The sequence below is a fragment of the Kitasatospora sp. NPDC036934 genome (assembly GCF_055608425.1).
In genome coordinates, this window is record NZ_JBVJQR010000004.1 from 1 (window position 1) to 56,693 (window position 56,693).

The 56,693-nt window shown below is 72.4% G+C and carries 49 protein-coding genes, 2 tRNA genes and 2 rRNA genes (1 of these 53 running past the window's edge); 36 read left to right on the top strand and 17 right to left on the bottom strand.

Translation table 11 applies throughout. The annotated features are described in order from the left end of the window. The 6 genes from ACZ7BZ_RS07395 to ACZ7BZ_RS07420 form a co-directional block, all read left to right on the top strand. Positions 1–93, top strand: a 23S ribosomal RNA gene (locus ACZ7BZ_RS07395); the annotation flags it as partial. A gap of 71 nt (positions 94–164) precedes the next feature. After that, positions 165–281, top strand: a 5S ribosomal RNA gene (gene rrf / locus ACZ7BZ_RS07400). Positions 282–532: 251 nt separating this feature from the next. Then, entirely contained in the window at positions 533–3,124 is a 2,592-nt protein-coding gene (locus tag ACZ7BZ_RS07405) for an ATP-binding protein (protein ID WP_470357554.1), read from the top strand. A 119-nt stretch (positions 3,125–3,243) separates the two neighbouring features. Further along, on the top strand, positions 3,244–3,924 hold the full coding sequence (locus ACZ7BZ_RS07410; protein ID WP_033351413.1) for a response regulator: 681 nt from the start codon (positions 3,244–3,246) through the stop codon (positions 3,922–3,924). A gap of 85 nt (positions 3,925–4,009) precedes the next feature. Beyond that, positions 4,010–4,417 carry an OB-fold nucleic acid binding domain-containing protein gene (locus tag ACZ7BZ_RS07415; RefSeq protein ID WP_465742066.1) on the top strand — a complete coding sequence of 136 codons (408 nt, stop codon included), beginning with the start codon at positions 4,010–4,012 and terminating at the stop codon, positions 4,415–4,417. Positions 4,418–4,419: 2 nt separating this feature from the next. Continuing rightward, complete coding sequence (locus ACZ7BZ_RS07420; RefSeq protein WP_470357555.1) at positions 4,420–5,244, top strand: DUF3159 domain-containing protein; 825 nt, start codon at positions 4,420–4,422, stop codon at positions 5,242–5,244. Positions 5,245–5,368: 124 nt separating this feature from the next. Here ACZ7BZ_RS07420 and ACZ7BZ_RS07425 read toward each other — a convergent pair whose 3' ends face one another. After that, a complete protein-coding gene (locus ACZ7BZ_RS07425) occupies positions 5,369–6,040 on the bottom strand; it encodes a potassium channel family protein (protein ID WP_350505498.1) in 672 nt (223 codons plus the stop codon). Then, positions 6,040–6,708, bottom strand: a complete 669-nt coding sequence (locus tag ACZ7BZ_RS07430) for a potassium channel family protein (RefSeq protein WP_380463572.1) — start codon at positions 6,706–6,708, stop codon at positions 6,040–6,042. Before ACZ7BZ_RS07430 ends, ACZ7BZ_RS07425 begins: the two co-directional genes overlap by 1 nt. Positions 6,709–6,955: 247 nt before the next feature. Between ACZ7BZ_RS07430 and ACZ7BZ_RS07435 the strand changes: the two genes are divergently transcribed. Together ACZ7BZ_RS07435 and ACZ7BZ_RS07440 are read left to right on the top strand one after the other, a co-directional pair. Then, positions 6,956–9,031, top strand: a complete 2,076-nt coding sequence (locus tag ACZ7BZ_RS07435) for an APC family permease (RefSeq protein WP_470357556.1) — start codon at positions 6,956–6,958, stop codon at positions 9,029–9,031. A 398-nt stretch (positions 9,032–9,429) separates the two neighbouring features. Further along, positions 9,430–10,764 carry a class I SAM-dependent RNA methyltransferase gene (locus ACZ7BZ_RS07440; protein WP_470357796.1) on the top strand — a complete coding sequence of 445 codons (1,335 nt, stop codon included), beginning with the start codon at positions 9,430–9,432 and terminating at the stop codon, positions 10,762–10,764. A 125-nt stretch (positions 10,765–10,889) separates the two neighbouring features. Here ACZ7BZ_RS07440 and ACZ7BZ_RS07445 read toward each other — a convergent pair whose 3' ends face one another. Next, positions 10,890–11,084 (bottom strand): hypothetical protein, encoded by a 195-nt coding sequence (locus ACZ7BZ_RS07445; RefSeq protein WP_465742059.1) that lies wholly within the window; start codon positions 11,082–11,084, stop codon positions 10,890–10,892. A 317-nt stretch (positions 11,085–11,401) separates the two neighbouring features. Here ACZ7BZ_RS07445 and ACZ7BZ_RS07450 point away from each other — a divergent pair, with 317 nt between their 5' ends. Continuing rightward, on the top strand, positions 11,402–11,638 hold the full coding sequence (locus tag ACZ7BZ_RS07450) for a toxin-antitoxin system HicB family antitoxin (RefSeq protein WP_270146936.1): 237 nt from the start codon (positions 11,402–11,404) through the stop codon (positions 11,636–11,638). Then, positions 11,635–12,063: a fic family toxin-antitoxin system, toxin component gene (locus tag ACZ7BZ_RS07455; RefSeq protein WP_188305350.1), complete on the top strand. Its 429-nt coding sequence runs from the start codon at positions 11,635–11,637 to the stop codon at positions 12,061–12,063. Before ACZ7BZ_RS07450 ends, ACZ7BZ_RS07455 begins: the two co-directional genes overlap by 4 nt. A 26-nt stretch (positions 12,064–12,089) precedes the next feature. Here ACZ7BZ_RS07455 and ACZ7BZ_RS07460 read toward each other — a convergent pair whose 3' ends face one another. Then, positions 12,090–13,025 carry a GNAT family N-acetyltransferase gene (locus ACZ7BZ_RS07460; protein ID WP_470357557.1) on the bottom strand — a complete coding sequence of 312 codons (936 nt, stop codon included), beginning with the start codon at positions 13,023–13,025 and terminating at the stop codon, positions 12,090–12,092. Positions 13,026–13,258: 233 nt separating this feature from the next. Here ACZ7BZ_RS07460 and ACZ7BZ_RS07465 point away from each other — a divergent pair, with 233 nt between their 5' ends. The 6 genes from ACZ7BZ_RS07465 (at position 13,259) to ACZ7BZ_RS07490 (ending at position 18,678) form a co-directional block, all read left to right on the top strand. Continuing rightward, positions 13,259–14,152 (top strand): ATP-grasp domain-containing protein, encoded by an 894-nt coding sequence (locus ACZ7BZ_RS07465; protein ID WP_470357558.1) that lies wholly within the window; start codon positions 13,259–13,261, stop codon positions 14,150–14,152. Further along, positions 14,149–14,958, top strand: a complete 810-nt coding sequence (locus tag ACZ7BZ_RS07470) for an ATP-grasp domain-containing protein (RefSeq protein ID WP_470357559.1) — start codon at positions 14,149–14,151, stop codon at positions 14,956–14,958. The genes ACZ7BZ_RS07465 and ACZ7BZ_RS07470 overlap by 4 nt, the downstream gene beginning before the upstream one ends. A 142-nt stretch (positions 14,959–15,100) precedes the next feature. Beyond that, positions 15,101–15,943: a putative RNA methyltransferase gene (locus ACZ7BZ_RS07475; protein WP_470357560.1), complete on the top strand. Its 843-nt coding sequence runs from the start codon at positions 15,101–15,103 to the stop codon at positions 15,941–15,943. A 165-nt stretch (positions 15,944–16,108) separates the two neighbouring features. After that, on the top strand, positions 16,109–17,473 hold the full coding sequence (locus ACZ7BZ_RS07480; protein WP_470357561.1) for an AAA family ATPase: 1,365 nt from the start codon (positions 16,109–16,111) through the stop codon (positions 17,471–17,473). Positions 17,474–17,517: 44 nt separating this feature from the next. Continuing rightward, positions 17,518–17,904, top strand: coding sequence for a nucleotide pyrophosphohydrolase (locus ACZ7BZ_RS07485; protein ID WP_470357562.1), 387 nt, complete (start codon positions 17,518–17,520; stop codon positions 17,902–17,904). Between the two features lie 168 nt (positions 17,905–18,072). Further along, positions 18,073–18,678: a DUF6099 family protein gene (locus tag ACZ7BZ_RS07490; RefSeq protein ID WP_470357563.1), complete on the top strand. Its 606-nt coding sequence runs from the start codon at positions 18,073–18,075 to the stop codon at positions 18,676–18,678. On the opposite strand, the gene ACZ7BZ_RS07495 is transcribed toward ACZ7BZ_RS07490, so the two are convergent. Then, complete coding sequence (locus ACZ7BZ_RS07495) at positions 18,624–18,860, bottom strand: hypothetical protein (protein ID WP_470357564.1); 237 nt, start codon at positions 18,858–18,860, stop codon at positions 18,624–18,626. The two genes, ACZ7BZ_RS07490 and ACZ7BZ_RS07495, sit on opposite strands and share 55 nt — an antisense overlap. Before the next feature lie 310 nt (positions 18,861–19,170). Here ACZ7BZ_RS07495 and helR point away from each other — a divergent pair, with 310 nt between their 5' ends. Beyond that, positions 19,171–21,330 carry an RNA polymerase recycling motor ATPase HelR gene (gene helR, locus ACZ7BZ_RS07500; protein WP_470357565.1) on the top strand — a complete coding sequence of 720 codons (2,160 nt, stop codon included), beginning with the start codon at positions 19,171–19,173 and terminating at the stop codon, positions 21,328–21,330. A gap of 222 nt (positions 21,331–21,552) precedes the next feature. Here helR and dapD read toward each other — a convergent pair whose 3' ends face one another. Next, on the bottom strand, positions 21,553–22,557 hold the full coding sequence (gene dapD, locus ACZ7BZ_RS07505) for a 2,3,4,5-tetrahydropyridine-2,6-dicarboxylate N-succinyltransferase (RefSeq protein ID WP_470357566.1): 1,005 nt from the start codon (positions 22,555–22,557) through the stop codon (positions 21,553–21,555). Positions 22,558–22,698: 141 nt separating this feature from the next. Here dapD and ACZ7BZ_RS07510 point away from each other — a divergent pair, with 141 nt between their 5' ends. From ACZ7BZ_RS07510 to argF, 3 genes are all read left to right on the top strand, one after another. Continuing rightward, the gene (locus ACZ7BZ_RS07510; RefSeq protein WP_470357567.1) at positions 22,699–24,351 is read left to right on the top strand and encodes a 3' terminal RNA ribose 2'-O-methyltransferase Hen1; all 1,653 of its coding nucleotides are present in this window, start codon (positions 22,699–22,701) and stop codon (positions 24,349–24,351) included. Further along, on the top strand, positions 24,348–26,966 hold the full coding sequence (locus tag ACZ7BZ_RS07515; protein ID WP_470357568.1) for a polynucleotide kinase-phosphatase: 2,619 nt from the start codon (positions 24,348–24,350) through the stop codon (positions 26,964–26,966). The genes ACZ7BZ_RS07510 and ACZ7BZ_RS07515 overlap by 4 nt, the downstream gene beginning before the upstream one ends. A gap of 188 nt (positions 26,967–27,154) precedes the next feature. After that, positions 27,155–28,156 (top strand): ornithine carbamoyltransferase, encoded by a 1,002-nt coding sequence (gene argF / locus ACZ7BZ_RS07520; protein WP_470357569.1) that lies wholly within the window; start codon positions 27,155–27,157, stop codon positions 28,154–28,156. A 64-nt stretch (positions 28,157–28,220) separates the two neighbouring features. On the opposite strand, the gene ACZ7BZ_RS07525 is transcribed toward argF, so the two are convergent. The 5 genes from ACZ7BZ_RS07525 to ACZ7BZ_RS07545 all read right to left on the bottom strand — a co-directional run bounded on the left by ACZ7BZ_RS07525 (position 28,221) and on the right by ACZ7BZ_RS07545 (position 31,344). Further along, the gene (locus ACZ7BZ_RS07525) at positions 28,221–28,754 is read right to left on the bottom strand and encodes a superoxide dismutase family protein (protein ID WP_380461369.1); all 534 of its coding nucleotides are present in this window, start codon (positions 28,752–28,754) and stop codon (positions 28,221–28,223) included. Positions 28,755–28,821: 67 nt separating this feature from the next. Next, positions 28,822–29,223, bottom strand: coding sequence for a type II toxin-antitoxin system VapC family toxin (locus ACZ7BZ_RS07530; protein WP_380461370.1), 402 nt, complete (start codon positions 29,221–29,223; stop codon positions 28,822–28,824). A gap of 51 nt (positions 29,224–29,274) precedes the next feature. Next, entirely contained in the window at positions 29,275–30,309 is a 1,035-nt protein-coding gene (locus tag ACZ7BZ_RS07535) for a hypothetical protein (protein WP_470357570.1), read from the bottom strand. 24 nt (positions 30,310–30,333) lie between these two features. After that, the gene (locus ACZ7BZ_RS07540) at positions 30,334–30,852 is read right to left on the bottom strand and encodes a SigE family RNA polymerase sigma factor (protein ID WP_470357571.1); all 519 of its coding nucleotides are present in this window, start codon (positions 30,850–30,852) and stop codon (positions 30,334–30,336) included. A gap of 120 nt (positions 30,853–30,972) precedes the next feature. Continuing rightward, positions 30,973–31,344: a hypothetical protein gene (locus ACZ7BZ_RS07545; RefSeq protein ID WP_470357572.1), complete on the bottom strand. Its 372-nt coding sequence runs from the start codon at positions 31,342–31,344 to the stop codon at positions 30,973–30,975. A gap of 30 nt (positions 31,345–31,374) precedes the next feature. On the opposite strand from ACZ7BZ_RS07545, the gene ACZ7BZ_RS07550 reads away from it, so the two are divergent. The 4 genes from ACZ7BZ_RS07550 (at position 31,375) to ACZ7BZ_RS07565 (ending at position 36,932) form a co-directional block, all read left to right on the top strand. Beyond that, positions 31,375–32,421, top strand: coding sequence for a hypothetical protein (locus ACZ7BZ_RS07550; RefSeq protein ID WP_470357573.1), 1,047 nt, complete (start codon positions 31,375–31,377; stop codon positions 32,419–32,421). Beyond that, the gene (locus tag ACZ7BZ_RS07555) at positions 32,418–32,576 is read left to right on the top strand and encodes a hypothetical protein (RefSeq protein WP_470357574.1); all 159 of its coding nucleotides are present in this window, start codon (positions 32,418–32,420) and stop codon (positions 32,574–32,576) included. The genes ACZ7BZ_RS07550 and ACZ7BZ_RS07555 overlap by 4 nt, the downstream gene beginning before the upstream one ends. A 222-nt stretch (positions 32,577–32,798) precedes the next feature. Further along, complete coding sequence (gene acnA, locus ACZ7BZ_RS07560) at positions 32,799–35,444, top strand: aconitate hydratase AcnA (RefSeq protein WP_470357575.1); 2,646 nt, start codon at positions 32,799–32,801, stop codon at positions 35,442–35,444. Between the two features lie 165 nt (positions 35,445–35,609). Then, entirely contained in the window at positions 35,610–36,932 is a 1,323-nt protein-coding gene (locus tag ACZ7BZ_RS07565) for a glycoside hydrolase family 18 protein (RefSeq protein WP_470357576.1), read from the top strand. A 72-nt stretch (positions 36,933–37,004) separates the two neighbouring features. Here the strand turns inward: ACZ7BZ_RS07565 and pepN are convergent, their stop codons facing one another. Continuing rightward, entirely contained in the window at positions 37,005–39,596 is a 2,592-nt protein-coding gene (pepN, locus tag ACZ7BZ_RS07570; protein WP_470357577.1) for an aminopeptidase N, read from the bottom strand. A gap of 185 nt (positions 39,597–39,781) precedes the next feature. Here pepN and ACZ7BZ_RS07575 point away from each other — a divergent pair, with 185 nt between their 5' ends. Further along, on the top strand, positions 39,782–40,456 hold the full coding sequence (locus ACZ7BZ_RS07575) for a mycothiol-dependent nitroreductase Rv2466c family protein (protein ID WP_470357578.1): 675 nt from the start codon (positions 39,782–39,784) through the stop codon (positions 40,454–40,456). A 137-nt stretch (positions 40,457–40,593) separates the two neighbouring features. Here the strand turns inward: ACZ7BZ_RS07575 and ACZ7BZ_RS07580 are convergent, their stop codons facing one another. Next, the gene (locus ACZ7BZ_RS07580) at positions 40,594–42,009 is read right to left on the bottom strand and encodes an amino acid permease (protein ID WP_470357579.1); all 1,416 of its coding nucleotides are present in this window, start codon (positions 42,007–42,009) and stop codon (positions 40,594–40,596) included. A gap of 266 nt (positions 42,010–42,275) precedes the next feature. Here ACZ7BZ_RS07580 and ACZ7BZ_RS07585 point away from each other — a divergent pair, with 266 nt between their 5' ends. The 4 genes from ACZ7BZ_RS07585 to ACZ7BZ_RS07600 all read left to right on the top strand — a co-directional run bounded on the left by ACZ7BZ_RS07585 (position 42,276) and on the right by ACZ7BZ_RS07600 (position 45,635). Continuing rightward, entirely contained in the window at positions 42,276–42,875 is a 600-nt protein-coding gene (locus tag ACZ7BZ_RS07585) for a biotin transporter BioY (protein WP_470357580.1), read from the top strand. A 55-nt stretch (positions 42,876–42,930) separates the two neighbouring features. Beyond that, the gene (locus ACZ7BZ_RS07590) at positions 42,931–43,416 is read left to right on the top strand and encodes a ribose-5-phosphate isomerase (protein ID WP_380461382.1); all 486 of its coding nucleotides are present in this window, start codon (positions 42,931–42,933) and stop codon (positions 43,414–43,416) included. A gap of 319 nt (positions 43,417–43,735) precedes the next feature. Beyond that, positions 43,736–44,962, top strand: a complete 1,227-nt coding sequence (locus ACZ7BZ_RS07595; protein WP_380463675.1) for a PP2C family protein-serine/threonine phosphatase — start codon at positions 43,736–43,738, stop codon at positions 44,960–44,962. 475 nt (positions 44,963–45,437) lie between these two features. Continuing rightward, positions 45,438–45,635 (top strand): hypothetical protein, encoded by a 198-nt coding sequence (locus ACZ7BZ_RS07600; protein WP_188304780.1) that lies wholly within the window; start codon positions 45,438–45,440, stop codon positions 45,633–45,635. 64 nt (positions 45,636–45,699) lie between these two features. On the opposite strand, the gene ACZ7BZ_RS07605 is transcribed toward ACZ7BZ_RS07600, so the two are convergent. Further along, complete coding sequence (locus tag ACZ7BZ_RS07605) at positions 45,700–46,491, bottom strand: DUF6348 family protein (protein WP_380463677.1); 792 nt, start codon at positions 46,489–46,491, stop codon at positions 45,700–45,702. Positions 46,492–46,680: 189 nt separating this feature from the next. On the opposite strand from ACZ7BZ_RS07605, the gene ACZ7BZ_RS07610 reads away from it, so the two are divergent. Further along, positions 46,681–47,238 (top strand): DUF6197 family protein, encoded by a 558-nt coding sequence (locus ACZ7BZ_RS07610; RefSeq protein ID WP_470357581.1) that lies wholly within the window; start codon positions 46,681–46,683, stop codon positions 47,236–47,238. Positions 47,239–47,306: 68 nt separating this feature from the next. Here ACZ7BZ_RS07610 and ACZ7BZ_RS07615 read toward each other — a convergent pair. Further along, positions 47,307–47,377 (bottom strand) — tRNA-Gly (locus tag ACZ7BZ_RS07615). A 158-nt stretch (positions 47,378–47,535) separates the two neighbouring features. Between ACZ7BZ_RS07615 and ACZ7BZ_RS07620 the strand changes: the two genes are divergently transcribed. The 5 genes from ACZ7BZ_RS07620 to clpX all read left to right on the top strand — a co-directional run bounded on the left by ACZ7BZ_RS07620 (position 47,536) and on the right by clpX (position 52,435). Continuing rightward, positions 47,536–47,609, top strand: a tRNA-Pro gene (locus ACZ7BZ_RS07620). Between the two features lie 294 nt (positions 47,610–47,903). Further along, on the top strand, positions 47,904–49,292 hold the full coding sequence (gene tig / locus ACZ7BZ_RS07625; protein ID WP_380463681.1) for a trigger factor: 1,389 nt from the start codon (positions 47,904–47,906) through the stop codon (positions 49,290–49,292). A 269-nt stretch (positions 49,293–49,561) separates the two neighbouring features. After that, positions 49,562–50,179 carry an ATP-dependent Clp protease proteolytic subunit gene (locus tag ACZ7BZ_RS07630; protein ID WP_046386806.1) on the top strand — a complete coding sequence of 206 codons (618 nt, stop codon included), beginning with the start codon at positions 49,562–49,564 and terminating at the stop codon, positions 50,177–50,179. Positions 50,180–50,235: 56 nt separating this feature from the next. Next, the gene (locus ACZ7BZ_RS07635) at positions 50,236–50,898 is read left to right on the top strand and encodes an ATP-dependent Clp protease proteolytic subunit (protein ID WP_329931164.1); all 663 of its coding nucleotides are present in this window, start codon (positions 50,236–50,238) and stop codon (positions 50,896–50,898) included. Positions 50,899–51,145: 247 nt separating this feature from the next. Next, entirely contained in the window at positions 51,146–52,435 is a 1,290-nt protein-coding gene (clpX, locus tag ACZ7BZ_RS07640; RefSeq protein WP_063347569.1) for an ATP-dependent Clp protease ATP-binding subunit ClpX, read from the top strand. An 83-nt stretch (positions 52,436–52,518) separates the two neighbouring features. On the opposite strand, the gene ACZ7BZ_RS07645 is transcribed toward clpX, so the two are convergent. Further along, a complete protein-coding gene (locus tag ACZ7BZ_RS07645; RefSeq protein ID WP_470357582.1) occupies positions 52,519–53,301 on the bottom strand; it encodes a hypothetical protein in 783 nt (260 codons plus the stop codon). A gap of 91 nt (positions 53,302–53,392) precedes the next feature. Continuing rightward, positions 53,393–54,235 (bottom strand): hypothetical protein, encoded by an 843-nt coding sequence (locus tag ACZ7BZ_RS07650; RefSeq protein ID WP_470357583.1) that lies wholly within the window; start codon positions 54,233–54,235, stop codon positions 53,393–53,395. Positions 54,236–54,426: 191 nt separating this feature from the next. On the opposite strand from ACZ7BZ_RS07650, the gene ACZ7BZ_RS07655 reads away from it, so the two are divergent. After that, a protein-coding gene (locus tag ACZ7BZ_RS07655; RefSeq protein WP_470357584.1) for a valine--tRNA ligase crosses the window boundary here: on the top strand, positions 54,427–56,693 show its 5' portion. Its footprint extends 373 nt past the window's final position; only the first 2,267 of its 2,640 coding nucleotides appear in the window; the start codon lies at positions 54,427–54,429; its stop codon lies beyond the right edge, outside the window.

Genomic DNA, 56,693 nt, shown 5'->3' on the forward strand with positions numbered 1-56,693 from the left:
GGCTCCCAGTAGACGACTGGGTTGATAGGCCGGATATGGAAGCCCTGTAAGGGGTGGAGTTGACCGGTACTAATAGGCCGAGGGCTTGTCCTCAGTTGCTCGCGTCCACTGTGTTGTTCTGAAACAACGACCGCCCTGCCGGCGGGTCGACAGTTTCATAGTGTTTCGGTGGTCATAGCGTGAGGGAAACGCCCGGTTACATTCCGAACCCGGAAGCTAAGCCTCACAGCGCCGATGGTACTGCAGGGGGGACCCTGTGGGAGAGTAGGACGCCGCCGAACAATTCTTCAGAAGAACCCCCATCCGGTTTCCGGATGGGGGTTCTTCGCGTTGTGCCGGAAATCGGACGGAATCCGGCGGGCGGGCGTCGGGTGACCCCCGCCGAGTGGCTGGGTTCCGTCAATATGCCGCTAAAACCGCCTGATCAGTGCACCGATCAGCGGAATACCGCCGCTCACGCCGTAGTCTCGAAGGCGGGGGAACAGGTGTCCGGGGGTGGCTCCCGGACGGAGCCGGATCAAGAATGGTGCTCATGGGACGAGGCAGGCTGCGCATCTACCTCGGGGCGGCCCCCGGGGTCGGCAAGACGTACGCCATGCTCGCCGAGGCACACCGGCGGCAGGAGCGTGGCACGGACGTCGTGGTGGCGTTCGTGGAGGACCACGGCCGCCGACGGACCGCGGACCTCGTCGCCGGGCTGGAGGTCGTGCTGCGGCAGCAGGTGGTGCACCGGGGTGCGCGGTTCTCCGAGATGGACCTGGACGCCGTGCTGGCGCGTCGCCCGCAGGTGGCGCTGGTGGACGAGCTGGCCCACACCAACGTGCCCGGCTGCCGCAACGAGAAGCGCTGGCAGGACGTCGAGGAGCTGCTCGCGGCCGGGATCGACGTGATCTCCACCGTGAACGTCCAGCACCTGGAGTCGCTCGGGGACGCCGTCGAGGGCATCACCGGGGTGCGCCAGCGCGAGACCGTCCCGGACGAGGTGGTCCGCCGGGCGGATCAGATCGAGCTGGTGGACATGTCCCCGCAGGCGCTGCGGCGCCGGCTGGCGCACGGCAACGTCTACATGCCGGAGAAGATCGACGCCGCGCTCGCCAACTACTTCCGCCCGGGCAACCTGACCGCGCTGCGCGAGCTGGCGCTGCTGTGGACCGCCGACCGGGTGGACGAGTACCTGCAGAAGTACCGCGCCGAGCAGGGCATCGTGGGCACCTGGCAGGCCCGGGAGCGGATCGTGGTCGGCCTGACCGGCGGCCCGGAGGGGGCGACGCTGATCCGCCGGGCGGCCCGCATCGCGGCCCGCGTCTCCGGCGGTGAGCTGCTGGCCGTCCACATCTCCCGCTCGGACGGGTTGGCCGGCACCGGTTCACCGCAGACGCTGATCGAGCAGCGCGCCCTGGTGGAGAGCCTCGGCGGCTCCTTCCACAACGTCCTGGGCGACGACCCCGCCGAGGGGCTGCTGGAGTTCGCCCGCGGGGTGAACGCCACCCAGATCGTGCTGGGCACCAGCCGCAGGCCCGGCTGGCAGTACCTGTACGGGCCCGGCGTCGGCACCCTGGTCACTCAGAAGGCCGGGGACATCGACGTCCACATGGTCACCCACGAGCACGCCGGGCACGGGCGCCGGAACAAGATACCCGTGCGGCGGATCACCGACCTGGGCCGGACCAGGACCGTCGCAGGCTGGCTGATCGGACTGGTCGGGCCGCCGGTGCTGGCGCTGGTGCTGACCACCATCGGCGGGCTGGGCCTGTCCACCGACATGCTGCTGTTCCTGTCGCTGACGGTGTGCGCGGCACTCGTCGGCGGGCTGCTGCCGTCGATCGGTTCGGCGCTGGTCGGCTCCTCGGTGCTGAACTTCTACTTCACCCCGCCGCTGCACACGTTCTCGATCAACGAGCCGCAGAACATCATGGCGGTGGCGATATTCACCGTCGTCGGGTGCTCGGTCGCCTCCGTGGTGGACCTGGCGGCCCGGCGCACCCACCAGGCGGCCCGTGCCCAGGCCGAGGCACAGACGCTCAGCGCGCTGGCCGGCACCGTGCTGCGCGGCGCCCCGAATGGGGACGGGGTACTGGCCGCACTGATGGAACAGGTCCGGGAGACCTTCGGCCAGGAGAGCGCCGCGCTGCTGGAGCGCCCGGAACCGACCGGCGGCTGGGCGCCGGTCGCCACCGCGGGGCCGCACCCGCCGCAGCGGCCCGAGGAGGCCGACGTGGACGTCCCGGTCGGCGAGAGCCTGGCCCTGGTGCTGCGCGGCCGGGTGCTGCCCGGCACCGACCGGCGGCTGCTGGGGGCGTTCGCCGCGCAGGCCGCCGTGGTGCTGGAGCGCCGCGGGCTCGCCCGGGAGGCCGCCGCCGCCCGTCGGGAGGCCGAGGGCAACCGGATCCGCACCGCCCTGCTGGCCGCCGTCTCGCACGACCTGCGCACCCCGCTGGCGGGCATCAAGGCCTCGGTCACCTCGCTGCGCTCGGCCGACGTCGAGTGGGACCCGGAGGACGAGGCCGAGCTGCTGGCCGGGATCGAGGCCGGCGCCGACCGGCTCGACCACCTGATCAACAACCTCCTCGACATGAGCCGGCTGCAGACCGGCACCGTCACCCCGCTGATCCAGGAAACCGACCTGGACGAGGTGGTGCCGTACGCGCTCGGCGGGGTCCCGCCGGAGTCCGTCCGGCTGGAGGTGCCGGAGACGTTGCCGATGATCCGGGCCGACGGCGGGCTGCTGGAGCGCTCGCTGGCCAACCTGGTCGAGAACGCCGTCAAGTACAGCCCGGACGGCGTCAAGGTCCTGGTCAAGGCCGACGCCCTGCAGCCGCCCGGCCGGACCGGCCGGGTCGAGTTGCGGATCGTTGACCGCGGCCCGGGCGTGCCCGAGGACGCCAAGGAGCGGATCTTCGCGCCGTTCCAGCGCTACGGGGACGCGCCGCGCGGCGCCGGGGTCGGCCTCGGGCTCGCGGTGGCGCGCGGGTTCGTCGAGGCGATGGACGGTACCGTCACCGCGGAGGACACCCCCGGCGGAGGTCTGACCATGGTCGTCAGCCTGCCCGCCGTCGAACGGCCGCCCGAACCGGACCGGGTGGGCGGCGAGGGCGACGATCCGCTCTCGGAACTGATCACGTGAGTTCCGGCTGATCGCGGCAGGCCCGGCGCAGGTCCGGCCCACCGCCCGGCGGCCCACGGTGCACGAACAGCCAAGACACAGTCCGTAAGATCCGACAGCCTGAAAGGCGGAGCCCGTAAATGACCCGGGTCCTCGTCGTGGACGACGAACCGCAGATCGTCCGCGCACTGGTGATCAACCTCAAGGCCCGCAAGTACGAGGTGGACGCGGCCCACGACGGGGCGAGCGCGCTGGAACTGGCCGCCGCCCGCCACCCGGACGTGGTCGTCCTCGACCTGGGTTTGCCCGACATGGACGGCGTCGAGGTGATCCGCGGCCTGCGCGGCTGGACCCGGGTGCCGATCATCGTGCTGTCAGCCCGGCACGCCTCCGACGAGAAGGTCGAGGCCCTGGACGCCGGTGCCGACGACTACGTGACCAAGCCCTTCGGGATGGACGAGCTGCTCGCCCGGATGCGCGCGGCCGTGCGCCGGGCCGAGCCGGTCGCCGGGGAGGACGACTCGCTGGTCGTCACCGAGAGCTTCACCGTCGACCTCGCAGCGAAGAAGGTCAACCGGGACGGCACCGACGTACGCCTCACGCCCACCGAATGGCACCTGCTGGAGGTGCTGGTCCGCAACGCCGGTCGGCTGGTCAGCCAGACCCAGCTGCTCCAGGAGGTGTGGGGCCCGGCCTACCGCACCGAGACCAACTACCTGCGGGTCTACCTCGCCCAGCTGCGCCGCAAGCTGGAGCGGGACCCTTCGCACCCGCGCCACTTCATCACCGAACCGGGCATGGGCTACCGCTTCGAGAGCTGAGCAGGGGTTCGAAGACCGGCCCGTACGGCCCCCCGGCGGCTGCGACTCCTGCCGCCGGGGGGCCGGAACCCGGTACCCTGCCGACATGAGTGGTGACAACAGCAGCGGCCAGCCGCAGGGGCGGTTCCGCCGCATGCTCAGCCGGCTGACCTCCTCGGCCGAGGAACTGGACGCCGAGGACCTGCGCCAGGAGAGCGCCGCCGAGTCCGGCTGCACGCCGATCGCCGGCTGCACGGACCGGCAGCTGGTCACCGTCGCGGGCACGCTGCGCACGGTGACGCTCCGCCCGCGGGCCGGGGTACCGGCCCTGGAGGCCGAGCTCTTCGACGGCACCGAGGCACTGGAGGTCGTCTGGCTCGGCCGCCGCTCGATCGCAGGGATAGAGCCGGGCCGCCGGCTCGTCGCCAGCGGCCGGATCAGCCACGCACGCGGGCGCCGCGTGCTGTTCAACCCCCGATACGAGCTGCGTCCGGTGGGACACGGGAGCGAATGAGCGTGAGCAACCACCCCGGCGGCGACGCCGCCGCCCGGATCGACCTGGACGCCACCGACGTGGCGGCCTGGCAGCACGCCGCCGCCACGGAGGCCGCGGACGGACTGGCCCGGTCGATCGAGGGCACCGCGCCGGCCGCCGAGCGGCCCCTGGACCCGGCGGCCGCCGAAGCCGCCCGGAAGGCCGCCTCCAAGGAGGCCGCCGACACCGTCCTGCAGGCCTTCGGCGGCGTGCGCGGCATGATCGACATGACGCTGCCCGGTCTGGTCTTCATCCTCACCTACAACGTCACCCACCAGGTCAGCGCCGCCGCCTGGGCCGCGCTCGGCCTGAGCGCGCTGTTCGTGGTGGCCCGGCTGGCCCGGCGGGAGACCATCCAGCACGCCTTCAGCGGGGTGTTCGGCGTCGCCCTCGGCGCCTGGATCGCGATGAAGAGCGGCAAGGCCGAGGACTTCTACCTCCCCGGCCTGCTCTGGAGCGTCGGCTACTGTGCGGCCATGGCGGTCTCCGCCCTGGTGCGCTGGCCGATGATCGGGGTGATGCTCGGCCCGATCACCGGTGAGATGTTCACCTGGCGCAAGGAGAACCCGGGCCGCCTCGCCGCCTACACCAAGGCGACCTGGGCCTGGGTGGTGATCATGGGCCTCAAGCCGGTGATCCTCTTCCCGCTGTACTTCACCCACAACGTCAACCTGCTCGGCTGGCTGAAGGTCGCCCTCGGCATCCCGCCGCTGCTGCTGGCGATGTACGTCACCTGGCAGATCCTGCTGAAGGCGCCGCCGCCGATCAAGGCGCCGCTGGACGACGAGGAGGAGCCGGCCAAGTAGCCGCTCCCCGCTCCCGCCCGCTACGGCCGAGGGCCCGCACCCTCCTGGGGGATGCGGGCCCTCGGCCGTACGCGCGTGCGGTTCCTGCCGTGCAGGTTCCCGCTGGGCGGTCGCTGGGCGGTTCCTACTGGGCGCCGGAGGTGGCCGACAGCAGCTGCTCCAGCTCCTCCTCGCGCTCCTGCGCCGCGACGAAGAGCAGCTCGTCGCCGCCCTCCAGGGTGTCGTCCTTGCCCGGCACCAGCACCCGGCCCTCGCGGATGATGCTCACCAGGGCGGTGTCCTGCGGCCAGGAGACGTCGCCGACCCGGGTGCCGACCAGCTCGGCCTCGCCGGCCAGGGTCAGCTCGACCAGGTTGGCATTGCCCTGGCTGAAGCGCATCAGGCGGACCAGGTCGCCGACGCTGACCGCCTCCTCGACCAGGGCGGACATCAGCCGCGGCGTGGACACGGCCACGTCCACGCCCCAGGACTCGTTGAAGAGCCACTCGTTCTTCGGGTTGTTCACCCGGGCGACCACTCGCGGCACGGCGTACTCGGTCTTGGCGAGCAGCGAGACGACCAGGTTGACCTTGTCGTCACCGGTCGCGGCGATCACCACGTGGCAGCGCTGCAGCGCCGCCTCGTCCAGCGAGGTGATCTCACAGGCGTCGGCCAGCAGCCACTCCGCCATGGGCACCCGCTCCACCGAGATGGAGTTGGGGTTCTTGTCGATCAGCAGGACCTCGTGACCGTTCTCCAGCAGCTCGCCCGCGATCGAGCGGCCCACGGCACCGGCACCGGCAATGGCGACCCGCATCAGTGACCCTCCTCCTTCGGTCCCTGCGCGAACGCGGCCTCGACCGCCGTCAGATCGGCCCGGCGCAGCATCACGTGCACCAGGTCGCCCTCCTGCACCACCATCTGCGGCGAGGGGAGGACCCCCTCGCCGAGCCGGGTCACGAACGACACCCGGGCGCCGGAGGCCTCCTCCAGGCGGCTGACCCGCTGACCGACCCAGCCCGGGTGGTACGCGACCTCGGCCAGCTGCACGCTGCCGCTCGGGTCCTGCCACAGCGGCTCGGCGCCGCTCGGCAGGAGCCGGCGCAGCATCTGGTCGGCGGTCCAGCGGACCGTCGCCACGGTCGGGATGCCCAGGCGCTGGTACACCTCGGCCCGGCGCGGGTCGTAGATCCGGGCCGCGACGTTCTCGATGCCGAAGGTCTCCCGGGCGACCCGGGCGGCGATGATGTTGGAGTTGTCGCCGCTGGAGACGGCGGCGAACGCGCCGGCCTCCTCGATGCCCGCCTCGCGCAGGGTGTCCTGGTCGAAGCCGACGCCGGTCACCCGGCGCCCGTTGAAGCCGGCGCCCAGGCGACGGAAGGCGGTCGGGTCCTGGTCGACCACGGCCACCGAGTGGCCCTGTTTCTCCAGGGCTCTCGCGAGGGCCGAGCCCACGCGGCCGCAGCCCATGATGACGATGTGCACCGGCGCTACCTCACCCATCCCGAAGGGTTCTTGACCTGCGCAAACACCGTTCATCTCCCTTTCCCGCCCGGTCCTGCCGGGACGAGGGTTCTCGTGGGGCGTCGGCCGGACTCCGCTCGACAACCAGAGTGTTGCCCACCGACTCGTATCCGACACGCTAGCCGGTCCACCGAACACAGTCGCGACGAAGGGGGGGATGAACGGCGCAAGTGCTGCCGGGAAAGCCCTACGATTCCTTAACGTGCCTATGCCGACTGACCTTCCGAAACGCCTCCTGATCGGGCGCGCCCTGCGCAGCGACAAGCTCGGAGAGACGCTCCTTCCCAAGCGGATCGCGCTGCCCGTCTTCGCCTCGGACGCGCTCTCCTCGGTCGCGTACGCCCCCGAGGAGATCCTGCTCACGCTCTCCGTCGCGGGAGCCTCGGCGATCCACTTCTCCTGGCAGATCGGCGTCGTGGTGGCGATCGTGATGCTCGCCGTCGTCGCCTCCTACCGGCAGAACGTGCACGCCTACCCCAGCGGCGGCGGTGACTACGAGGTGGCGACCGTCAACCACGGTCCGGCCTCCGGTCTGGTGGTTGCCGCGGCCCTGATGGTCGACTACGTGCTGACCGTCGCCGTCTCCACCACCTCGGGCGTCGCCAACGTGGTCTCCGCCGTCCCGGCACTGCGCGGCCACGAGATGATCGTCTCGGTGGTCGTGGTCGTGGTGCTGATGGGCATGAACCTGCGCGGGGTGCGCGAATCCGGCTCCGCCTTCGCCGTCCCCACCTACGCCTTCATGGCGGGCGTGATCGGCATGGTCGGCTACGGCGTCTTCCGGCACTTCGTGCTCGGCCAGTCCATGCCCGCCGAGAGCTCCGGTTTCCACCTCGCCGCCACCCCCGGCAACGACTCGCTGGCCGGCTTCGCGATGGTGTTCCTGCTGCTGAAGTCCTTCTCCTCCGGCTGCGCCGCGCTCACCGGTGTCGAGGCGATCTCCAACGGCGTGCCGGCCTTCCGCAAGCCGAAGAGCAAGAACGCGGCCACCACCCTGCTGCTGATGGCGAGCATCGCCGTGGTGATGTTCATGGGCATCATCTGGCTGGCCAGGCTGACCGGCGTGCAGATGGCCGAGAACCCGACCGAGCAGCTGGTCGGCGCCGGCTCCGGCTACCACCAGAAGACCGCGCTGGCGCAGATCAGCGAGGCCGTCTTCAACAACTTCACGCCCGGCTTCTACTTCGTCGCCGCCGTCACCGGCCTGATCCTGGTGCTCGCCGCCAACACCGCCTTCAACGGGTTCCCGGTGCTCGGCTCGATCCTCGCCCAGGACCGTTACCTGCCCCGCCAGCTGCACACCCGCGGCGACCGACTGGCCTTCTCCAACGGCATCATCCTGCTGGCGATCGCCGCGATCCTGCTGATCATCGCCTTCAACGCGGATCCGACCCGGCTGATCCAGCTCTACATCGTCGGCGTCTTCGTCTCCTTCAACATGAGCCAGTCCGGCATGATCCGGCACTGGACCCGGCTCCTGCGCACCGAGACCGACCCGGCCAAGCGGCGCCACATGCAGCGCAGCCGGGCGATCAACGGCTTCGGCCTGGTGATGACCATGGCGGTGCTGATCGTCGTCCTGGTCACCAAGATCGGCCACGCCTGGATCGCGATCGCCGCGATGGTCGTGCTGTTCGTGATGATGAAGGGCATCCGTCGCCACTACGACCGGGTCTCCGACGAACTCATCGCCGCCGAGGAACCGGACGACGTGGTGCTGCCGACCCGGGTGCACGCCATCGTGCTGGTCTCCAAGCTGCACAAGCCGGCGCTGCGCGCCCTCGCCTACGCCAGGCTGGCCCGTGCCCAGACCCTGGAGGCCGTCACCGTCAACGTCGACGCGGCCGACACCGCAGCGCTGCGGCGGGAGTGGGACGAGCGGGGCATCGAGGTCCCGCTCAAGGTGCTGGACTCGCCGTACCGGGAGATCACCGGGCCGGTTCTGGACTACGTGAAGAACCTGCGGCGCAGCAGCCCGCGCGACGTGGTCGCCGTCTACATCCCCGAGTACGTGGTCGGCCACTGGTACGAGCACCTGCTGCACAACCAGAGCGCGCTGCGGCTCAAGGGGCGGCTGCTGTTCAAGCCCGGTGTGATGGTCACCTCGGTGCCCTGGCAGCTGGAGTCCTCCGAGCGGCGCAAGCCGCAGAAGGCCTGGTCGGCCCCGGGATCCGTCCGCCGTGGCGAGCCGCGGGCGCCGAAGGCCGTAAAGTCGAAGGATTCCGACCGTGCCGGTGCGAATGCCGGTGCCACCTCCGACCGCAGCAAGGACTCCTCCCAGTGACGCGCAACACTTCGCCCCGCTCCTCGGGCTCCTCCGGCGCCTCCGGCAAGGGCAAGGGCGCCCGTCGGGGCGGCTCCCAGCCCGGACAGGTGGCCCGGCCGCGCTGGGGCAAGCCGCAGCGCCCGGAGGCCACCGACCGTGAGGGGCTGACGGCGCGCACGGCGCCGGTCGTGCCGGGGGAGGCCCCGGTCGAGAAGGCCGTTCGGGACGGGAAGGCGGCCCGGGCGGAGAAGCCCGTGCGCGGTGAGAAGGCCGCTGGTGGCGAGAAGGCCGGGCGCGGTGAGAAGGCCGGGCGAGGCGGGAAGCCCGTCCAGGACGGCAAGGGCGCGGAACCGGCCGGCCGGAAGGCGCCGCGCAAGCAGGCGGTGCGGCCGCCGAAGGCGCTGCGCGGCCAGTCCGTGCGGGCCGCGCGGCCGGAGAAGCCGTCCGGGGAGCCGCTGGTCGGCGAGCGCTACGAGGTCGAGGTCGGCCCGGTCGCGCACGGCGGCGGGCACTGCGTGGCCCGGCACGAGGGGCGGGTGCTGTTCGTCCGGCACGCGCTGCCCGGCGAGAAGGTGGTCGCGCTGGTGACCGAGGGCACCAGCACCTCGCGCTTCCTGCGCGCGGACGCGGTGGAGGTGCTGGAGCCCGCCAAGGACCGGATCGAGGCGCCCTGCCCGTTCGCCGGGCCGGGCAAGTGCGGCGGCTGCGACTGGCAGCACGTCACCCCGGGCGGGCAGCGCAAGCTCAAGGCGGCCGTGCTGACCGAGCAGCTGGCGAAGCTGGCCGGGCTGACCCCGGCCGAGGCGGGCTGGGACGGCAGCGTCGAGCCGGTCGGTGGCAAGCTGCAGGCCGGGCAGGTGCCGGCCTGGCGCACCCGGGTGCAGTACACGGTGGACGCGGAGAGCGGCAAGGTCGGGCTGCGCAAGCACCGCTCGCACGAGGTGCAGGTCATCGACCGCTGCCTGATCGCCGCCGAGGGTGTCACCGAACTGGGCATCGAGTCCCGGGACTGGCCGGGGGTGGCGAGCGTCGAGGCGGTCGCCGCGACCGGCTCCTCGGACCGCCAGGTCGTCCTGACCCCGCGCGACGGCGCCCAGCTGCCGCTGGTCGAGCTGGACAAGCCGGTGTCGATCGCCCGAATCGACGACCAGGGCGACGTGCACAAGGTGCACGGGCGCGGCTTCGTTCGCGAGCGGGCGGCCGGACGGACCTGGCGGGTCAGCAACGGCGGCTTCTGGCAGATCCACCCGGAGGCGCCGGACACCCTGGTCGACGCGGTGCTGGACGGCCTGGACCCGCAGTGGGGTGAGAGCGCGCTCGACCTGTACTGCGGGGTCGGCCTGTTCGCCGGCGCGCTCGCCGACCGGGTCGGCGAGGACGGTGCGGTGCTCGGCATCGAGTCCGCCCCGCAGGCCGTGGTCGACGCCCGGCACAACCTCGCCGCGCTGGACAACGTGCGGATCGAGTGCGACCGGGTCGAGACGCTGCTGCCGCGCACCGGCATCACCGCCACCGACCTGATCGTCCTGGACCCGCCCCGCTCCGGCGCCGGGCGCGAGACCGTCGGCCACCTGGTCGGCCTGGAGGCGCGCCGGATCGCGTACGTGGCCTGCGACCCGGCGGCGCTCGCCCGGGACCTGGCGTTCTTCCGCGAGGGCGGCTACCGGCTGGTCTCGCTGCGGGCCTTCGACCTGTTCCCGATGACCCACCACTTCGAGTGCGTGGCGATCCTGGAGCCGGCCGGGGCCTGACCCCGGTGACGCCCGAGGAGGCGGCCCCCGTCGTGGACGGGGGCCGCCTCCTCGGCTTTGTGGGCCCTCTTGTTGGGGGCTCGGCGGTTCTCGGTGATGCTCGGCGCTCTCGTGGGTAGCGGGGGCTACCCGTTGCTCTCCTCCTCGTCGGCGCTGTGCGGAAGGTCGATGCCGTGTTGGGCGGCGAGCCTGAGGAGTGAGGCGACCCGGCCCTCGTATGCCTGGACGCCGTCGGCGTCCCCTTCGGCCCGGGCTGCCGCGAGGTCCCGCCGGGCCTGGGCGAGCTGCTCGCGCAGCTCCTGGTCGAACATGGCTGTCATTGCCGGCCTCCACAAAACCGGTCGGTGCCGCTCGGGGAACGCTCAGGGGAGTTCAGATTCCCGGATGCTTCGGGACTCTTCAAGTCAGGTCCGGTCGGGTTCAGGGTAGGTCCGGTGGGTTCAGGGTAGGCCTGGTCACGGGTGGGGCGGCGTCGGGACGGCGCCGGGCGGGTTCGGTGGCGGGCTCGGTGCAGGGTTCGGTGACAGGGGTGGGGCGGGTTCGGTGACGGACAGGTTGCGTGGGGGCGTGCGGCAGGTGTGCGGGCGGTGTGCGTGCGCCCTTGTTGTGCTAGCACTTCGGCGCTAGCTTGAACGACATGGGCAAGAAGCAGCTGAACGTCCGAGTGGACGCCACGACCGCGGAGATGGCCCGGGAACGGGCGGAGCAACAGGGGATCAGCATGAACCAGTACATCGAACGCCTGGTCCAGCAGGACATGGGTGAGTCGGGACGCGCCTTCATCGACGCCGCCGCGCAGTTCATGAAGGAGTACGAGACGGCCTTCCTCGCCGAGTTCGGGGAGTCGGGCGAGCTCCAGGACGTGCGCCGTTGAAGCTGGAGGTCGACCTCTCGTGGCTGCTCATGACCGCGGAGCAGTACACGCCCGGTGACCCGCAGGTCACCGACTACGGGTCGCTGCTCGCGGCCGTCACCCGGCACCAGGCCGAGATCTTCGACATCTCCGTCTACCCCGAACCCCAGGACCGCGCCGCCGCGTTGATGCACCAGCTCATCAGGGTGCCCGCTCTGGAGAAGACCAACGAACTCTTCGCGACCGCCGTCGCCTACGCCTATCTCGTCGCCAGTGGCTGCACCGTCGCCACCACCGCCCGCGAGGTGCGCAGCCTCTCCCGAGCCATTCGGGAGGGGAGGCTGGGGGTGTCCGGGGTCGCCGAGCGACTGGCGGCCTGGGTCGTCGACGAGGCCGAGGGGGAGGGTGTCACTGGGGCGGAGGACGAGGACGAGGACGACGACTGAGTGCCGTCCTCGCCCGGGGGCGCGTCCTACGCTTCGGCGTCGGGGGTGGCGTCGGGGTCGGCGTCGGGGGCGGTTCGTGCGGAGTCGGGAGTCGCCTGTGCGGTGTCCGGGACGGTGGGCTCCGCGATGAGGGCCGTCGCGAACGGGCGGAAGCCGGCCCGACGGTAGATCCGGGCGACGTCCTCGTCGGCGGCGGACAGGAACACCGTCCGCACTCCGTTGGCGCGGGCGTGCGCCACCAGGGCCGCGGTGACCGCCAGAGCCAGCCCGCGCCGCCGGGCGGAGGGCAGCGTCCCGACGCCGACCACCTCGGTGACCGCGCCCACCGGGTTGTGCTGGCCGGCGCACAGCACCTCGTCGCCGTCGCCGTCCAGCACGGCGGCCAGCACGGAGACGCCGTCGGTGATCCGCCGAGCGATCCGCGCCACCGCGCCGGAAGCCGTCAACTCGGCCACACTGGCCGCCAGTTCGGCCGATCCGGCGGCGCCGATGGCGGTACCCGGGCTGCCGAACGCCACGTGCGGGACAGCGACCGCGGCGGCCAGCTCGGGGGCGTCCGCGGCCAGCACCCGGACCTCCACCCGCTCCGGGGGGGCCGGTGCCGGGGCCGCCTCGTCCTGCGGGCCGAGCACCAGCAGCGGGTGCTCGTGCACCGTCAGCCCGGCCGCCTCCACCGCGGCGCGCAGCTCCGGGTTCTGCTCGGCCACCCACTCGAAGGCCTCCGGCACGCCCAGCTCCCGCTGCCGCGCCAGTACCCGGCGGACGTCCTCGGCGGTGGCGGCCGGGCCGTCGTGGCCGGGGGTGGGGCGGGCGTAGTAGTGCCAACCGGTGCTGCCGTTGCGGACGAACAGGGTCAGTGGGCCGAAGTCCTCGGCGGTGGCGGCGCTGCGCGGTACGGCGTCGTAGTAGCGCTCGATCCCGGTGAGCAGGGCGTGGTCCGGATCATGATCAGCTGAAGTCACGGCGTGCATCCAAGCAGGGGCGCGGATGGGGTGCCACCGTATTTGCGCGGACGGTCGCTCGAGCGGTTCGGCGGCCGGTGTCACGAGGGCGGCTCGGCGCTCGATTGTTGCCGAACGCTTACCAGGTCGCGGCGATCTTGTGCGTGTACGCCGGGCATGCTGAGGCCTTCACAGCTCTGCCGAGGGGGACGGCGGACGTCCGTACTCGGCGAGGCAAGGGGGAAGTCAGGTCCATGAGGCTCTGCTTTCTGGTGGAGGAACACTACCGGCGGGACGGCATGCCGCTGGACGTGGTGCGTCAACTCACCGCGTGGGGTCACCGGGTGGACGTGCTGCGCCCCGGTGACTCGCTGATGGCGATCTCCGAGGCGGTCCGGGCCGGAAGCCACGACGCCTGGGTGCTCAAGACCGTCTCCGGCGGCCCCGGACTCACCCTGCTGGAGGCCGCCGCCGCCGTGGGGCTCACCACCGTCAACGACGTCCGCTCGATCCGCGGCGTCCGGGACAAGGCGCTGGCCTCGGTGATCGCCCGCACCCGCGGCCTGCCCGTCCCGGTCACCTACGCCGCCGCCCGTTGGGAGCGGCTCGCCGAGATCCCGGCGGCCGAGTACCCGCTGGTCGTCAAGCCGGCGGACGGCAGCTCCGGGCGCGGCGTGCGGCTGGTGGCCGGGCCCGACGACCTGATCGGGCTCGGGCCCGAACTCGCCGCCGAGGGGCTGCTGATCGCGCAGCCGTACGTGCCCAACGGTGGGACGGACCTCAAGGTGTACTGCGTCGACGGCGAGCTCTTCGCGACCGAACGGGAGTCCCCGTTGCACCCCGGGCAGGGCGTGCGCGAGCGGCCGGTGCCGTTGCCGGGGAGCGTTGCGCGGATCGCGACGCAGGTGGGCGAGGTGTTCGGGCTGGACCTGTACGGGGTCGACGTGCTGCTCGCGCCGGACGGGCCGGTGGTGGTGGACGTCAACGACTTCCCGAGCTTCCGGCAGGTGCCGGACGCGGTGGCGAAGGTCGCCCGGGCGGTGCTGCGGCTCGCGCGCAGCGGTACGGCGGTGTCGGTGCCCGCGCTGGTCGCGGCCGGGGGCGACGAGTACGACCGACTCGGCCTGGTGGACGGTGGGTTGCGGTGAGGGTCGGGCTGATCACGGGCGACCCGGGGCACCCGGTGCTCGCGGCCGCGGCCGAGCTGCTGGTGCGGCACGGCTGCCGGGTGGAGGCCGTGCCGATCGGCGACGGTGGTGTCGCTGCGGGGGCGCTCGCCGATGTCTATCTGCTCAAGGCGCGTACGCCGCAAGCGCTGGCGGTGGCAGCGGAGTTGGAGCGGCGCGGGGCGGTGGTCGTCAACTCGGCGGCGGCCACGGAGCTTTGCCAGGACCGGGTACGGATGGCCTCGCTCGCCCGGGGCGCCGGGCTGCCGTTCGCGGCCACCGTCGCGGCCGGGACGCTGGCCGAACTCGCTTCTCCTGCCTACCCGTTCGTGGTGAAGAGTCGACACAGCCGGCGGCACGACCTGGTCGCGCTGGTCGACGGCCCGGCCCGGCTGCGCGACCTCGCCGAACGCTGGCCGCAGGAGGAGGTCGTCGCCCAGCCGTACCTCCCGGGCAACGGCTGGGACCAGAAGCTGTGGGTGGTCGACGGGCAGGTGTTCGCGGCCCGACGGCGCTCCGAACTCGCTTGTGTGGTGGAAGAGTTGGAGGCGGCGCCGGAGTGGGTGCCGTCCGCCCGGCGGGCCGCGCTCGCGCTGCGGGTCGGGGAGGTGTTCGGCCTGGAGGTGTACGGGGTCGACCTGCTGGACGGGGCGGCCGAACCGGTGATCGTGGACGTCAACGCCTTCCCCGGGGTGCGCGGGCGGCCCGGTGCGCCCGAGGCGCTTGCCGGGCTCGCGTTGCGGGCGGCGCGGGAGCGGGGGCGGGGGCGTACTGCGGGATCGGTGTAGCGCGGTGCGGGTGCGGGTGCGGGTGCGGGTGCGGGCGCGGGTCGGTGCCGGGGTGGCTGGGGAGGCCGTCGGCGGGCGCGGGTGGTTAGGCTGGCTGGCGCCCCCGACCGGTCGGGGCCGAACGGCGAGAGAAGACGGAACGTTGCTGCAGGACATCGAGCCCTACCTGGCCTGCCCCCACTGCGCGCAGGACCTCACCCGGCACGAGCGCAGCCTGCGCTGCCCCGCCGGGCACAGCTTCGACCTCGCCAAGCAGGGCTACGTCAGCCTCCTCGCCGGCGACGCCCACACCGGCACCGGCGACACCGCCGAGATGGTCGCCGCCCGCTCCGACTTCCTCGCCGCCGGGCACTACCGGCCGATTGCCGACGCCCTCGCCTCGACGGCTGTCTCCGTCACGGGCGGTGGAGCGGACGGCCTGGTCGCGGACCTCGGCGCCGGCACCGGCCACTACCTCGCCCACGTCCTGGATGCCCTGCCCGGCCGGGTCGGCGCGGCCCTCGACATCTCCAAGTACGCGCTGCGCCGCGCTGCCAGGGCCCACCCCCGGATCGGCGCCGTGGTCTGCGACGCCTGGCGCCCGCTGCCGCTGCGCGAGGCCTCCGCCGACCTGATGCTCAACGTCTTCGCCCCGCGCAACGGCCCCGAGATCCGCCGGGTGCTGCGCCCCGGCGGCACCCTGCTGCTGGTCTCGCCCACCGCCCGCCACCTGCGCGAACTCGTCGCCACCCTGGGCCTGTTGTCGGTCGACGAGGAGAAGCAGCGCCGGATCGACGAGAAGCTCGGCCCGTACCTGGCGCCGGTCGACCAGCGGTCCGTCGAGTTCACCCTGCGGCTCTCCGCGCAGGACGTCCGGACCGTCGTCGGCATGGGGCCGAGCGCCTGGCACACCGACCCCGACCGGCTCGCGGCCGCCCTCGCCGACCTGCCGGAGCCGGTCGAGGTGACCGCCTCGGTGACGGTGGCCGCGTACCGGCGGCCGTAGGTCAGCGCCGTGCGATAGGGCCGCCACGTTGGGATGAATCTGGCGAGCAGGGACGTTTCGCCCCGCCGGGCTGCGGCTAACGTCCGACGGGTGAACCGCGACGCCGCCGCGCCCGTTGGCCCGGCCCAACTGCGCCCGGGGGCCCCGGAACCCCACCGGGCGCCCGTGCCACGCCCCACCGTCGAGGAGCTGCGGCTCACCGCCTTCAAGTCCTACCGGCGGGCCGTCCTGCCGCTCTCGCCGCTCACCGTGCTGCACGGGCCCGCCGGGGTGGGCAAGTCGAACGCCCTCGACGCGCTGGCCGCACTGTCCCGGCTCGCCCTCGGCGAGGAGATCGCCGGCTCCCTGGACGGACTGCCGGCCCGCACCGGCCCGCTCGCCGCCCCCGTGCGCGGCGGCCTGGCCGGCTGCGTGCCGCACGGGCGGGACGCCGTCATCCTCGGCTGCACCGTCCGCTCGCCGCGCGGCCGGATCCGGCTCGACGTGGTGATCCGCACCGACGGGACGGTCCGGATCGCCCGGGAGTCGCTCAGCCTCGACGGCCGCACCCTGGTGGACACCGGCGAACAGGACGTACGGAACGGGCGCGTCAACGTGTGCTGGCACAACGACACCCGCCAGGGGGACATCCGGGCGCCCTTCCCCAGCGGCACCATGATCACCGCCCAGCTGCCGCTGCGCGTCGCCGGCTCCTCCACCGGCGAGCGGCTCGTCCTGGCCGCCACCGAGGACCTGCTCACCGCGCTGCGCGAGGTCTTCCCGCTGCACCCCGTCCCCGCGCTGATGCGCGGCTGGGCCAAGGCCGACCCGCAGGCCCGGCTGCGCAGCAACGCCGCCAATATCTCCGCCGTGATCAACCGGCTCTCCCACGAGTGCCCGCGCCGGTACGGGCAGCTCCTGCGGGCCGTCCAGGAGGCCGCGCCGCACCCGCTGCTCGGGATCGCCCTCGCCGAGCGGGAGAGCGGGACGGGGCGGCGGGTGCTCGCGGTCTTCGACGAGGGCGTGCTCGGGCGCACCGGGGCCGACCAGGCCTCCGACGGCATGCTGCGCCACCTCGCCTTCGCGGCGGTGCTGCTGACCGGGGCAGGGGTGCTCGACCTCGACGTGGCCTCCGAGGTGCCGTGGGCGCACCGGCAGCTCACCGTGCTCGCCGAGGACCTCGGGGCCGGGCTCGCCGGTGAGCAGACCGCCTCGCTGCTGCGGCTGGCGCGGGACATGGCGGGGCGCAACCAGCTGCGGGTGGTGGCCGCGCTGCAGGAGCCGGGGGCGGCGCGGGAGGCGTTCGGGGTGGGGGACGGGCGGTCGGGTGGTGGGCGGTCGGGGGACGTGGCGCTGGTGGAGTGCCGGCGGGATCCGGCGACGGGGCTGACGGTGCTGCGGCCGGAGGCGGTGCGGGTGCCGGTCCAGTGCGGGCGCGGGGGGCAGGTGGGCGGTGGGGGCTCTTCGGACGGTGCGGGGTCGTCGGACGGTGTTGGCGGGGGTTCTCCGAGTGCGGTCGGGGACGGGGATGCGGTAGACCTGGGGGCGTGAACGAGCGTGTGACGAGGTCGGGGTCGGGGCCGGGGGAGTCGGCGGTGGACGGGGCGTCCGGGGGCGGGGCGGAGCCCGGCGAGCTGAGCCTGGAGGCGCTGCGGCTGAGGCTGGTGGAGTTCGCGGCGGCCCGCCGGTGGGAACCGTTCCACACGCCGAAGAACCTGGCGGCGGCGCTGAGCGTGGAGGCCGGCGAGCTGCTGGAGATCTTCCAGTGGCTCACGCCTGAGCAGGCGGCCGAGGTGATGTCCGACCCGGAGCGGGCCCACCGGGTGCGCGACGAGGTCGCGGACGTGCTGGCGTACCTGGTGCAGTTCTGCACGGTGGTCGGGGTGGACCCGCTGGAGGCGCTCGCCGCCAAGATCGAGCGCAACGAGGACCGCTTCCCGGTGCCGGGCACGGTGGCCGACGTCAATCCTGACAATCGCTGATCACCCGCGCGGGGGAGGGAAGTTATCCACACCCACCGGGTTATCCACAGCTTTCGAAATGCTGGATGCGGCCCACCCCGCCCTCCCCGCACGCTCTCCCCGTGACCACTCGACCGCCCCGGCGGCGGGGCCGGTCGACGGCGACGAGAAGCGGAAGGAGCGGGGGCCATGGAGGCGCTGCGACTGATCAGGACGGCCCGGCACGCGCTGGCCGAAGCCAGACACGTACCGGACGTACTGGCCGAGGCGCGCCAGTCCGCGCTGCTCACCGAGGCGGTGGGCGCGCGGCTGGCGGAGTCGGAGGACGACGACCTGGCGGGGCTCGGCCGACAGCTCTCGGAGGTCGGGGCGCACGCGGCGGTCTGTCTGGGCAGATCCGCCGTCACCGGTGCCCCGGTGCGTGCGGGGCGGGCCGGTCGGTTCGCCGAACTCGGAGAACCGGCGCTGGTGTTGGAGTCGTTGGAGGAACTGCTGGGAGAGGTCGGGGAGACGCTCGTGGTGCTGGCCTGTGGGGCCGACACCGAGAGCCTCTACTGGACGTGCATCGACGGGGTCGACGCGGTGTCGGAGTGCCGGGACGTGACCACGCGGCTGCGCGAGTCGGTCGACCGGGGCGGCGGGGCGGAGCCTGAACGGGCCGATCACGGTGCGCCGTTGCTCGTGGTCCGGCTCGAACCGCCGGGCGAGGGCGGGCCGGGCGAGGAGGGAAGGGCGCCGGACTACCGGGTGCCCGGCGCGGCCGGAGTGCCGGACGTGTCGGTGTCGGCCGGATAGACGGCGGCCGGGGTGGCGTCCCGGGCATCGGACTGCAGCGCGGCGAGGTCCGCGGTCACCGAGGCGAGCAGTTCCTGCATCTGCTCAAGCAGGGTCTTGGGGAGCGCGGGCCCGGCCGGGTCGCCGGTGACCGAGCCGGCCGGGCTGCTCGGGAACTGCGGCGTGGCAGAGGGTTCGGACATGACGGGGACCTCTCCGGATCGGTGGTGCGATGTGCCGCACCAACCAACGAACCGTTCCTGCGATCGGTCACCGCGCACCACTCGATGTGGTCCAACTCCGGTACGCCGTAAGCCTCTCGGGTGACCCGGGGTTGCCGCTGCAGCACGGCCTCGGCTAGGGGCGGAGCGGATCGAGGCGGGCGGAGGAGGGGGAAGGGGGAAGGGGGAAGAACCCACCCCTTGCCACTCTCAACGTATAACGCACCGGGGGCCTTGCGGCAAGGCCCCCGTGGTGGCGCACAATCGCAGGCCTCAGATCGGAGCTGATGCCATGACCCCCCTGACCACCAGCGCTTTCGACCTCCCCGAGCGGCTGTCCGCCAAGGCTGACCCCGCGCTCGTCGCGGCCGACGAGCGGCACTTCGCGGCGATCGCGGAGAGCCTGGAACGGGCGATCGCCGAACTCTCCGAGCAGCTCGACACCGTGCGCCGCGCCCCGGGCGGGGCCGGGCAGGCGGCGATGGACCGGGACATCGAGGTGCACCGGCTGAGCGGCCGGCTGCGCGCCCTGCGCCGTTACGGCCTGGACCTCTGCCTCGGGCGGATCGTGACCGCGGAGGACGGTGAGCCGCTGTACGTGGGCCGGCTCGGGCTGACCGGCAGCGAGGGTCGGCGGCTGCTGGTCGACTGGCGTTCGCCCGCCGCCGAGCCGTTCTTCGCGGCGACCCACGGTGATCCGATGGGCCTGGCGAGCCGCCGCCGCTACCGCTGGACCCGCGGCCGGATCACCGACTACTGGGACGAGGTGTTCACCACCGAGGGCCTGGCCGGGCACGCCGCGCTGGACGACCAGTCGGCGTTCATCGCCAGCCTGGGCGGCAACCGCTCGGCCCGGATGCGGGACGTGCTCGCCACCATCCAGGCCGACCAGGACGCGATCATCCGGGCCGGCTCGCGCGGTGCCCTGGTGGTCGACGGCGGTCCCGGCACCGGCAAGACCGTGGTCGCCCTGCACCGCTCCGCCTACCTGCTGTACTCCGACCCCCGGCTCGGCCACCGGCGCGGCGGTGTGCTGTTCGTGGGCCCGCACCAGCCGTACCTGAACTACGTCGCCGACGTCCTGCCCAGCCTCGGCGAGGAGGGGGTGCGCACCTGCACCCTGCGGGACTTGGTGCCCGAGGGCGCGGCGGCGGTGGAGGAGGCCGATCCGGAGGTGGCGCGGCTGAAGTCCTCGGTGGAGCTGGTGCGGGCGATCGAGAAGGCCGTCCGGTTCTACGAGGAGCCGCCGACCGAGGGGCTGCTGGTCAGCACCCCTTGGGCGGACCTCTGGGTGGGCGCCGGGGACTGGTCCGAGGCCTTCGACGCGCCGGACCCGGGCACCCCGCACAACGAGGCGCGCGAGCAGATCTGGGACGAGCTGGCCGCGATCCTGCTGGACAAGCTGGAGCCGGGCGAGGAGGAGGTCCCGCTCGAGCTGTTCCGGCGCTCGCTGCGGCAGGACCGCGAGCTGGTCGAGACGCTCAACCGGGCCTGGCCGTTGCTGGAGCCGACCGACCTGGTCGGCGACCTCTGGTCGGTGCCCGCCTACCTGCGGATGTGCGCGCCGCACCTGGCCCCGGAGGAGGTCCGCGCGCTCCAGCGCAAGCACGCCCCGCAGTCCTGGACGGTCTCCGACCTGCCGTTGCTGGACGCGGCCCGGCAGCGGCTGGGGGACCGCGGGGCGACGCTGCGCCGTCAGCGCCACCGGGCGTCGGTGGCCGCCGAGCGCGAGCGGATGGCGGAGGTGATCGGCGACCTGATCCAGGCCGACGACGACGGCGAGGGTGTGGTGACGATGCTCCGCGGCCGGGACCTCCAGGACACCCTGGTCGACGAGGACGCGCTGGACGGCGCCGACGCGGAGCCGCTGGCCGGCCCGTTCGCCCACGTCGTGGTGGACGAGGCCCAGGAACTGACCGACGCGCAGTGGCAGATGCTGCTGCTGCGCTGTCCGTCCCGGAGCTTCACCATCGTCGGGGACCGCGCCCAGGCCAGGCACGGCTTCGCCGAGTCGTGGCAGGAGCGGCTCGACCGGGCTGGCTTCGACCGCACCGCCATGGCCTCGCTGAGCATCAACTACCGGACCCCGGAGGAGGTGATGGCGGAGGCCGAGCCGGCCATCCGGGCGGCGCTGCCGGACGCCAACGTGCCGACCTCGGTACGTAGCAGCGGCATTCCGGTCCGGCACGGTTCGGTGGCGGAGCTGGCGGCGGTCGTGGACGGCTGGCTCGCCGAGCACGACGAGGGTGTCGCCTGCGTCATCGGCGATCCGGGCTTCCGGGAGCGGCCGCGGGTCCGTTCACTGACCCCGGAGCTGGCCAAGGGCCTGGAGTTCGACCTGGTCGTGCTGGTCGATCCGGAGGCGTTCGGCGAGGGCGTGGAGGGGGCGGTCGACCGCTACGTGGCGATGACCAGGGCCACCCGGCAGCTCGTCGTCCTGCGGAGTCGCTGAGGCACCCCCTGCCTACGGACGGGGGCCCGGCGCACATGCGCGCCGGGCCCCCGTCGTCCCTGTGGCCCCCGTCGTCCTTGCGGCCTCAACCGGCCTCAACCGGCCTCAACCGGCCTCAACCGGCCTCAACCGGCCTCAACCGGCCTCAACCGGCCTCAACCGGCCTCGACGGGCCGCAACGGGCCTCGACCGGCCGCCGGCCCAAGGGCCTTGGCCCGGAGGTCAGTTGTGGGCGTGCAGGTCCGCGTTCAGGCCGCCCCAGGAGCCGGAGCGGGCGATGACCTCGACCGCGCCGGTCTGCGAGTTGCGGCGGAACAGCAGGTTGTCCTGGCCGGACAGCTCGACGGCCTTGGCCACGCTGCCGGCCGGAGTGGTGACCCGGGTGCCGGCGGTGACGTACAGGCCGGCCTCGACGACGCAGTCGTTGCCGAGCGAGATGCCGATGCCGGCGTTGGCGCCGAGCAGGCAGCGCTCGCCGACGGAGACGACCTGCTTGCCGCCGCCGGAGAGGGTGCCCATGATCGAGGCGCCGCCGCCGATGTCGCTGTGGTCGCCGACGACGACGCCCGCGCTGATCCGGCCCTCGACCATAGAGGTGCCGAGGGTGCCGGCGTTGAAGTTGACGAAGCCCTCGTGCATCACGGTGGTGCCGGCCGCGAGGTGCGCGCCGAGCCGGACGCGGTCGGCGTGGGCGATGCGCACGCCGGTCGGGGCGACGTAGTCGGTCATCCGCGGGAACTTGTCGATCCCGTAGACGGCCAGCTGGCCGCCCTGGGCGCGGACGGCGAGGCGGGCCTGCTCGACCTTGTCCACCGGGACGGGGCCGATGCTGGTCCACGCGACGTTGGCGAGCAGTCCGAAGATGCCGTCCAGGTTCTGGCCGTGCGGCTGGACCAGGCGGTGGCTGAGCAGGTGCAGGCGCAGGTACAGGTCGTGGGTGTCGAGCGGCTTCTCGTCCAGCGAGGCGATGGTGGTGCGCACGGCGACCACCTCGACGCCGCGGCGGGCGTCGGCGCCCAGGGCGTCGGCCGCGCCGGCGCCGAGCTCGGCCTCGGCCTGCTCGGCGGTCAGGCGCACGGTGCCGGCCGGGCCGGGCTCGGTGGCCAGCGCGGGGGCGGGGTACCAGGTGTCGAGGACGGTGCCGTCGGCGGCGATGGTGGCCAGACCGGCGGCCACGGCGCCGTTCGCCGGGGAAGTGGATTCGAGCGAGGTGGATTCAGCAGTCACACGGTGCACGTTAACCAATGCGGGGCTCCGCTGCCGAACACGCCCAGGGTCCGGACGCGGCGGACGGACCCGCAGGCCGGCCGCCCACCGGGCCGGAAATTGCGGTGCCCGGACGCCTCTCGCTGGACGATACTCGGCCGGGTGTTCATGTCGATTTCCACTACCGGCAGCGCCGAGAGCCCGGCGACGGATCTCGGGTTCCTGCTGCACAAGCACCCCGGCAAGGTCCAGCGGTTCACGACGTCCCACGGCGAGGCCCACGTCTTCTACCCCGCGGCGGGGGACGAGGTCTGCACGGCGGCGCTGCTGCTGGACATCGACCCGATCGCCCTGGTCCGCAAGGGCCGGGGCAGCGGCCGGGGGCGGGGCGGTTCGCCCGACTTCGCGCTCTCGCAGTACGTCAACGACCGCCCGTACGCCGCGTCCTCGCTGCTCGCGGTGGCGCTGCGGACGGTGTTCCGGTCCGCGATGAAGGGCGACTGCCCGGCCCGCCCTGAGCTGCCGGGGCTGCTCCGCCCGTTGCGGATCGAGCTGCCGGCGGTGCCCGCGAACGGTGCGGGCGATGGCGGTGGCCCGGCCATGGTGGCCCGACTGTTCGAGCCGCTGGGCTGGCGGGTGGAGGCGTCGGCGGTCCCGCTGGACGAGGCGTTCCCGGAGTGGGGCGAGTCCCGTTACGTGCGGGTGGTGCTCGCCTCCGAGACGGTGCGGCTGGCCGAAGCGCTGCAGCAGCTGTACGTCCTGCTGCCGGTGCTGGACGGTGCGAAGCACTACTGGGTGGCCCCGGACGAGGTGGACAAGCTGCTCGCCGCCGGTGAGGGCTGGCTGGCGGCCCACCCCGAGCGCGCCCTGATCGTCCGGCGCTACCTGTCCCGCCGCTGGTCGCTGACCCGGGCCGCGATGGAGCGCCTGGAGCTGGCCCGGCTGGCGGAGGCGGACGACCGCGAGGTGGAGGAGATCGACAACGCGGTCGACGACCGGCCGGACGAGGAGACCGTCGACACCACCGAGCACGCCGAGCCCCGCCCGCCGTCCCTCGCCGAGCAGCGCCGCGCCGCGATCCTCACCGCCCTGCGTGACACCGGCGCGGCCCGGGTCGCCGACCTCGGCTGCGGCCAGGGCGAGTTGATCGGCGAGCTGCTGAAGGACGCCCGGTTCACCGACATCCTCGGCGTGGACGTGTCGGCACGGGCGCTCCAGGCGGCGAACCGCAAGCTGCGCCTGGAGCGGTTGCCCGAGCGGCAGGCGGCCCGGGTGACGCTGGCGCAGGGTGCGCTGACGTACACCGACGCCCGGCTGAAGGGCTACGACGCGGCGGTGCTGTGCGAGGTGATCGAGCACCTGGACCTGCCGCGGCTGCCCGCGCTGGAGTACGCGGTGTTCGGCGCGGCCCGGCCGAAGGCCGTGGTGGTCACCACGCCCAACGTCGAGTACAACGTCCGCTGGGAGACCCTGCCGGCGGGCGGCGCCCGGCACGCCGACCATCGTTTCGAGTGGTCCCGCGCCGAGTTCGGCGCCTGGGCGGAGAAGGTCGCGGCGGGGTACGGCTACACAGTGGAGCTGCGCCCGGTCGGGCCGGAGGACCCGGAGGTCGGCCCGCCGACCCAGCTCGCCCTGTTCCGCATCGACCCCGGCACCAACCCCGGCACCAACCCCGGCACCACCACCGACCCCCGCACCAGCACCAGCACCAACCCCGGCACCACCACCGACCCCCGCACCAGCACCAGCACCAGCACCAACCCCGACACGACGCCCGAGACCACCACCCCACCCGAGGGAGGCACGACCCGATGACCCACGACGCGACCCGCGACCCCGCCCCGGCCCAGCCCGGGAGCACGCCCGCCCCCCGCCGCCTCCCGGTCACCGACGTCTCCCTGGTCGTCCTGATCGGCACCAGCGGCGCGGGCAAGTCCACCTTCGCCCGCCGCCACTTCCTGCCCACCCAGGTGGTCTCCTCCGACTTCTGCCGCGGCCTGGTGGCCGACGACGAGAACGACCAGTCGGCGTCCGCCGAGGCCTTCGACCTCCTGCACCACATCGTCGGCAAGCGCCTCGCGGCCGGCCGCCTCACCGTGGTGGACGCCACCAACGTCCAGCCGGAGGCCCGCCGCCAGTTGGTGGCGATCGCCCGTGCCCACGACGTGCTGCCGATCGCGATCGTGCTGGACGTCCCGCCGGGCGTGTGCGCCGAGCGCAACCGCTCCCGCCCGGACCGCCAGCTGCCCGCCCACGTCGTGCCGCGCCAGCACCGCGAACTGCGCCGGTCGCTCAAGGGCCTGGAGCGCGAGGGCTTCCGCAGGGTGCACGTGCTGCGTGGCGAGGCGGAGGTGGCGGCGGCCGGGATCGAGCTGGAGAAGCGCTACAACGACCTGCGCCACCTCTCCGGCCCGTTCGACATCGTCGGTGACATCCACGGCTGCCGTTCCGAGCTGGAGACGCTGCTGACCCGGCTCGGCTACTCCCTCACCCGGGACGCCGAGGGCCGCCCGGTGGACGCCGTCCACCCCGCGGGCCGTACCGCCGTGTTCGTCGGCGACCTGGTCGACCGCGGCCCGGACACCCCGGGCGTGCTGCGCCTGGTGATGGGCATGGTGGCGGCCGGCCACGCGATCTGCGTGCCGGGTAACCACGAGAACAAGCTCGGCCGGGCGATGGACGGCAAGAAGGTCACCGTCTCGCACGGCCTCCAGGAGTCGCTGGACCAACTGGCCGGGGAGTCAGAGGAGTTCAGGGACGAGGTGCGCGCCTTCATGCGCGGCCTGGTCAGCCACTACCTGCTGGACGGCGGTGCCCTGGTGGTCTGCCACGCCGGCCTGCCGGAGCGGTACCACGGCCGCAACTCCGGCCGGGTGCGCTCGCACGCGCTCTACGGGGAGACCACCGGCGAGACCGACGAGTACGGCCTGCCGGTGCGCTACCCGTGGGCGGAGGAGTACCGCGGCCGGGCGCTGGTGGTCTACGGCCACACCCCGGTGCCGAGCGCGAGCTTCGTCAACAACACCATCTGCCTGGACACCGGCTGCGTGTTCGGCGGCAGTCTGACCGCGCTGCGCTACCCGGAGCGCGAGCTGGTGAGCGTCGAGGCGGAGCGGGAGTGGTACGCCCCGGTGCGTCCGCTGATCACCGACGCGCCGGGGGCCCGCGAGGGCCGTCCGCTGGACCTCGCGGACGTGGCCGGCCGCCGGACGGTGGAGACCGGTCTGCTCGGGCGGGTCGCCGTCCGGGAGGAGAACGCGACGGCCGCGCTGGAGGTGATGAGCCGCTTCGCGCTGGACCCGCGGCTGCTCGCCTACCTGCCGCCGACGATGGCGCCGAGCCCGACGTCCCGCCGGGAGGGGTATCTGGAGCATCCGGAGGAGGCCTTCTTCGCCTACCGCGCGGACGGCGTGCGGCACCTGGTGTGCGAGGAGAAGCACATGGGCTCGCGCGCGGTGCTGCTGGTGGCCCGGGACGGCACCGCGTTGGAGCGGCGCTTCGGGCTGGCGGGCCCGGGTGCGATCTGGACCCGGACCGGACGGGCCTTCCTGGACGACGAGGAGTTGACCGCCGCGGTGCTCGGCAGGGTCCGGTCCGCGGCCGAACGGGCTGGCCTGTTCAAGGAGTTGGGTACCGACTGGCTGCTGCTGGACGCCGAGTTCATGCCGTGGTCGCTGAAGGCGGTGGAGCTGCTGCGCCGCCAGTACGCCGCGGTCGGCGCGGCGGCCGGCGCCGCCCTGCCGGAGGTGCTGTCCGCACTGGAGCAGGCGGCCGCGCGCGGGCTGGAGCTCGGAGAGCTGACCTCCCGCCAGCGCCGCCGCGTCGCCGACGCGCGGGCGTTCACCGAGGCGTACCGGCGCTACTGCTGGCCGACGGAGGGGCTGTCGGGCATCCGGCTCGCACCGTTCCAGCTGCTGGCCGCCGAGGGGGCGAACCTCGCGGTGCGCCCGCACGACGAGCACCTGGCCCGGATCGACCGCCTGGTGGAGGCCGACGACCCGGCGGCCCCCGTGCTGCACCGCACCGGGCGGGTCCTGGTGGACGTCGAGGACGAGGCCTCGGTGGGCGCCGCGACCGCCTGGTGGGAGGAGCTGACGGCGGCGGGCGGCGAGGGCATGGTGGTCAAGCCACTGGCCTCGGTGGTGCGGACGGTGCGCGGCGAGGGCCGTCCGGGCGGCCTGGTGCAGCCGGGGGTGAAGGTCCGCGGCCGGGAGTACCTGCGGATCGTCTACGGCCCGGACTACACCGAGCACCTGGAGCGGCTGCGGATGCGTTCGCTGGGCCACAAGCGTTCGCTGGCGCTGCGCGAGTACGCGCTGGGCCTGGAGGCGCTGGACCGGCTGGCGGCGGGGGAGCCGCTGTGGCGGGTGCACGAGCCGGTGTTCGCGGTGCTCGCGCTGGAGTCGGAGCCGGTCGACCCGCGCCTGTGACCGCCCGGCCCGCCTCGGCGGGCGCGGGTGACGAACGCCGCCGGGTACGGGTGATGAAGGGGGAGTCCCGCTCGGGGATCCCCCTTCATCACCACCACTCTGTATAGAAATTCCGAGCGTCGTATACACTTGCCGCTTTCCGGCAAGTACCGCACGTACCACCAGTACCGTCACCCCAGGAGCCCGGCATGGCCTTCAACCTCCGGAACAGGCACTTCCTCAAGGAGCTCGACTTCACGCCCCAGGAGTTCCGCTTCCTGGTGGACCTCGCGGCCGGGCTCAAGGCGGCCAAGTACGCGGGCACCGAGCAGCCCCGGCTGCGCGGCAAGAACATCGCGCTGATCTTCGAGAAGACCTCCACCCGGACCCGCTGCGCCTTCGAGGTCGCGGCCCACGACCAGGGCGCCCTCACCACCTACCTGGACCCGTCCGGCTCGCAGATCGGCCACAAGGAGTCGGTGAAGGACACCGCCCGGGTGCTCGGCCGGATGTTCGACGGCATCGAGTACCGCGGCCACGGCCAGGAGATCGTCGAGGAGCTGGCCGAGTACGCCGGCGTCCCGGTCTGGAACGGCCTGACCGACGAGTGGCACCCCACCCAGATGCTGGCGGACGTGCTCACGATGACCGAGCACAGCACCAAGCCGCTGACCGACGTCGCCCTCGCCTACCTCGGCGACGCCCGCTCCAACATGGGCAACTCGCTGCTGGTCACCGGCGCACTGCTCGGCATGGACATCCGGATCGTCGCCCCGCGGGCCCTCTGGCCGGCCGAGGAGGTGAGGAAGGCGGCGCAGGAGCTGGCCGAGAGCACCGGCGCCCGGATCACCCTCACCGAGGACGTGGCCCAGGGCGTGGCCGGCGCCGACTTCCTCTACACCGACGTCTGGGTCTCGATGGGCGAGCCCAAGGAGGTGTGGGCCGAGCGGATCGCGCTGCTCAAGCCGTACCAGGTGTCCATGGACACCGTCCGGGCCACCGGCAACCCGGACGTGAAGTTCCTGCACTGCCTGCCGGCCTTCCACGACCTCGGCACGGTGGTCGGGCGGCAGATGCACGAGGCGACCGGCATGACCGAACTGGAGTGCACCGACGAGCTGTTCGAGTCGGCGCACTCCATCGTGTTCGACCAGGCGGAGAACCGGCTGCACACCATCAAGGCGGTCCTGGTCGCCACCCTCGGTTCCTGACGCGGGCCACCGTGCCGCCTCCCGAGGACGGCCGGACGACCGGATGGCCGGACGACCGGACGGGTTAACGCGCCAGCTTGACGCAGCCCACCCGGTCGCCCGCCGCGTGCGGACCGGCCGGGGTGCCCGCGTGCAGCACCAGCGAGCGGGCCTCGCCGGGCCGCGGCTGCCAGTCGACGACGGCCGTGGCGGTGCCCCGGCCCTGCCCGTCGGTGCGCAGCACCAGCCGCAGTTCGTTGCGGTCGTTGGCGTAGGCCGGGTCGGTGGACGGCTGCACCGGGTCGACCACGTCCTGGTAGTGCGGCCCGGAGGCGGCCGGGTCGGCCCCGCAGTCGCCGGTGTGCAGGTGTGCCGGGAACTCGTGGTCGGGGGCGAGCCCGGCCACCGTCAGGGTGAGTACCGTACGCCCGGGCTCCGAGCGGTCGGTGACGATCCGGGCGTGCGAGCCGTACGGCACCAGGTCGTCGGCGTAGCTGATCGCGGTCGGTGGGACGAAGGCCGTCGCCGGGTCGAAGGCGGCCTCCTGGACGGAGACCGGCGAGGCGGCGGGGACGAGCAGGGCCAGCGGCAGCAGGGCGGCGGCGAACGGAGCGGGCATCGGTGCGGGCCTTCCACGGGCGGGGCGACGGTCGTCCTGCTCAACGCCGTCGGCCGCAGGTGGACACTCAGTCGCGCGGGATCCCGCGGATCTCGCAGCGCGGCCCGCTGGCCCGCATCAGCCGCAGGTCGCCGGTGACCAGCGGCGCCCCGTAGCGCTCGGCGACGGCGACGTACGCGGCGTCGTCCGGGGTCAGGTTGTCCTTGAGCTCCCAGATCCGGCCGAGCAGCGGTGCCACCTCGACCTTGCGGAAGGTCACCGCGGCCAGTTCGACGGTGAGTTCGGCGACCCGCTGGGCGGTCAGTTCCTTGGCCAGGTGGAGGCCGCGCAGCGACTGCATCACCTCGATCACCAGGTGCTCGGGCGCCGTCCAGTCGTCGTCGGCGGCGAGTTCGGCCCGGGCGCGGTCCCCGCGCGGTCCCCGGTCGGCGAGCGCCAGCACCAGCGCGGACGCGTCCACCACGATCATCGTCGGCCCCCTCTGCCCGTCACCACAGCGGCCACCGTACCCGGCCGGTCCTCACCTGGTGGAGCCGGGCGGCGGGGTGGCCGGGGCGGACGGGGTGGCCGGGGCGGACGGGGTGTTTCCCGGTGAGTCGTCGTGGAACGGCCGGATCGTCCGCTCGGCCTGTTCCGCCTCCTCGGGGGTGATCCACTCCTTCAGCTCGGGGGACATCGCGGCGGCCTTCAGCTGGTCGAGGCTGAGCGGCAGCCCGTCCCGGACCACCTGGACCTTGGCGTAGCCGGCGACCGGAGCCGTGTTGATGGCGCTGACCGTCACCCTGGCCTGGTCGGGGCGCAGCAGGCTGGCCTCGCGGGAGAGGACGTCTCCCACGGTCCGTTCGGTGAGCAGCAGTCGGCCGCCGTCCGGGAGCACGCTGTCGGAGCAGTAGCGGAACTGGCCGCCGCGGTTGACCACGGCGCAGCTCAGCAGGTCGTTCTGGTCGGGGTGGCCGCCGGTCCGGAGGTGGTCGCCGAGGCCGCCCTCGATCATGATCCGGACGTCGGCCGGGCCGGCGCCGTCGTCGTAGAGCGTGGTGGCCATGACCAGGGCGCTTCCGGGGTCCGCGGCGTTGGACTTGATCAGCGAGGAGTGGCCGGCGTAGCCCGAGGTCCGTCCGCCGGGGGGCAGTGCCCGGGTCAGGGCGGCCAGCGCGGCGCGGCCGGTCAGGACCACCTTGCCGGTGTGGGGGCCGCTGCCCGGCAGGGGCTTCTCGGTGGTCTCGTCCGAGTACTGGAGCGGCTGGGGGAAGCGCCGGCTCGGGGTCGGTGCGGCGGGGGAGGCGGTCGGTCCCTGGGAAGCCGGGGAGGAGGCGGTGGCCGCCCCGGCCGCGGCCGGGGTGCCGTGGTCCGTCCGTAGTGCGACGGTGCCGCCGACGGCGAGTGCGGCCACCGCGGTGACGGCGCCGGCGACGGTCAGCCGGCGCCGGCGGCGGATCGAGCGGCCCTGCCGGCCACCGGCGGCGATCAGCGGGCCGAGGTCGGGGCCGAGGCCGCCGACCGCCCGTTCGAAGGCGTCGGACAGCTTTCCGCCGTCCGCGTCCGGTTCATTCATGGTCGGGTTCCTTTCCGGCTGGGGTCAGACGAGTTGTTCGGCGGCCTGCGGCCCGAGCACCGCGCGCAGCCGCTTGAGGGCGCGCAGCGACTGGGCGCGGACCGCGCCCGCGCTGACGCCCAGTTCGGCGGCGCTCTCCTCGACGCTGCGGTCCTCCCAGTAGCGCAGGACGAGTACCGCGCGGTCCCGGGGCGGCAGTTCGGCGAGCGCGTTGAGCAGGGTGATCCGCAGGGCCGGGTCGTCGCCGGGTGCGATGCCTTCGGGCAGTTCGCCGAGGGCGGGTCGTTCGCCGTTGCGGCGCAGCCGCCGGTGGGAGAGGTAGCTGCGCACCAGGGTGCTGCGGGCGTAGGCGTCCTGGTTGTCGGCCCGGCGGACCTTGGGCCAGGAGGCGTAGAGCTTGGCGAGCGTCACCTGGGTGAGGTCCTCGGCGAGGTGCCAGTCGCCGCACAGCAGCAGCGCGGTGCGGAAGAGCCGTTGCCCCCGGCTGTGCGCGAAGCCCTCGAACTCCGCCCTCTCCTCGGCCCGTCGGTTCTTCCCGATCACCGCTGTCCCCTCGTGCCCCGTGTGCGGGCGCTCCCGCCCCCTGTGCGGGCGTTGCCGCCCCCTGTGCCCGACTGGACGCGTGAGCCCGGCGTCCGCGTTACGGCGTCGCCGGTACGGGTTTCACCCTCCGAGCAACGGACCGAGCGACGTCCCGGCCAGCAGTCCGGCCAGTAGTGAGGTGGCGTTGGCGGTGCCGGAGGCGATCCAGGGCAGTGGGTCACGCGGGCGCAGTCCGGCGGCCGGGCACAGCAGCAGTGCCTCGACGGCGCAGACCGCGGTCTCGCTGAGCGCGAAGCAGCTCCAGTACGCTGCGGCGGGCCCGTCGGTCCAGTGCCGGAGGGTCCACCAGAGCAGCGGGTGCGTCACCAGGTTGACGAGCACGCCGGCCGCGACGGCCCGGCCGGGGCGCACGTGTCCGATCCGGACGAGGGCGGCGGTGTAGACGGGCGTCTCGGTCAGCAGCGTGAGGGCGAGGGCCACCGGGTAGCGCACGGCGGGGATCGTGTCACGGGGAGGAGGAGCATGGCGAGCGCGGGGATCGGGGCGGGTGCCGGGGCGGGGCCGTGGCCGGCGCCCGGTCCGGGGATCCGGTTGGGCGGGGTGCCGTTCGCGGGGTTCGCGTTGTCGGCGGCGCTGGCGCTGGTGCTGGCGCTGCGTGCGCCGACCGGTCTGGCGGTGCTGGGCCTGGCCGCCTTCGGGCTGCTGCACAACGTGCTGGAGCTGCGTTACGTGGTGGGGCGGTTCGCCGCGGTGCTGGCCGGTCCGCTGCTGCGGCTGCTGCTGGCGCTGGTGACCGGGATCGTGGTGTGCCGGCTGCTGCCGGCGTCGCGGTGGTCCCAGTCGGCGGAGATCCTGCTGGCGTACGGTCTGCTGGCGGCGGCCTGCTGGTACGGGCTGCGCGGTCGGCCGTGGCTGCTGGCGGCGGCCGGGGTGGGGCTGGTGGGGGCGGGCGCGGCGTCGCTGGCGTTCCCGGCGTACCACTTCGTGGTACTGGCGCACCTGCACAACGTGGTGCCGCTGCTGTTCCTGGTGGAGTGGTCGCGCAGGCTGGCCCGGGGGCGCGCGGCGTTCCTGGTGCTCCAGTCCGTCTGGGTGCTGGTGGTGCCGGCGCTGCTGTTGAGCGGGCTGCTGGACGGGTTGCTGTCCCAGCGCCCCGGGGGCTGGACGGACCGGCTGGCGGCGGTCTACACCCCGCCGGGCTGGTCGACGCCGCAGGTGGGGCTGCGCTTCCTGGCGGTGTTCGCGTTCCTGCAGACGATGCACTACGTGGTCTGGGTGTGGTTCCTGCCCCGGTACGCGCCGGAGGCGGCGGAGTGCTTCGAGGCCCGGGTGCCGGGTCTGCGGGGCGGGCGGGCCTGGGCGCTGGGTGCGGGTGCGGGGGCGCTGCTGGCCCTGTTGTTCGCCGTGGATTACGCCCAGGGCCGCTCGGTGTACGCCGCGCTGGCCAGTTACCACGCGTATCTGGAGTTCCCGGTGCTGCTGACGCTGGTGCTCGGTCTGGGCGCGGAGCGCGGCCCGGCGCCGGGACCGGAGCAGGTGCGGAGCGGACGAAAGGAGGTGAAGGTATGAGGACGACGGCCCTGCTGGCCGACATCGCCCCGGCGCCGACCGGCGGTTCGGGCGGTGAGCTCGTGGTGGTGCTGTTGCTGGCAGCGGCGATCGTGGCGGGAGCGGTCTGGCTGATCCGGCTGGAGCGCAAGCGTCGCGGTCCGGGCGGCCGCTGACCTGCGTCGCCGCCCGCCGGGGCATGCCTGCGGTGGTGCTGGCGGCCGCATGCACTATGGTTTATCTCGACATCGAGATAACTGCCCCTTACGATATATCTCGACATCAAGATACTTGCCGAGAGGCCTCGCCGGTGATGCGGCAAGGCAAGCCTAAGTAAGGCTGACCTTACCACCGCGTGGCTGCCGGATATAGCACGAAGCACCCAGAAGGAGTCAGTCGTGTCCGCGAACAGCTTCGACGCCCGCAGCTCGCTGCAGGTGGGCGACGAGTCGTACGAGATCTTCAAGCTCTCCGCCGTCGAGGGTTCCGAGCGGCTGCCCTACAGCCTCAAGGTGCTGCTGGAGAACCTGCTCCGCACGGAGGACGGCGCCAACATCACCGCCGACCACATCCGCGCCCTCGGCAACTGGGACGAGAACGCCCAGCCGAGCCAGGAGATCCAGTTCACGCCCGCGCGCGTGATCATGCAGGACTTCACCGGCGTGCCCTGCGTGGTCGACCTGGCCACCATGCGCGAGGCCGTCAAGGAGCTGGGCGGCGACCCGGCCAAGATCAACCCGCTGGCCCCGGCCGAGCTGGTCATCGACCACTCGGTCATCGCCGACAAGTTCGGCACCAAGGACGCGTTCACCCAGAACGTCGAGATCGAGTACGGCCGCAACAAGGAGCGCTACCAGTTCCTGCGCTGGGGCCAGACCGCCTTCGACGAGTTCAAGGTCGTCCCGCCGGGCACCGGCATCGTCCACCAGGTGAACATCGAGCACCTGGCCCGCACCGTCATGGTCCGGGGCGGCCAGGCCTACCCCGACACCTGCGTCGGCACCGACTCGCACACCACCATGGTCAACGGCCTGGGCGTGCTGGGCTGGGGCGTCGGCGGCATCGAGGCCGAGGCCGCGATGCTCGGCCAGCCGGTCTCCATGCTGATCCCGCGCGTCGTCGGCTTCAAGCTGACCGGCGAGCTGCCGGCCGGCACCACCGCCACCGACCTGGTGCTCACCATCACCGAGATGCTGCGCAAGCACGGTGTGGTCGGCAAGTTCGTCGAGTTCTACGGCGACGGCATCGGCTCCATCCCGCTGGCCAACCGCGCCACCATCGGCAACATGTCGCCGGAGTTCGGTTCGACCTGCGCGATCTTCCCGATCGACGCCGAGACCATCAACTACCTGCGTCTGACCGGCCGCGACGAGCAGCAGCTCGCCCTGGTCGAGGCCTACGCCAAGGAGCAGGGCCTCTGGCACGACCCGTCGGTCGAGCCGGTCTACTCCGAGTACCTGGAGCTGGACGTCTCCACCGTCGTCCCGTCGATCTCCGGCCCGAAGCGCCCGCAGGACCGCGTGATCCTGGCGGAGGCCGCCGAGCGCTTCGCCGAGGCGCTGCCGACCTACTCCGCCGAGGCCTCGAAGCCGACCGCCGTCACCGCCCCCGACGGCTCGACCTACGAGATCGACAACGGCGCGGTCGTGATCGCCTCGATCACCTCCTGCACCAACACCTCCAACCCCTCCGTCATGCTGGGCGCCGCCCTGCTGGCGAAGAAGGCCGTGGAGAAGGGCCTGCACGTCAAGCCCTGGGTCAAGACCACCCTGGCGCCCGGCTCCAAGGTCGTCATGGACTACTACGAGAAGGCCGGCCTGCTCCCGTACATGGAGAAGCTGGGCTTCAACCTGGTCGGCTACGGCTGCGTCACCTGCATCGGCAACTCGGGCCCGCTGCCCGAGGAGGTCTCGGCCGCCGTCAACGAGTCCGACCTCGCGGTCGTCTCGGTGCTCTCCGGCAACCGCAACTTCGAGGGCCGGATCAACCCGGACGTCAAGATGAACTACCTGGCCTCCCCGCCGCTGGTGGTCGCCTACGCCCTCGCCGGCAACATGAACATCGACATCACCAGGGACGCCCTGGGCCAGGACGCCGACGGCAACGACGTCTTCCTCGCCGACATCTGGCCGACCGAGCAGGAGGTCGCCGACACCGTCGCCGGCTCCATCGACGAGGCGATGTTCGACAAGGGCTACCAGGACGTCTTCGCCGGTGACCACCGCTGGCAGTCGCTCCCGGTCCCGACCGGCAACACCTTCGAGTGGGACGCCGAGTCCACCTACGTCCGCAAGCCCCCGTACTTCGAGGGCATGGCCAAGACCCCGAGCCCGGTGACCGACATCGCCGGCGCCCGCGTCCTGGCCAAGCTGGGCGACTCGGTCACCACCGACCACATCTCCCCGGCCGGCAACATCAAGCCGGGCACCCCGGCGGCGCAGTACCTGACCGCCAACGGCGTCGAGAAGCGTGACTTCAACTCCTACGGCTCGCGCCGTGGCAACCACGAGGTCATGATCCGCGGCACCTTCGCCAACATCCGCCTGCGCAACCAGATCGCGCCGGGCACCGAGGGCGGCTACACCCGCGACTTCACCCAGGCCGACGCCCCGGTGTCGTTCATCTACGACGCCTCGCAGAACTACCAGGCCGCCGGTGTCCCGCTGGTCGTCCTGGCGGGCAAGGAGTACGGTTCCGGCTCGTCCCGCGACTGGGCCGCCAAGGGCACCGCACTGCTCGGCGTCAAGGCCGTCATCGCCGAGTCCTACGAGCGCATCCACCGCTCGAACCTGATCGGTATGGGCGTCCTGCCGCTGCAGTTCCCGGAGGGCGAGAACGCCGAGTCCCTCGGTCTGACCGGCGAGGAGACCTTCTCCTTCACCGGTGTGACCGAGCTCAACGAGGGCCGCACCCCCAAGACCGTCAAGGTCAAGGCCGGTGACAAGGAGTTCGACGCGGTCGTCCGCATCGACACCCCCGGTGAGGCGGACTACTACCGCAACGGCGGCATCCTGCAGTACGTGCTGCGCTCGCTGATCGGCTGAGTTCCAGCGCCCTGAGAGGGGGCCGGACCGCACTGCGCGGTCCGGCCCCCTTTTGCATGCCGCGCCGGACCCGGATGCCCCCTTGTGCGCACCCGGGCCCATGGACTAAACCTCTGTGCCATCTGGTCCAGACCATTTGACGCCGCTTTAGAGAACAGGTCCGGTATGCCCACTCGCACCTCAGCCCTGCTCGCCGCCGCCACCGCCGCCGTGCTGCTCGCGTCCCCCGCCACCGCCCACGCCGCCGACGGCCGGCCCGGGCACGGGCCCAGGCTGAAGGGCCAGCGGGTCGGCTACTTCACCCAGTGGGGCGCCGACAGCTCCGCCAAGCGGGTCCAGGACTCCGGCCAGGCCGCCAAGCTGACCGTGGTCAACTACGCCTTCGGCAACGTCTCCGCCGACGGCACCTGCTTCGCGAGCGACGACGCCGGCCAGGGCGACGCCCGCGACGACTACCAGCGCTCCTTCTCCGCCGCCGAGTCCGTCGACGGCGTGGCCGACACCCCGGACCAGCGGCTCAAGGGCCACTTCAACCAGCTGCGCAAGCTCAAGGCGAAGAACCCGCAGCTGCGCACCGTCATCTCGCTGGGCGGCTGGAGCTGGTCCAAGTACTTCTCGGACGCGGCCGCCACCGACGCCTCCCGCAAGAAGTTCGTCTCCTCCTGCATCGACCTCTACCTCAAGGGCGACCTGCCGGTCCTGGCCGACTCCCCGGAGGGCGGCGCGGGCGCGGCCGCCGGCGTCTTCGACGGCATCGACATCGACTGGGAGTACCCGGGCGGCGGCGGGGACGCCGGCAACGTGGTCCGCCCCGAGGACGGCCACAACTACACCCTGCTGATGCGGGAGTTCCGCACCCAGCTGGACCGGCTGAGCGCGGCCGAGGGCAAGAAGGGGCGGCACTACCTGCTCACCGCCGCCGTCGCCGCCAACGAGACCGTCGCCGACCGGCTCGAACTGCCCGAGCTGAGCAGGTCGGTGGACTGGCTCAACCTGATGGCCTACGACCTGCACGGCCCCTGGGAGGGCAAGGGCCCGGCGAACCACCAGGCCAACCTCTACCCCGACCCGGCCGATCCGGACCCGCGCCGCCGCAGCGCGGACAGCGCCGTCACCCACTACCAGGAGCGCGGCCTGCCCTCCGGGCAGCTCGTCCTCGGCGCCCCGCTCTACGGCCACGGCTGGACCGGCGTCGCCCCCGGGACGCGCGGCGGCCTCTACCGGAGCGCCACCGCCGCCGCGCCCGACCACTCCTACCAGGAGCTCAATGCGCTGCCCGGAAAGGTGTATCTGGACCGCGACCACGGCGCGTCCTGGAAGTACGACGGCACCGCCTTCTACAGCTACGACACCGCCGAGGTGCTCACCCAGAAGGCCCGCTACGCCCGCTGGAACGACCTGGCCGGGGTGATGGTCTGGTCGCTGGACGGCGACGACGCCCGGGGCAGTGCGATCGCCGCCCTGGACCGCGGCCTGCGCCGGGACTGACCTGCGCCCCCCGCTCCCGGGGAACGCGCGAGGGCCCGCCGAAGCGCGGTCGGCGGGCCCTCCACGGCGGTGTCAGACCCGGTCGCAGGCCTGCGCCCGCAGCGCCCGGGCGAGGTCGTCCCGGCGCTCCAGCACCAGCCGGCGCAGGGCCGGCGCGGCCTGCGGGTGGCCGTCCAGCCAGGCGTCCGCCTCGGCCAGGGTGTGCTCGTCGGTCTGGGCGATCGGGAAGAACCCGCCGACGATCCGCATCGCGATCTCGATGGTCCGCTCGGCCCAGACCTTCTCCAGCAGCTTGAAGTACGGCGCCGCGTAGAGGGCGGTCAGGTCGCGCTGGGCGGGGATGGCGAAGCCCGCGCTGTTGGCCTCGACCAGGGCGCTCGGCAGCTCGTCCGAGTCGATCACGGCCGACCAGGCGGCGGCCTTGGCCTCCGGGGTCGGCCGGGCGGCCAGGCACTGGGTGTACTGGTGCTTGCCGCCCGCGGTGTTGTCGGCGGCCAGCTCCCCGGCCAGCTCCTCGTCGCCGGCCTGTCCGGCGGCGGCCAGCGCCAGCCAGAGCGACCAGCGCAGGTCCTGGTCGACCTCCAGGCCGTCGATCCGGGCGCTGCCCGCCAGCAGGCCGCGGACCAGCCCGAGGTGCTCGGCGCCGCCCGCGGTCTGGGCCAGGAAGCGGGCCCAGGCGAGCTGGTGGTCGCTGCCGGGGACGGCGTCGCGCAGCTCGCGCAGGGCGCCGTCGGCGAGCTGCCGGGCGCCCTCGGCGCGCCACTCGGGGGCGGCGTACAGGTCGACGGCGGTCCTGGACTGGGCGTGCAGCGACTGCAGCACGCCGATGTTGCCCTCCTGGCCGGCGAAGCGCAGCACCAGGGCGACGTAGTCGCGGGCCGGCATCAGGCCGTCCCGGGTGAGGTTCCAGACCGCGGACCAGGCGAGCGCCCGGGCCAGCTCGTCGCGGATCTCGCCGAGGCCGGTGCGCAGGGTCTCCAGCGAGGCGTCGTCGAAGCGGATCTTGCAGTAGGTCAGGTCCTCGTCGTTGAGCAGGACCAGGGCCGGGCGTCGGCGGCCGACGGCCCCGGCGACGACGGTGCGGGCGCCGGTGACGTCCAGCTCGATCCGCTCGGTGCGCACCAGGGCCCCGTCGGCGTCCCGGTCGTACAGGCCGACCGCGATCCGGTGCGGGCGCAGTACGCCACCCGACGGAGCCGCAGGATCGTCCGCGTTGTCCTGGAGCACGGCCAGTTCGGTGATCCGGCCCTCGGCGTCGGTGGTGACCTGCGGGGTGAGCGCGTTGACCCCGGCGGTCTGCAGCCAGGCGGCGGCCCAGCTCTTCAGGTCGCGCCCGCTGGTCTCCTCCAGCACGCCCAGCAGGTCGCCCAGTTCGGTGTTGCCGAAGGCGTGCTGCTGGAAGTAGCGGCGGGCGCCCTGGAAGAAGGCCTCCGAACCGACGTACGCGACCAGCTGCTTGAGGACGGAGGCGCCCTTGGCGTAGGTGATCCCGTCGAAGTTGAGCTTGGCGTCCTCGAGGTCGCGGATGTCGGCGGTGATCGGGTGGGTGGTGGGGAACTGGTCCTGCCGGTAGGCCCAGGCCTTGCGCTGGTTGGCGAAGGTGACCCAGGCGGAGGAGTACCGGGTGCGGGCGCCGATCAGCGCGTAGGAGCCCATGAAGTCGGCGAAGGACTCCTTCAGCCACAGGTCGTCCCACCAGCGCGGGGTGACCAGGTCGCCGAACCACATGTGCGCCATCTCGTGCAGCACGACGTTCGCGCGGGCCTCGTAGGCGGCGTCGGTGACCTTCGAGCGGAAGACGTACTCCTCCTTGAAGGTCACGCAGCCCGGGTTCTCCATCGCGCCGATGTTGTACTCGGGGACGAAGGCCTGGTCGTACTTGCCGAAGGGGTACGGGAAGTCGAACTCCTCGTGGAAGAAGTCGAGTCCGAGCTTGGTGACGCCGAGGATCTCCTCCGCGTCGAAGTGCGGGGCGAGCGACTTGCGGCACAGCGCGGAGAGCGGGATCTCCAGGGTGGTGCCGTCGGCGAGTTCGCGGCTGTAGTGGTCGGTGACGACGTGGTACGGGCCGGCCACCACGGCGGTGAGGTAGGTGGAGATCGGCTGGGTCGGCGCGAACTCCCAGGTGCGGGCGCCGTCCTCCTCGGTCACGCTGCTGTGCACGGCGTTGGAGCGGACGTCCCAGGCCGCCGGGGCGGTCACCGTGAAGGTGAACGGGGCCTTCAGGTCGGGCTGTTCGAAGTTCGCGAACACCCGGCGGGCGTCGGCCGGCTCGTAGTGGGTGTAGAGGTAGGTCTCGCCGTCGGCCGGGTCGACGAAGCGGTGCAGGCCCTCGCCGGTGCGGCTGTAGGCGCAGTCCGCCTCGACGGTGAGGACGTTCTCGGCGGCCAGTCCGTCGACGTGCACCCGGGCGCCGTCGTAGGCGGTGGCCGGGTCCAGGGCACGGCCGTTGAGGGTGATCGAGCGGACGGCCGGGGCGAGCAGGTCGAGGAAGGTGCCGGCGCCGGGCCGGGAGCAGCGGAAGGCGACGGTGGTGGTGGAGCGGAAGGTCGCGGCCGTCGGGTCGGGGGCCGAGGTCAGGTCGAGCCGGACCCGGTAGTCGTCGACGGCCAGGACGCCGGCTCGCTGCTGCGCTTCCTCGCGGCTCAGGTTCTTGCCCGGCACGGCGGTACTCCTTTGTCCGGCTCGCACGGTGGTGCGTGTGTGAGGGGTGCGGTTCCGTGTGCGGTGTGCGCCGCGCACGCAGGGGGCATCCTTTCACGCCGCTCCCGACCGGTACCATTGCACAGGTCGCCGCGTCCGGGCCGGAATCAGAGGCCTCCCGCGGGTGTTGGGAACCGGTTGGGGCGATGCCCCGCTGCCTCGGAACACCTCACGAAGGACGAGACCCAGTGACGACTGCCGCTGAGCGCAAGACCGCCGATTTCTGGTTCGACCCGGCCTGCCCGTGGGCGTGGATGACGTCCCGCTGGCTGATCGAGGTCCAGCAGCTGCGCCCGGTCGACGTGAACTGGCACGTGATGAGCCTGTCGGTGCTCAACGAGCACCGCGACCTGCCGCAGACCTACCGCGAGCTGCTGGACAACGCCTGGGGCGCGGTGCGGGTGTGCGTCGCGGCCGCCCAGCAGCACGGCGAGGAGGTGCTGGGCCGGCTGTACACCGAGCTGGGCCTGCGCTTCCACAACCAGGGCCTGCCGCAGAACCGGGAGACCATCGAGGCCGCTCTGGTGGCCGCGGGCCTGCCGGTCGGTCTGGCTGACGCGGCGGACACCGACGCGTACGACGAGGCCCTGCGCGCCTCCCACAAGGAGGGCATCACCCTGGTCGGCGAGGACGTCGGCACCCCGGTGATCGCGGTCGAGGGCGTGGACGGCGAGCGGGTCGCGTTCTTCGGCCCGGTGGTCACCCCGGCCCCGAAGGGCGAGGCCGCGGCCCGGCTGTGGGACGGCACCCTGCTGGTGGCCTCCACTCCGGGCTTCTACGAGATCAAGCGCACCCGTACGGCGGGCCCGTCCTTCGAGTAACGGCCAGAGACGCACGCACGCACGGGAAAGGGCCCGGTACCGAGGTACCGGGCCCTTCCGCATGCCGTTCGTTGCCCTTGTTGTGCCGCGTTGTGCCGCGTTGTGCCGCGCTGTGCCGTGCCTGGCCGTTGCCGGGCCTAGCGGGCGGCGGCCGCTTCCCGGCGCTGCTTGAGCAGTCCGGCCCCGATCAGCAGCGCGACCAGCACCCCGGCCGCGTACAGCTGCTGACGGTTGCCCTCGGTGGTGGTCATCAGGGCGAGGATGCCGGCCACGGCGGCCATCGCGACCCAGGTCAGGTACGGGTAGCCCCACATCTTCACGGTGAGCAGCTCGGGCGCCTCGCGCTCCAGCCGACGGCGCATCCGCAGCTGGACGATGCAGATGAACAGCCAGACCACCAGGATCGCGACGCCGGTGGTGTTCATCAGCCAGGTGAACACGGTCTCCGGCCAGAACTTGGCGGCCAGCACGGCGCCGAAGCCGAACAGGCAGGAGGCCAGCACGGCCCGGCGCGGCACCCCGCCGGACACCTTGGCCAGCGCCTTGGGGCCCTGGCCGCGGCCGACCAGCGAGTACGCCATCCGGGAGGCGCCGTAGATGTTGGCGTTCATCGCGGACAGCAGCGCGATCAGCACCACCGCCTCCATGATCGTCCCGGCCGCGGGCACCCCGAGGTGGCGCAGCACCGTGACGTACGGGCCGTCGGCGACGACCGCCGGGTCCTTCCAGGAGACCAGGGTGACGACCAGGGCCATCGAGCCGATGTAGAAGATCGCGATCCGCCACACCGCCGTGCGCACCGCGTTGGCGACGTTCTTCTTGGGGTCGTCGGACTCGGCGGCCGCGATGGTCACCGTCTCCAGGCCGCCGTAGGCGAAGACCGAGGCGAGCAGGCCGACGATCAGTCCGCTGACGCCGGTGGGCAGGAAGCCGCCCTGGCCGGTGAGGTTGGCGGCGCCGGGGGCGCCGGGGCCGATCACGCCGGCGATGCCGAGCCCGCCGAGGACCAGGAAGGCGATGATCGCGGCGACCTTGATGGTGGCGAACCAGAACTCGAACTCGCCGAAGTTCTTCACCGCGGTCAGGTTGCTGACGCAGAAGAAGAGCATGAACAGGGCGACCCAGACCCAGGAGGAGACCCCGGGTATCCAGCCGTTGACGATCTTCCCGGCCGCGGTGGCCTCGGCGGCGACGCCGCAGCAGAGCATCACCCAGTACATCCAGCCGGCCGTGATCCCGGCCCAGGGGCCGATCTCCTTCTCGGCGTGCACCGAGAAGGAACCGGAGGCCGGACGGGCGGCGGACATCTCGCCCAGCATCCGCATGATCAGCATGACCAGCAGGCCGGACAGGGTGAAGGCGAGGATGATCGCCGGCCCGGCGGCCGCGATGCCGGCGCCGGAGCCCACGAACAGGCCCGCGCCGATGACGCCGCCGAGGGCGATCATCGACAGATGGCGCTGCTTCAGCCCGTGGCTGAGCTGCTGGCCACCGGACGGCGGGGGAGTGGCGTCGGTGGTCCCGGGCGCCGAGGGCGCGGGGGTGGGGGCCATAGGGGTGGTTCCAGACTGTGCGGAATGCGGCATGAGTTGTCCAATATCCGGGGACCCTGCTGTCCATGCCAAGGAAGTCCGCCGCGGGCCCACCATGCGGACCGGGTGGTGACGTTACGTGGCGGTAGATTGACGGAACGTCCCACTGGGGCGGTTCCGACAATCCCGGAGGGCGGGGCTTTGTCCGAAACCGTGGCGGTGACGCAGTGGATCACCGCGTAGGTTCACAGGTGTTCACTCACCTGGACCTTCACGGAGGAGTCCCGATGGCCACTGCCACCACCCCGATAGCGCGCCGCGCCGTCCTCGCCGACCTGCTGCCCACCGCCTCCACCCGCCTCGGCGCCCAGGTCCGCGACCTGGCCCTGGTGGTCGGCGGCGCCGCGCTGACCGGTGTGGCCGCCCAGCTGTCGGTGAACGTCCCCGGCTCGCCGGTGCCGGTCACCGGCCAGACCTTCGCCGCCCTGCTGGTCGGCACCGCGCTCGGCGCCCGGCGCGGCGTGGCCTCGCTCGCGCTCTACCTGCTGGCCGGCATGGCGGGCCTGCCCTGGTTCGCCGAGGGCACCTCGGGCTGGGCCATGCCCTCCTTCGGCTATGTGCTCGGCTTCGTCCTCGCCGCCGCCCTGACCGGCGCGCTGGCCCGCCGCGGCGCCGACCGCACCCCGCTGAACACGGCCGTCACCATGGTCCTGGGCAGCCTCGCCATCTACGCCGTCGGCGTGCCGTACCTGGCCCTGAGCCTGCACGTGTCGCTGGCCCGCGCCGCCGAGCTGGGCCTCTACCCGTACCTGGTCGGCGACGCGCTCAAGGCCGCCTTCGCGGCCGGCGCCCTGCCGCTCGCCTGGAAGCTGCTCGGCCGCCGCTGAGCCTCCGGCCCCCCGTTGTCGGGCCCGGGCGCCCGCGCATGCCACACTCATGGGCATGCGCGTGTACCTGGGCTCCGACCATGCCGGATACGAACTGAAGAACCACCTGGTGGAGTGGCTGAAGGGGGCCGGCCACGAGCCGGTCGACTGCGGGCCGCACATCTACGACGCCGAGGACGACTACCCGCCGTTCTGCCTGCGCGCCGCCGAGCGCACCGCCGCCGACCAGGACGCCCTGGGCATCGTGATCGGCGGCTCGGGCAACGGTGAGGCGATCGCCGCCAACAAGGTCAAGGGCGTCCGTGCGGCGCTGGCGTGGAGCGTGCAGACCGCCGAGCTCGGCCGTCAGCACAACAACGCCAACGTGATCTCCATCGGCGGCCGGATGCACACCGCCGAGGAGGCCACCGAGTTCGTCGAGGTCTTCCTCAAGACCCCGTACAGCGGCGAGGCCCGGCACACCCGCCGGATCGAGATGCTGAGCGAGTACGAGACCACCGGCGAGCTCCCGCCGATCCCGGCGCATCACCCGCAGGGCTGATCACCCCCCACCCGCCACCGACGGCCGGCCGCACCCTCCGTGCGGCCGGTCGTCGTCGTCCGCCCCCAACCCGTACGCCCCCGCCGCGGGGCCGCGGGCCTGTGGGATCGGCCACAGGCCCCCGGCCCGGCCGCGCCCCCGTACGCGGGGCGCACGCGCCGCCCGCGGGCTCCGTACGCCCAACCGGCGCACGCCTCCTGACGGCACGCCCGCCACCGGCCCGATCGTCCGAAACCCGCTGAACGGCCCGCGCGCCGCCGGCGCCGCCCGCCCCCGGGCCGTCGACGCCGAGCCGTACCCGTGGATAGGGTCGGTCCCCATGGCTGGCAGACCGCCGGGCGCACCGCCCCAGACGACTGCGACGAGGCCCGGCGCCGCCCAGGCGTCCGAGCCCGTGACGGCCCGGCTGCGCAAGAGGCTCCGCCGGGTCCGCCGAAGGCTGCGCACGGCCGGTGTCGACTACTTCCGCGGCGGTGCCGCCGACTGGCCGGTGCTCTGCGCGCTGGCCCTGCTCGTCCCGCTGATGATCCTGCTCAACATCTGGATCCCGGACTGGGCCCCGCCCACCGCCCTGGTCCTGCCGATCCTGGCCGGCGCCCTGCTGCTGCGCCCCGGCAGCCTGGTGGTGCTGTACGCGCTGGCCGCCCTCGGGCTGTCCGCCGAGTCCGTGATCCACACCGGCCAGCGGGTCGCCAGCGAGAACCCGGAGGCCTACGTCTACGGCGTGACCCCGGGTGCGGCCCTGGTGGTCGGCGCCGCCGGGGTGGGCGGCCTGCTGCTGGCCCAGTTCCGGGCCCGGGTCGGCGTCCCCTGGTGGGGCGGCTCCACCATGCTGTTCGACCTGCGCGAGCGGCTGCGGGTGCAGAGCCGGGTGCCCGAGCTGCCGGCCGGCTGGCACGCGGACATGGCGCTGCGCCCGGCCGGCGGCCAGTCCTTCTCCGGCGACTTCGTGGTGGCCGCCCGCACCGGCCCCGGCCAGCGGCTGCTGGAGGTGGTCCTCGCGGACGTCTCCGGCAAGGGCATGGACGCGGGCTCCCGGGCGCTGCTGCTGTCCGGAGCCTTCGGCGGCCTGGTCGGCTCGCTGCCCGCGCACGACTTCCTGCCCGCGGCCAACGGCTACCTGCTGCGCCAGTCCTGGGAGGAGGGCTTCGCCACCGCTGTCCACCTGGTGCTGGACCTGGACAGCGGCGAGTACGAACTGCTCTCGGCCGGGCACCTGCCCGGGATGCAGCGGCTGGCCGGCGAGGGGCGCTGGGAGGTCAAGGAGGCCGAGGGCCCGTTGCTCGGGATCTACGACGGAGCCAAGTTCGACGGCGTGCGCGGCCGGCTCAACCGCGGCGACGTGCTGATGCTGTGCACCGACGGCATGGTCGAGGCGCCCGGCCGGGACCTCGCCGAGGGCATGGACCGGCTGATGGGGGAGGCCGACCGGCTGGTCCCCGGCGGCGCCCCGGGCAGTGGCGCGGGAGCGGCGGGCTCGCTGATCGAGACGGTGGCCCGGGACATCAACGACGACCGCGCCGTGCTGCTGCTCTGGCGGGACTGAGGACCGCCGCCGGTCGGCACATGCCTCCGGCACTCCTGTCAAGCCTGGCAGCTGATCTTCGGCCATATCGGACCCCCCGTCGGCTGACCGGACCTGCCGCTTCCGCTCCCTGCTCCCGGGCGCTTCCCGGCCGCTCAGCACCGCCCCGCCGACGATTCGTCAGAACGGCTCGGCTATCGTCCCGGTCGGCGGAAACTCGTCTCGCATCGCAGGATCTGGGCGTTGGGCTGACTGTCAGACCTTTACGCAATCGGCACGGTCGACCACACTGAGTCCGGGCGGGACTGTTCAGGATTCGGGGGATGGGGGGCGACACGTGCGGCACAGCAGACAGTGGTCCGGCGCGGGCCCCCTCGCCGGCGGTGCGCCGGACGGTCCGCGATTCCGCCTCGGGACCGTCGGACAGGCCGGGGTCCGGCTTCGCAGGTGCCGCCGGGCGGCGGCGCCACGCTATGAAACGAGGAAGTGAGTCCGGGTGGCACTCTCCGTCTCCGCGCTGGTCCTGTTCGCGATCCTGTGCATCATCTTCATCCGGAACAAGCAGCTGAAGATCCCGCACGCGATCGTCGCCGCCCTGTTCGGTTTCATGCTGCACGAGACCACGATGGCGACCTCCATCAACTCCCTGCTGGCCAACCTGGCGCACAGCATCTCCAGCATCACCGGCGGCTGACCGGCCGGGCCGACGGGCGCCCTCTCGCGCCCTTCGGTTCGGGGTGCGAGCGGGCGAGTCGCTGCTACCGGCCGGCCCGCCGGGCTTCCCGCCAGCGGGCGAACAGACCCCGGGGGCGCGCCGCCACCGGGGCCGGGGCACGCACCGGCGCGGGTGCCGCGGCACCCGCCGGCGCGGCCGTGACCGGTGCTGCCCGTTCCGCCGTCAGCAGAACGAACAGCCGCGCCCAGCACAGCCGTTCGCCGCGCGGCCAGTCCAGCGCGCGCAGCGCCGCGGATGCCGCCTCCGACACCTCGCCGCCCACCCGGACCTCGGCGACGTCGTCGCCGGCCTTCCCGCCCAGGAAGAGCTTCACCCCGACCGGGCCCGGCCCGGCCAGCTCCTGACGCAGCGCCGGCGCCAGCGCCGACAGCACCCGGTGCTCGGCGAGCCAGGCCGCCAGGTGTTCGTTGCCGAAGCCGAACACCGCCGCCGGCCCCTGCACGGCCCGCCAGCCCGGGAGTTCGGGCAGGTCCGGACGGTCGGCGTGGATCCCCCGGCCGTCCGCCAGCTCGACCAGCACCGAGGCGGTGGTGGTCGCCCACATCTTCACCGCGTTCGCGAGCTTCTCCTCCTCGGTCTTGCCGAGGCCGGCCGCGCAGTCCCACACCACCGGTGCGTCCGCTCTGCCCAGCTGCAGCACGAAGCCGAGGTCCACGTGCCCGGCGCCGTCGTCCCCGGGGTGCTCGCGCACCGCCACGGCCGTGGTGCCGGGGCCGCGCACCACCTCGCCGTCCGGATGGAACTCCTGGCCCAGCCGCGCCATCTCCAGGACCACACAGCGCTGTATGACGGCCAGTCGCTCCTGCGGACGCACCGGGACTCCTCCACCTAGGGAGCGCGGCGCGTCGGGTCGCGCTCGAACTGCGCTCGAACGCCGCCGAGGCTATCGGCCCGACCGCCGTGCGGGAAACCGTGCGGACGCCCCGGTCCTGCGGTCGCGGAAATGTCCTGAATGCCCCACTTTGGGGAGCGACCCTGAAGGCCGCCCGCCCGGAGACGCCGCATGCCCCGCACCGACCTGACCCCACCGCCGCGCCAGCTCCTGCTCCCCGGGCTGCCGGCCGGCCCGGACGGCTCCGGCCTGGTCGCCGAGATCGAGGCCTACCTCGCCTCGCTGCCCGCGCCCGCGCGCACCCCAGGGCCGTACGTCTGCCGGTACGGCAGCACCCTGCGCCCCTGGCAGGCCGGCCACCCTGAGCCCCGGGCCACCCTGCTCGACCGGGCGCTGCGCCGCCCGGCGCGGCCCGTCCCGGTCACCGCCGCCGACCACCTGCGGCTGGCCTCGCGCTACATCGGCGCCCACGGCTGGCTGCAGGGCGCGATGTGGGACGGGGCCGGCCGGGTCTGCCTGCTCGGGGCCCAGGCCGCCGTCCTGGCGTACGGCTACGGCACCCCGGCGACCGTGCGCACCGGCCGGGTCCAGCTGATGGAGGTGCTGCACGCCACCGGCCGCCCGGCGCGCTCCCCGGACGAGTTCAACGACCGCCCCACCACCCGGGAGGGCGACGTCCACCAGCTGCTCGACCGGGCCGCCGCCCGGGCCGCAAGGTTGGGCCTCTGAAGCGCCGTACCGGGCGCGGGAACGCCGACGGCCCCGGTGCGCTGGGCGCACCGGGGCCGGGCCGGAAGAGCGGGTGACGAGAATCGAACTCGCGTGACTAGTTTGGAAGACTAGGGCTCTACCATTGAGCTACACCCGCGCGAAGCCGCCGACCGTTGCCGGTCGGAAGTTCGGGAGACAGCGTACCTGGTCCGGTCCCTCCCGTGCACACCGCATTCCCCGCGCACCCCTTCCGCCGTGCCCCGAATAAGTCGACGAGCCGTACAGGCCCGGCGTGTACGCTTCCTCTCGGCACCACGGGGTGTGGCGCAGTTTGGTAGCGCGTCCGCTTTGGGAGCGGAAGGCCGTCGGTTCGAATCCGGTCACCCCGACAGTGCGGCAGGGTCTCGCCCACCGGGGCGGGGCCCTGTTCTGTTGGGCGGTACGGTGGCGCCTGGCGTCCGCCTTTCGTGGTACCGGTAGGATGGGGCGCTGGCGGTAGTCCCTGTGGCGTCAACCCAGGTCAACCGCACGAGGGCGAGGAGTCAAGCTCACCGTCCACCCACACGGGAGATGCAGCTCCAACCGCCCATCGCCCGTCTCGTCCGACCCACCCGTACCGGCTCCGGCCGGGCGTGCGGGCCGGGCGGAGACAACCTGACCGCAAGCCCCTAGGAGACCTAACCGTGAAGAGCGCCGTCGAGACTCTGAACCCGACCCGGGTTCGACTCACCGTCGAGGTGCCCTTCGAGGAGCTCAAGCCCAGCCTCGACGCGGCGTACAAGAAGATCAACCAGCAGGTCACGGTTCCGGGCTTCCGCAAGGGCAAGATCCCGGCTCGCGTCATCGACCAGCGTTTCGGCCGCGGTGCCGTGCTGGAGGAGGCCGTCAACGACGCCCTGCCGCGCTTCTACACGCAGGCCGTCGACGAGGGCAAGATCGAGGTCCTCGGCCAGCCCGACATCACCAACATCGAGGGTGTCGAGAAGATCGCCGACGGCGGTGACCTGAAGTTCACCGCCGAGGTGGACATCCGTCCGGAGATCACCCTGCCGGAGTTCTCCTCCATCGAGGTGACCGTCGACCCGATCGCCGTCTCCGACGAGGACATCGAGAAGTCGCTGGAGCAGCTGCGCGAGCGCTTCTCGTCGGTCAAGGACGTCGAGCGCGCCGCCGCCGAGGGCGACATCGTGGTCGTCGACCTGATCGCCAAGGTCGACGGCGAGGTGCCGGAGGACGGCACCGCCAGCGGTGTCAGCTACGAGATCGGCTCGGGCCGCCTCATCGACGGCATCGACGAGGCCGTGCTCGGCCTGTCGGCCGGCGAGGAGAAGACCTTCGAGACCGAGCTCAAGGGCGGCACCCAGGCCGGCCAGACCTCCGAGGTCACCGTCACCGTCACGGCCGTCCAGGAGAAGGAGCTGCCGGAGCTGGACGACGAGTTCGCCCAGCTGGCCAGCGAGTTCGACACCCTGGAGGACCTGCGTGCCGACTCCCGCAAGCGCCTGGAGCGCATGAAGGAGTACGACCAGGCCACCCAGGCCCAGGAGAAGGTCCTCGACGCCCTGCTCGCGCTGGTTGAGATCGAGTACCCCGAGAAGCTCCTGAAGGACGAGATCGAGACCCGCAAGCACAACCTCGAGCACCACCAGCTCGAGCCGATGGGTCTGAACATCGAGACCTACCTGGAGACCCAGGGCAAGACCCGCGAGGAGTGGGAGGCGGAGATCGAGGAGCAGGCGAAGAAGGGCATCAAGACCCAGTTCGTCCTGGACCAGATCGTCGCCAACGAGGAGCTGGGGGTCAACCAGGAGGAGCTCACCGAGCACCTCATCCGCCGTGCCGCCGGCTCGGGCCTCACCCCGGACCAGTTCGCCCAGCAGGTCGTCCAGGGCGGCCAGGTTCCGCTGCTGGTCGGCGAGGTCGCCCGCGGCAAGGCGCTGGCCACCGTGGTCGAGGCCGCCAAGGTCGTCGACACCGAGGGCAACGAGATCAACTTCGACGACGAGGACGAGACGGCCGAGACCGTCGAGGCCGCCGCCGACGAGAAGGCCGAGGAGAGCACCGAGGCCTGAGTGCCCCGGTAGCCCCCTGAGGCGCTGCAGCGGGCCCGGACGCCGTACGGTGTCCGGGCCCGCTGTCGTCCCACCGCGGCCCCGCGCGACCCTGCGCTCACAGCGAACAGTTCTGCGTGAGGGATTCTGCGGCCGGGCCTGCGCGTTAGGGTCCTTGGACAGCAACAATCACAACGTGATACCCGGAAGCTGTGCGACACCGTGACGGCCGTCGATCGACCGTCCAAATCGACTGAGCAGGTGGCTAAGTGACGTTCCCGCAGATGCAGATGCCTGGCCCGATGGCGCCGCACGCCGCCGCTGGTGACGTGCTCGGGGGCCTTGGCGACCAGGTCTACAACCGACTGCTCAACGAGCGGATCATCTTCCTCGGCCAGCAGGTCGACGACGACATCGCCAACAAGATCACCGCGCAGCTGCTGCTGCTGGCCGCGGACCCCGAGAAGGACATCTTCCTCTACATCAACTCCCCGGGTGGCTCGATCTCGGCGGGCATGGCGATCTACGACACCATGCAGTACATCAAGAACGACGTCGTCACCATCGCGATGGGCATGGCCGCCTCGATGGGCCAGTTCCTGCTGACCGCCGGCGCCAAGGGCAAGCGCTTCTCGCTGCCGAACGCCAACATCCTGATGCACCAGCCCTCCGCGGGCCTCGGCGGCTCGGCCACCGACATCCGCATCCAGGCCGAGCAGCTGCTCCGCACCAAGAAGCGGATGTCCGAACTGATCGCCTTCCACAGCGGCCAGTCCTTCGAGCAGATCACCCGGGACTCCGACCGCGACCGCTGGTTCACCCCGGAGGAGGCCCTGGAGTACGGCCTCATCGACGCGATCATGCACAGCGCCGCGGACGTCCCCGGCGGCGGCGGCACGGGCGCCTGAGCCTCGGCCCGGCCCACGAGACCACAGCCACAACGCCCCGGAGGACAAGAACCCCCATGAACATCCCCAGCCTGTCGGCCGCCCAGGCCCGCGTCGAGGACATGCGCGCCGAGGGCCGCTACATCGTCCCGCGGTTCGTCGAGCGCACCACGCAGGGCATCCGCGAGTACGACCCGTACGCCAAGCTGTTCGAGGAGCGCATCATCTTCCTCGGCTCGCAGGTCGACGACGTGTCGGCGAACGACATCATGGCGCAGCTGCTGTGCCTGGAGTCGATGGACCCGGACCGCGAGATCCAGATGTACATCAACTCGCCCGGCGGCTCGTTCACCGCCCTGACGGCCATCTACGACACCATGCAGTACGTCAAGCCGGACATCACCACGGTCTGCATGGGCCAGGCGGCCTCCGCCGCGGCCGTGCTGCTCGCCGCCGGCACCCCCGGCAAGCGGATGGCGCTGCCGAACGCCCGCATCCTGATCCACCAGCCGTACACCGAGACCGGCCGCGGCCAGGTGTCCGACCTGGAGATCCAGGCCAAGGAGATCTTCCGGATGCGCGAGCAGCTGGAGCAGATGCTCTCCAAGCACTCCAACAAGTCGGTGGAGCAGGTGCGCGAGGACATTGAGCGCGACAAGATCCTGACCGCCGAGGAGGCCGCCGAGTACGGCCTGGTCGACCAGATCATCTCCACCCGCAAGACCTCGCTGACCTCCTGAGGACGGCACCGTCGGGGCGGGGCGCGCACCCGGTTGCGCGCCCCGCCCCGGCCCGTCGGCGGGCGCTGTCACGGCATCTGTTCGGTATCAATTCGCCCAGGGCGTAGGGCAGACCCGGCGAAGAGGACGGAATCACGGGCCCGGCAGAGTACCGTCGGATAGCGAGACCGAGCGCCGTCGGCGCGGACGGTCCACAGCACCAGGCCCCGGAACCCCTGCGGGGCCCCTGGCGAAGGGGAAGCACCTCGTGGCACGCATCGGAGACGGTGGCGACCTGCTCAAGTGCTCGTTCTGCGGCAAGTCGCAGAAGCAGGTGAAGAAGCTGATCGCCGGCCCAGGCGTGTACATCTGCGACGAGTGCATCGACCTGTGCAACGAGATCATCGAGGAGGAACTCGCCGAGACCTCCGAGGTCCGTTTCGAGGAGCTCCCGAAGCCGCGCGAGATCTACGAGTTCCTGGACCAGTACGTGGTCGGCCAGGACCTCGCCAAGAAGGCGCTGTCGGTCGCGGTCTACAACCACTACAAGCGGGTCCAGGCGGGTGAGGCCGGCCGTAGCGGCGGCAACGGCCGCGAGGACGCGATCGAGCTGGCCAAGTCGAACATCTTGCTGCTGGGCCCCACCGGCTCCGGCAAGACCCTGCTGGCGCAGACCCTGGCCCGGATGCTGAACGTCCCCTTCGCGATCGCGGACGCCACCGCGCTGACCGAGGCCGGCTACGTCGGCGAGGACGTCGAGAACATCCTGCTCAAGCTGATCCAGGCGGCCGACTACGACGTCAAGAAGGCCGAGACCGGGATCATCTACATCGACGAGATCGACAAGGTCGCGCGCAAGAGCGAGAACCCGTCGATCACCCGCGACGTCTCCGGCGAGGGCGTGCAGCAGGCGCTGCTGAAGATCCTGGAGGGCACCACCGCCTCGGTGCCGCCGCAGGGCGGGCGCAAGCACCCGCACCAGGAGTTCATCCAGATCGACACCACCAACGTGCTGTTCATCGTCGGTGGCGCGTTCGCCGGCCTGGAGCGGATCATCGAGGGCCGCGCGGGTGCCAAGGGCATCGGCTTCGGCGCCAACATCCGCTCCAAGCGCGAGTCGGACGCCAGCGACCACTTCCGCCAGGTGATGCCCGAGGACCTGGTGAAGTTCGGCATGATCCCCGAGTTCATCGGCCGGCTGCCGGTGATCACCAGCGTGCACAACCTCGACCGCGAGGCGCTGCTGCAGATCCTCACCGAGCCGAAGAACGCGCTGGTGAAGCAGTACCGCAAGCTGTTCGAACTGGACGGCGTGGAGCTGGAGTTCTCCCGGGACGCGCTGGAGGCGATCGCCGACCAGGCGATCCTGCGCGGCACCGGCGCGCGTGGTCTGCGGGCCATCATGGAGGAGGTGCTGATGTCCGTGATGTACGAGGTCCCCTCGCGTCAGGACGTCGCCCGCGTGGTGGTCACCGGGGACGTCGTCTCCAAGCACGCCATCCCGACCCTCGTCCCGCGCGACATGATCAAGCGCGAGCGCCGCGAGAAGAGCGCCTGACCCGACGGCCGTACCAGACGTACGGAAGGGGCCCCGCACCGATCCGGTGCGGGGCCCCTTCCGTGTCCGTGGGCCGGGTGGGGCTACTTGGCCACCTCGGCGACCGCGCGCAGGTCGCGGGTGTCGGAGGCGAGCTTGTCCAGGTCGGGCTGGCTGCTGCCGTCGTCGCCGGGCATCCGCATCACGATGACCAGGCTGCTGTTGTCGGCCCAGGCGCACAGGCCGACCTTGCTGTCGCTCTCGGTCATCACGCCGCACTCCATGGTGCCGCCCTTGGGGCCCGCGTCCACCGCGTGGCGGTCGGTGACCGTGGCGCCGCCCTTGCCGCCGACCCCGTTGAAGGCCTGGTCCAGCTCCTGCTTGGGCAGCAGGACCTTGCCGTAGGCCCCGGCGACGAGTATCTGCGGCTCCGACTGGGCGTTCTGGTACATGCCGGCCACGCCGGTCGGCTTCCAGTTGCCGTCACCCTGACCGAGGCTGTCGGTCATCGCCTTCTCCATGGCGGAGGTGACCTCGCTGTCGTCGTTGCGGCTGAGGTCCTGGAAGGTGGCCGGCAGGACGATCTTCTGGGTGCCCGCGTTGCTGGTCGCGCTCCAGACGAAGTAGGCCAGCGTGCCGCCGCCCAGCAGGATCACGGCGGCGACGGTCCCGAGCACGATCCACAGCGTCCGGCGCGACTTGCGCGGCGGCGGCACCGGCGCGTACCCGCCGTAGCCCGGGTAGCCCCCGGCCTCCGGACCGCCGGGCGCGGGGTAGCCGGGCGGCGGGGCCTGCGGGGGGACGCCGCCGTAGCCGGGGGCGGCCGGCGGCGGCGTCGCCGGGTACCCGGGCTGTGCCGGGGGCCCGTACGGGTTCTGATCGGACATGCGAGGCCCTTTCTGGGACGTCACGCGTGGATGCCGCCGGATGCTCCGGCGGTGTGGTGGTGCTGCAGGAGGCCCCGGGCGCGCGCCCGGACTACTTGGCGACCTTCATGGCGTCGCGGATGGCCCGGGTCTTCTCCGCTGCCTGGTCCGGGGTGACGCCCTGGGTGCTGTCGCCGCCGGTGGTGCTCAGGCTGAGGTGGGTGAAGGTGACCCGGCCGAAGGTGGACTTGTCGGCCCACACGCAGACCGTCGGGCCGGGCTTGCCGGCGATGACGCTGGCCACACCGCAGCTGAGCTTGCCCGAGGAGGCGTGGCTGTCCTTCGCGGGGTAGTCGGTCATCGGCGTGGTCCAGGTGAGGCCGCCGCTGTCCTTCTTGCTGTCCGAGATGATCTGGTCCGGGTCGTTGATGGACCCGTAGATGCCGATGACCGACAGCGAGTCCATGTTCTTGACGTCGGCGCCCTTGCTGTAGCTGGCCACCAGCGCGTGCAGGTCCTTGCCGAGCTTGGCGACGTCGGGCTTGCTCATGTCGGCGGCCTCCTCCTTCGCCGACTTCTGGACGTAGCCGTCCAGCAGCGTCTGCGGGGCGGAGAGCTTGTACTGACCGCCCGCGTCGCCGCCGAGGAACTTCCAGGCGGCGAACCCGCCGCCGCCGAGCACCAGGGCGCCGATGACCAGGCCGATCACCAGCCCGCCCTTGCCCTTCTGCGGCGCGGCCGGGTAGCCGGGCTGGCCGTACGGGCCCTGCGGCGGCACGCCGTACTGGGGCTGCGGGCTGCCGTAGGGCTGCTGCTGGGGCGGGTAGCCGTACTGGGGCTGCGGTGCGCCGTACGGCTGCTGCGGCGGGGGTCCGCCGTAGGGCGGCTGGCCCCCGTAGGGCTGTCCCTGCGGATACGGCTGACCCTGCGGATACTGCTGTCCCTGGCCGTACATCTGTCCCTCGTGCTCCCCCGCCGCACCTGCGGCCGATCTGCGTTTGGCTGGCTCCGTACACGTCCGGTCACCCGGACGAGTGCCCGGGCACGCTATCGCACGCCGCCCGTCGCGGGAGCGTTCGGACGGGCCGAGTCCGCGGACCGAAAGCGGTTCGTGACCAGCGCCCCCGGTTACGTAAACTGTGCGTCGTGACCGACACGACGAACCAGCGCCCCGTGAGCACCTTTGCCGGGGACGATGCGGCAACCCTCCCGACGACCTACACCCCCGCGGACGTAGAGGGCGAGCTGTACGAGCGCTGGGTGGAGCGTGGGTACTTCACCGCGGACGCGAAGAGCGACAAGCCCGCGTACACGATCGTCATCCCCCCGCCGAACGTCACCGGCGTCCTGCACCTGGGCCACGCCTTCCAGCACACGCTGATGGACGCGCTGACCCGCCGCAAGCGCATGCAGGGCTTCGAGACGCTCTGGCTGCCCGGCATGGACCACGCCGGCATCGCGACCCAGAACAAGGTCGAGCAGCAGCTCGCCGAGGCCGGCCTCTCCCGTCACGACCTGGGCCGCGAGGCCTTCGTCGAGAAGGTCTGGGAGTGGAAGAAGAGCTACGGCGGCCGCATCCTCGGCCAGATGCGCCGCCTCGGCGACGGCGTGGACTGGTCGCGCGAGCGCTTCACCATGGACGAGGGCCTGTCCCAGTCCGTCCAGACCATCTTCAAGCGGCTGTTCGACGACGGCCTGATCTACCGCGCCGAGCGCATCATCAACTGGTGCCCGCGCTGCCTCACCGCGCTGTCCGACATCGAGGTGGAGCACGAGGAGACCCCGGGCGAGCTGGTCTCGATCCGCTACGGCGACGGCGAGGACTCGATCGTCGTGGCCACCACCCGGGCCGAGACGATGCTGGGCGACACCGCTGTGGCCGTCCACCCGGAGGACGAGCGCTACAAGCACCTGGTCGGCCGGACCATCAAGCTGCCGCTGACCGACCGGGAGATCCCGGTCGTCGCGGACGAGCACGTCGACCCGGAGTTCGGCACCGGCGCCGTCAAGGTGACGCCCGCGCACGACCCCAACGACTTCGCCATCGGCCAGCGCCACGGCCTGCCGAACCTGACCGTGATGGACGAGCGCGGCACGATCACCGTGCACGGCCCCTTCCTCGGCCTGGACCGGATGGAGGCCCGGTCGGCCGTCGTCGGCGCGCTGCGCGAGCAGGGCCGGATCGTCGCCGAGAAGCGCCCGTACATGCACGCCGTCGGCCACTGCTCGCGCTGCCACACGGTGGTCGAGCCGCGGCTGTCGCTGCAGTGGTGGGTCAAGGTCGAGCCGCTGGCCAAGGCCGCCGGCGACGCCGTCCGCGACGGCAAGGTGGAGATCCACCCGAAGGAGCTGGAGCGCCGCTACTTCGACTGGGTCGACAACATGTACGACTGGTGCATCTCGCGCCAGCTCTGGTGGGGCCACCGGATCCCGGTCTGGTACGGCCCCGAGGGCGAGGTCGTCTGCGTCGGACCGGACGAGCAGCCGCCGACCGGCGAGGGCTGGGTCCAGGACCCGGACGTCCTGGACACCTGGTTCTCCTCCGGCCTGTGGCCGTTCTCCACCCTCGGCTGGCCGGAGAAGACCGCCGACCTGGAGAAGTTCTATCCGACCGACGTCCTGGTCACGGGCCACGACATCATCTTCTTCTGGGTCGCCCGGATGATGATGTTCGGCCTGTACGCGATGGACGGCGAGGCGCCGTTCAAGACCGTCGCGCTGACCGGCCTGGTGCGCGACGAGTTCGGCAAGAAGATGTCGAAGTCCTCCGGCACCGCCGTGGACCCGCTGGACTGGATGGACGCCTACGGCGCCGACGCCGTCCGCTTCACCCTGGCCGGCGGCGCCAACCCGGGCGCCGACGTGCCGATCGGCGAGGACTGGGTCAAGGGCTCGCGCAACTTCTGCAACAAGATCTGGAACGCCACCCGCTTCGCGCTGATGAACGGCGCCACCGTCGAGGGCCCGCTGCCCGCGCCGGAGGCGCTGACCGCGGTCGACCGCTGGATCCTGTCGCGGCTGAACGCCACCGTGGCCAAGGTGGACGCGCTGTACGACGACTACGAGTTCGCCAAGGTCTCGGACACGCTGTACCACTTCGCCTGGGACGAGGTCTTCGACTGGTACGTCGAGCTCTCCAAGACCACCCTGGCCAAGGGCGGCCCACAGGCCGACGCCTCGCGCCGGGTGCTGGGCGAGGTGCTGGACGTCACCCTGCGGCTGCTGCACCCGATCGTCCCGTTCGTCACCGAGGCGCTCTGGACGGCGCTCACGGGCGGCGAGTCGCTGGTCGTGATCGAGTGGCCGAAGGACAGCGGCTACCGCGACGCGGCGGCCGAGTCGGAGATCGCCACGCTGCAGCAGGTGGTCACCGAGGTCCGCCGGTTCCGTTCGGACCAGGGCCTGCAGCCCGC

Bases quoted from the DNA above. Each gene is read 5' to 3' on its own strand.
- ACZ7BZ_RS07405 (WP_470357554.1), top strand. From the start codon at position 533: ATGGGACGAGGCAGGCTGCGCATCTACCTCGGGGCGGCCCCCGGGGTC.
- ACZ7BZ_RS07410 (WP_033351413.1), top strand. From the start codon at position 3,244: ATGACCCGGGTCCTCGTCGTGGACGACGAACCGCAGATCGTCCGCGCA.
- ACZ7BZ_RS07415 (WP_465742066.1), top strand. From the start codon at position 4,010: ATGAGTGGTGACAACAGCAGCGGCCAGCCGCAGGGGCGGTTCCGCCGC.
- ACZ7BZ_RS07425 (WP_350505498.1), bottom strand. From the start codon at position 6,040: ATGCGGGTCGCCATTGCCGGTGCCGGTGCCGTGGGCCGCTCGATCGCG.
- ACZ7BZ_RS07435 (WP_470357556.1), top strand. From the start codon at position 6,956: ATGCCGACTGACCTTCCGAAACGCCTCCTGATCGGGCGCGCCCTGCGC.
- ACZ7BZ_RS07445 (WP_465742059.1), bottom strand. From the start codon at position 11,084: ATGACAGCCATGTTCGACCAGGAGCTGCGCGAGCAGCTCGCCCAGGCC.
- ACZ7BZ_RS07450 (WP_270146936.1), top strand. From the start codon at position 11,402: ATGGGCAAGAAGCAGCTGAACGTCCGAGTGGACGCCACGACCGCGGAG.
- ACZ7BZ_RS07465 (WP_470357558.1), top strand. From the start codon at position 13,259: ATGAGGCTCTGCTTTCTGGTGGAGGAACACTACCGGCGGGACGGCATG.
- ACZ7BZ_RS07490 (WP_470357563.1), top strand. From the start codon at position 18,073: ATGGAGGCGCTGCGACTGATCAGGACGGCCCGGCACGCGCTGGCCGAA.
- ACZ7BZ_RS07495 (WP_470357564.1), bottom strand. From the start codon at position 18,860: ATGTCCGAACCCTCTGCCACGCCGCAGTTCCCGAGCAGCCCGGCCGGC.
- helR (WP_470357565.1), top strand. From the start codon at position 19,171: ATGACCCCCCTGACCACCAGCGCTTTCGACCTCCCCGAGCGGCTGTCC.
- ACZ7BZ_RS07515 (WP_470357568.1), top strand. From the start codon at position 24,348: ATGACCCACGACGCGACCCGCGACCCCGCCCCGGCCCAGCCCGGGAGC.
- argF (WP_470357569.1), top strand. From the start codon at position 27,155: ATGGCCTTCAACCTCCGGAACAGGCACTTCCTCAAGGAGCTCGACTTC.
- ACZ7BZ_RS07525 (WP_380461369.1), bottom strand. From the start codon at position 28,754: ATGCCCGCTCCGTTCGCCGCCGCCCTGCTGCCGCTGGCCCTGCTCGTC.
- ACZ7BZ_RS07530 (WP_380461370.1), bottom strand. From the start codon at position 29,223: ATGATCGTGGTGGACGCGTCCGCGCTGGTGCTGGCGCTCGCCGACCGG.
- ACZ7BZ_RS07535 (WP_470357570.1), bottom strand. From the start codon at position 30,309: ATGAATGAACCGGACGCGGACGGCGGAAAGCTGTCCGACGCCTTCGAA.
- ACZ7BZ_RS07550 (WP_470357573.1), top strand. From the start codon at position 31,375: ATGGCGAGCGCGGGGATCGGGGCGGGTGCCGGGGCGGGGCCGTGGCCG.
- ACZ7BZ_RS07555 (WP_470357574.1), top strand. From the start codon at position 32,418: ATGAGGACGACGGCCCTGCTGGCCGACATCGCCCCGGCGCCGACCGGC.
- ACZ7BZ_RS07565 (WP_470357576.1), top strand. From the start codon at position 35,610: ATGCCCACTCGCACCTCAGCCCTGCTCGCCGCCGCCACCGCCGCCGTG.
- ACZ7BZ_RS07575 (WP_470357578.1), top strand. From the start codon at position 39,782: ATGCCCCGCTGCCTCGGAACACCTCACGAAGGACGAGACCCAGTGACG.
- ACZ7BZ_RS07580 (WP_470357579.1), bottom strand. From the start codon at position 42,009: ATGGCCCCCACCCCCGCGCCCTCGGCGCCCGGGACCACCGACGCCACT.
- ACZ7BZ_RS07585 (WP_470357580.1), top strand. From the start codon at position 42,276: ATGGCCACTGCCACCACCCCGATAGCGCGCCGCGCCGTCCTCGCCGAC.
- ACZ7BZ_RS07590 (WP_380461382.1), top strand. From the start codon at position 42,931: ATGCGCGTGTACCTGGGCTCCGACCATGCCGGATACGAACTGAAGAAC.
- ACZ7BZ_RS07595 (WP_380463675.1), top strand. From the start codon at position 43,736: ATGGCTGGCAGACCGCCGGGCGCACCGCCCCAGACGACTGCGACGAGG.
- ACZ7BZ_RS07610 (WP_470357581.1), top strand. From the start codon at position 46,681: ATGCCCCGCACCGACCTGACCCCACCGCCGCGCCAGCTCCTGCTCCCC.
- ACZ7BZ_RS07630 (WP_046386806.1), top strand. From the start codon at position 49,562: ATGCCTGGCCCGATGGCGCCGCACGCCGCCGCTGGTGACGTGCTCGGG.
- ACZ7BZ_RS07635 (WP_329931164.1), top strand. From the start codon at position 50,236: ATGAACATCCCCAGCCTGTCGGCCGCCCAGGCCCGCGTCGAGGACATG.
- ACZ7BZ_RS07645 (WP_470357582.1), bottom strand. From the start codon at position 53,301: ATGTCCGATCAGAACCCGTACGGGCCCCCGGCACAGCCCGGGTACCCG.
- ACZ7BZ_RS07650 (WP_470357583.1), bottom strand. From the start codon at position 54,235: ATGTACGGCCAGGGACAGCAGTATCCGCAGGGTCAGCCGTATCCGCAG.